At 41.4% G+C, this 57,671-nt stretch carries 55 protein-coding genes and 2 pseudogenes (2 of these 57 running past the window's edge); 20 read left to right on the forward strand and 37 right to left on the reverse strand.

From position 1 onward, the window contains the following. The 8 genes and pseudogenes from H6G92_RS10470 to H6G92_RS10500 all read right to left on the reverse strand — a co-directional run. Window positions 1-1,624, reverse strand: partial view of an ABC transporter ATP-binding protein gene (locus tag H6G92_RS10470; protein ID WP_190893505.1) — the 5' portion only. It extends 227 nt beyond the left edge of the window; only the first 1,624 of its 1,851 coding nucleotides appear in the window; its start codon is at window positions 1,622-1,624; its stop codon lies off the left edge, out of view. Between the two features lie 107 nt (window positions 1,625-1,731). Beyond that, window positions 1,732-2,799 (reverse strand): aliphatic sulfonate ABC transporter substrate-binding protein, encoded by a 1,068-nt coding sequence (locus H6G92_RS10475; RefSeq protein ID WP_190893625.1) that lies wholly within the window; start codon window positions 2,797-2,799, stop codon window positions 1,732-1,734. 187 nt (window positions 2,800-2,986) lie between these two features. After that, a complete protein-coding gene (locus tag H6G92_RS40810; protein ID WP_190893627.1) occupies window positions 2,987-3,985 on the reverse strand; it encodes an aldo/keto reductase in 999 nt (332 codons plus the stop codon). Window positions 3,986-4,147: 162 nt separating this feature from the next. Then, a pseudogene (locus H6G92_RS40815) lies at window positions 4,148-4,591 on the reverse strand (carboxylesterase family protein); the annotation flags it as partial. Beyond that, the gene (locus H6G92_RS39320) at window positions 4,548-4,685 is read right to left on the reverse strand and encodes a hypothetical protein (RefSeq protein WP_242059083.1); all 138 of its coding nucleotides are present in this window, start codon (window positions 4,683-4,685) and stop codon (window positions 4,548-4,550) included. The gene H6G92_RS39320 and the pseudogene H6G92_RS40815, both read right to left, overlap by 44 nt. A gap of 91 nt (window positions 4,686-4,776) precedes the next feature. Further along, window positions 4,777-6,306 (reverse strand): amidohydrolase family protein, encoded by a 1,530-nt coding sequence (locus H6G92_RS10490; protein ID WP_190893507.1) that lies wholly within the window; start codon window positions 6,304-6,306, stop codon window positions 4,777-4,779. Between the two features lie 235 nt (window positions 6,307-6,541). Beyond that, on the reverse strand, window positions 6,542-7,906 hold the full coding sequence (locus tag H6G92_RS10495; protein WP_190893509.1) for an LLM class flavin-dependent oxidoreductase: 1,365 nt from the start codon (window positions 7,904-7,906) through the stop codon (window positions 6,542-6,544). A gap of 65 nt (window positions 7,907-7,971) precedes the next feature. Beyond that, complete coding sequence (locus H6G92_RS10500; protein ID WP_190893512.1) at window positions 7,972-8,793, reverse strand: class I SAM-dependent methyltransferase; 822 nt, start codon at window positions 8,791-8,793, stop codon at window positions 7,972-7,974. Window positions 8,794-9,612: 819 nt separating this feature from the next. Between H6G92_RS10500 and H6G92_RS10505 the strand changes: the two genes are divergently transcribed. The 3 genes from H6G92_RS10505 to H6G92_RS10515 all read left to right on the forward strand — a co-directional run bounded on the left by H6G92_RS10505 (window position 9,613) and on the right by H6G92_RS10515 (window position 13,403). Continuing rightward, window positions 9,613-11,460, forward strand: a complete 1,848-nt coding sequence (locus tag H6G92_RS10505) for an iron uptake porin (RefSeq protein WP_242059084.1) — start codon at window positions 9,613-9,615, stop codon at window positions 11,458-11,460. Window positions 11,461-11,747: 287 nt separating this feature from the next. Next, window positions 11,748-12,575: an aliphatic sulfonate ABC transporter permease SsuC gene (gene ssuC, locus H6G92_RS10510; protein WP_190893514.1), complete on the forward strand. Its 828-nt coding sequence runs from the start codon at window positions 11,748-11,750 to the stop codon at window positions 12,573-12,575. A 60-nt stretch (window positions 12,576-12,635) separates the two neighbouring features. Then, window positions 12,636-13,403: an ATP-binding cassette domain-containing protein gene (locus H6G92_RS10515; RefSeq protein WP_190893516.1), complete on the forward strand. Its 768-nt coding sequence runs from the start codon at window positions 12,636-12,638 to the stop codon at window positions 13,401-13,403. Between the two features lie 122 nt (window positions 13,404-13,525). Here the strand turns inward: H6G92_RS10515 and H6G92_RS10520 are convergent, their stop codons facing one another. From H6G92_RS10520 to H6G92_RS10530, 3 genes are all read right to left on the reverse strand, one after another. After that, on the reverse strand, window positions 13,526-14,035 hold the full coding sequence (locus H6G92_RS10520; protein WP_190893519.1) for a pentapeptide repeat-containing protein: 510 nt from the start codon (window positions 14,033-14,035) through the stop codon (window positions 13,526-13,528). Between the two features lie 90 nt (window positions 14,036-14,125). After that, a complete protein-coding gene (locus H6G92_RS10525; protein ID WP_190893521.1) occupies window positions 14,126-14,431 on the reverse strand; it encodes a hypothetical protein in 306 nt (101 codons plus the stop codon). 21 nt (window positions 14,432-14,452) lie between these two features. Further along, on the reverse strand, window positions 14,453-15,772 hold the full coding sequence (locus H6G92_RS10530; RefSeq protein WP_190893523.1) for an MFS transporter: 1,320 nt from the start codon (window positions 15,770-15,772) through the stop codon (window positions 14,453-14,455). Between the two features lie 527 nt (window positions 15,773-16,299). Between H6G92_RS10530 and H6G92_RS10535 the strand changes: the two genes are divergently transcribed. The 14 genes from H6G92_RS10535 to H6G92_RS10600 all read left to right on the forward strand — a co-directional run bounded on the left by H6G92_RS10535 (window position 16,300) and on the right by H6G92_RS10600 (window position 29,215). Continuing rightward, complete coding sequence (locus H6G92_RS10535) at window positions 16,300-17,787, forward strand: amidohydrolase family protein (RefSeq protein ID WP_190893526.1); 1,488 nt, start codon at window positions 16,300-16,302, stop codon at window positions 17,785-17,787. 245 nt (window positions 17,788-18,032) lie between these two features. Next, complete coding sequence (locus H6G92_RS10540; protein ID WP_190893528.1) at window positions 18,033-19,085, forward strand: sulfonate ABC transporter substrate-binding protein; 1,053 nt, start codon at window positions 18,033-18,035, stop codon at window positions 19,083-19,085. 89 nt (window positions 19,086-19,174) lie between these two features. Further along, window positions 19,175-19,786 (forward strand): thioredoxin family protein, encoded by a 612-nt coding sequence (locus tag H6G92_RS10545; protein ID WP_190893530.1) that lies wholly within the window; start codon window positions 19,175-19,177, stop codon window positions 19,784-19,786. A 247-nt stretch (window positions 19,787-20,033) separates the two neighbouring features. Further along, on the forward strand, window positions 20,034-20,243 hold the full coding sequence (locus H6G92_RS10550; protein WP_190893532.1) for a hypothetical protein: 210 nt from the start codon (window positions 20,034-20,036) through the stop codon (window positions 20,241-20,243). Window positions 20,244-20,273: 30 nt separating this feature from the next. Continuing rightward, window positions 20,274-21,023 (forward strand): SDR family oxidoreductase, encoded by a 750-nt coding sequence (locus tag H6G92_RS10555; RefSeq protein WP_190893535.1) that lies wholly within the window; start codon window positions 20,274-20,276, stop codon window positions 21,021-21,023. Continuing rightward, the gene (locus H6G92_RS10560) at window positions 21,023-21,382 is read left to right on the forward strand and encodes a DOPA 4,5-dioxygenase family protein (RefSeq protein WP_190893538.1); all 360 of its coding nucleotides are present in this window, start codon (window positions 21,023-21,025) and stop codon (window positions 21,380-21,382) included. Before H6G92_RS10555 ends, H6G92_RS10560 begins: the two co-directional genes overlap by 1 nt. A gap of 233 nt (window positions 21,383-21,615) precedes the next feature. Then, on the forward strand, window positions 21,616-22,674 hold the full coding sequence (locus H6G92_RS10565) for a sulfonate ABC transporter substrate-binding protein (RefSeq protein ID WP_190893541.1): 1,059 nt from the start codon (window positions 21,616-21,618) through the stop codon (window positions 22,672-22,674). Between the two features lie 26 nt (window positions 22,675-22,700). Further along, window positions 22,701-24,410: a fumarate reductase/succinate dehydrogenase flavoprotein subunit gene (locus tag H6G92_RS10570; RefSeq protein ID WP_190893544.1), complete on the forward strand. Its 1,710-nt coding sequence runs from the start codon at window positions 22,701-22,703 to the stop codon at window positions 24,408-24,410. A gap of 56 nt (window positions 24,411-24,466) precedes the next feature. Then, window positions 24,467-25,630: a bifunctional glutamate N-acetyltransferase/amino-acid acetyltransferase ArgJ gene (gene argJ / locus H6G92_RS10575; RefSeq protein ID WP_190893546.1), complete on the forward strand. Its 1,164-nt coding sequence runs from the start codon at window positions 24,467-24,469 to the stop codon at window positions 25,628-25,630. Between the two features lie 23 nt (window positions 25,631-25,653). Further along, entirely contained in the window at window positions 25,654-26,436 is a 783-nt protein-coding gene (locus tag H6G92_RS10580) for a class I SAM-dependent methyltransferase (RefSeq protein WP_190893549.1), read from the forward strand. Between the two features lie 19 nt (window positions 26,437-26,455). Next, the gene (locus tag H6G92_RS10585; RefSeq protein WP_190893552.1) at window positions 26,456-26,800 is read left to right on the forward strand and encodes a hypothetical protein; all 345 of its coding nucleotides are present in this window, start codon (window positions 26,456-26,458) and stop codon (window positions 26,798-26,800) included. Then, window positions 26,791-27,018 carry a 4Fe-4S dicluster domain-containing protein gene (locus H6G92_RS10590; protein ID WP_012408944.1) on the forward strand — a complete coding sequence of 76 codons (228 nt, stop codon included), beginning with the start codon at window positions 26,791-26,793 and terminating at the stop codon, window positions 27,016-27,018. The genes H6G92_RS10585 and H6G92_RS10590 overlap by 10 nt, the downstream gene beginning before the upstream one ends. 188 nt (window positions 27,019-27,206) lie before the next feature. Further along, complete coding sequence (locus tag H6G92_RS10595; RefSeq protein ID WP_190893554.1) at window positions 27,207-28,178, forward strand: HEAT repeat domain-containing protein; 972 nt, start codon at window positions 27,207-27,209, stop codon at window positions 28,176-28,178. Between the two features lie 14 nt (window positions 28,179-28,192). Next, window positions 28,193-29,215, forward strand: a complete 1,023-nt coding sequence (locus tag H6G92_RS10600) for an Mrp/NBP35 family ATP-binding protein (RefSeq protein WP_190893556.1) — start codon at window positions 28,193-28,195, stop codon at window positions 29,213-29,215. A gap of 32 nt (window positions 29,216-29,247) precedes the next feature. On the opposite strand, the gene H6G92_RS10605 is transcribed toward H6G92_RS10600, so the two are convergent. From H6G92_RS10605 to H6G92_RS10690, 18 genes and pseudogenes are all read right to left on the reverse strand, one after another. Next, window positions 29,248-30,216, reverse strand: a complete 969-nt coding sequence (locus tag H6G92_RS10605) for a TauD/TfdA dioxygenase family protein (protein WP_190893559.1) — start codon at window positions 30,214-30,216, stop codon at window positions 29,248-29,250. A gap of 223 nt (window positions 30,217-30,439) precedes the next feature. Further along, window positions 30,440-31,057 (reverse strand): pentapeptide repeat-containing protein, encoded by a 618-nt coding sequence (locus H6G92_RS10610; RefSeq protein ID WP_190893562.1) that lies wholly within the window; start codon window positions 31,055-31,057, stop codon window positions 30,440-30,442. Between the two features lie 203 nt (window positions 31,058-31,260). Then, window positions 31,261-31,569 (reverse strand): hypothetical protein, encoded by a 309-nt coding sequence (locus tag H6G92_RS10615; protein WP_190893565.1) that lies wholly within the window; start codon window positions 31,567-31,569, stop codon window positions 31,261-31,263. Window positions 31,570-31,604: 35 nt separating this feature from the next. Next, window positions 31,605-32,279, reverse strand: coding sequence for a cadmium resistance transporter (locus tag H6G92_RS10620; RefSeq protein WP_190893567.1), 675 nt, complete (start codon window positions 32,277-32,279; stop codon window positions 31,605-31,607). Between the two features lie 312 nt (window positions 32,280-32,591). Continuing rightward, window positions 32,592-33,392 (reverse strand): SDR family oxidoreductase, encoded by an 801-nt coding sequence (locus H6G92_RS10625; RefSeq protein ID WP_190893569.1) that lies wholly within the window; start codon window positions 33,390-33,392, stop codon window positions 32,592-32,594. Window positions 33,393-33,437: 45 nt separating this feature from the next. After that, window positions 33,438-33,644 (reverse strand): hypothetical protein, encoded by a 207-nt coding sequence (locus tag H6G92_RS10630; protein WP_190893572.1) that lies wholly within the window; start codon window positions 33,642-33,644, stop codon window positions 33,438-33,440. A 176-nt stretch (window positions 33,645-33,820) separates the two neighbouring features. Next, the gene (locus H6G92_RS10635; protein WP_190893574.1) at window positions 33,821-34,495 is read right to left on the reverse strand and encodes an HAD family hydrolase; all 675 of its coding nucleotides are present in this window, start codon (window positions 34,493-34,495) and stop codon (window positions 33,821-33,823) included. A 77-nt stretch (window positions 34,496-34,572) separates the two neighbouring features. After that, window positions 34,573-34,842 (reverse strand): annotated as a pseudogene (locus tag H6G92_RS10640) (DUF1932 domain-containing protein); the annotation flags it as partial. A 69-nt stretch (window positions 34,843-34,911) separates the two neighbouring features. Next, window positions 34,912-35,796, reverse strand: coding sequence for an ABC transporter permease (locus tag H6G92_RS10645; protein WP_190893576.1), 885 nt, complete (start codon window positions 35,794-35,796; stop codon window positions 34,912-34,914). A gap of 11 nt (window positions 35,797-35,807) precedes the next feature. Continuing rightward, entirely contained in the window at window positions 35,808-36,611 is an 804-nt protein-coding gene (locus tag H6G92_RS10650) for an ABC transporter ATP-binding protein (protein WP_190893578.1), read from the reverse strand. Window positions 36,612-36,721: 110 nt separating this feature from the next. After that, entirely contained in the window at window positions 36,722-37,753 is a 1,032-nt protein-coding gene (locus H6G92_RS10655; RefSeq protein ID WP_190893580.1) for an ABC transporter substrate-binding protein, read from the reverse strand. Window positions 37,754-38,113: 360 nt separating this feature from the next. Beyond that, window positions 38,114-39,055 (reverse strand): ABC transporter substrate-binding protein, encoded by a 942-nt coding sequence (locus tag H6G92_RS10660; RefSeq protein WP_190893582.1) that lies wholly within the window; start codon window positions 39,053-39,055, stop codon window positions 38,114-38,116. Window positions 39,056-39,183: 128 nt separating this feature from the next. Then, a complete protein-coding gene (locus tag H6G92_RS10665; protein ID WP_190893585.1) occupies window positions 39,184-39,687 on the reverse strand; it encodes a GNAT family N-acetyltransferase in 504 nt (167 codons plus the stop codon). After that, window positions 39,668-40,339: an HAD family hydrolase gene (locus H6G92_RS10670; RefSeq protein WP_190893587.1), complete on the reverse strand. Its 672-nt coding sequence runs from the start codon at window positions 40,337-40,339 to the stop codon at window positions 39,668-39,670. The genes H6G92_RS10665 and H6G92_RS10670 overlap by 20 nt, the downstream gene beginning before the upstream one ends. 231 nt (window positions 40,340-40,570) lie before the next feature. Then, window positions 40,571-41,467: a DMT family transporter gene (locus H6G92_RS10675; protein WP_449289981.1), complete on the reverse strand. Its 897-nt coding sequence runs from the start codon at window positions 41,465-41,467 to the stop codon at window positions 40,571-40,573. Window positions 41,468-41,673: 206 nt separating this feature from the next. Beyond that, window positions 41,674-42,588, reverse strand: coding sequence for a TauD/TfdA dioxygenase family protein (locus H6G92_RS10680; RefSeq protein WP_190893589.1), 915 nt, complete (start codon window positions 42,586-42,588; stop codon window positions 41,674-41,676). A 184-nt stretch (window positions 42,589-42,772) separates the two neighbouring features. Continuing rightward, the gene (locus H6G92_RS10685; RefSeq protein WP_190893592.1) at window positions 42,773-43,639 is read right to left on the reverse strand and encodes a CmcJ/NvfI family oxidoreductase; all 867 of its coding nucleotides are present in this window, start codon (window positions 43,637-43,639) and stop codon (window positions 42,773-42,775) included. 48 nt (window positions 43,640-43,687) lie between these two features. Beyond that, window positions 43,688-44,359, reverse strand: a complete 672-nt coding sequence (locus tag H6G92_RS10690; RefSeq protein WP_190893594.1) for a glutathione S-transferase family protein — start codon at window positions 44,357-44,359, stop codon at window positions 43,688-43,690. A 273-nt stretch (window positions 44,360-44,632) separates the two neighbouring features. Here H6G92_RS10690 and H6G92_RS40245 point away from each other — a divergent pair, with 273 nt between their 5' ends. The 3 genes from H6G92_RS40245 to H6G92_RS10700 are packed head-to-tail and all read left to right on the forward strand — an operon-like array spanning window position 44,633 to window position 45,717. After that, a complete protein-coding gene (locus H6G92_RS40245) occupies window positions 44,633-44,761 on the forward strand; it encodes a hypothetical protein (protein ID WP_277926733.1) in 129 nt (42 codons plus the stop codon). A 46-nt stretch (window positions 44,762-44,807) separates the two neighbouring features. Then, complete coding sequence (locus H6G92_RS10695) at window positions 44,808-45,440, forward strand: HAD-IA family hydrolase (RefSeq protein WP_190893596.1); 633 nt, start codon at window positions 44,808-44,810, stop codon at window positions 45,438-45,440. A 13-nt stretch (window positions 45,441-45,453) separates the two neighbouring features. Next, window positions 45,454-45,717, forward strand: a complete 264-nt coding sequence (locus H6G92_RS10700; RefSeq protein ID WP_313889954.1) for a hypothetical protein — start codon at window positions 45,454-45,456, stop codon at window positions 45,715-45,717. 96 nt (window positions 45,718-45,813) lie between these two features. Here H6G92_RS10700 and H6G92_RS10705 read toward each other — a convergent pair whose 3' ends face one another. The 8 genes from H6G92_RS10705 to H6G92_RS10740 all read right to left on the reverse strand — a co-directional run. Then, complete coding sequence (locus tag H6G92_RS10705; RefSeq protein ID WP_190893598.1) at window positions 45,814-47,082, reverse strand: MFS transporter; 1,269 nt, start codon at window positions 47,080-47,082, stop codon at window positions 45,814-45,816. 157 nt (window positions 47,083-47,239) lie between these two features. Then, window positions 47,240-48,853 carry an FAD-dependent oxidoreductase gene (locus H6G92_RS10710; protein ID WP_190893601.1) on the reverse strand — a complete coding sequence of 538 codons (1,614 nt, stop codon included), beginning with the start codon at window positions 48,851-48,853 and terminating at the stop codon, window positions 47,240-47,242. A gap of 81 nt (window positions 48,854-48,934) precedes the next feature. Further along, complete coding sequence (locus H6G92_RS10715) at window positions 48,935-49,981, reverse strand: ABC transporter substrate-binding protein (protein ID WP_190893603.1); 1,047 nt, start codon at window positions 49,979-49,981, stop codon at window positions 48,935-48,937. A gap of 78 nt (window positions 49,982-50,059) precedes the next feature. After that, on the reverse strand, window positions 50,060-50,458 hold the full coding sequence (locus H6G92_RS10720; protein ID WP_190893605.1) for a 4Fe-4S dicluster domain-containing protein: 399 nt from the start codon (window positions 50,456-50,458) through the stop codon (window positions 50,060-50,062). Further along, on the reverse strand, window positions 50,455-52,104 hold the full coding sequence (locus H6G92_RS10725) for an FAD-dependent oxidoreductase (protein WP_190893608.1): 1,650 nt from the start codon (window positions 52,102-52,104) through the stop codon (window positions 50,455-50,457). Before H6G92_RS10725 ends, H6G92_RS10720 begins: the two co-directional genes overlap by 4 nt. Before the next feature lie 872 nt (window positions 52,105-52,976). Next, complete coding sequence (locus tag H6G92_RS10730; protein ID WP_190893610.1) at window positions 52,977-53,957, reverse strand: iron-siderophore ABC transporter substrate-binding protein; 981 nt, start codon at window positions 53,955-53,957, stop codon at window positions 52,977-52,979. 83 nt (window positions 53,958-54,040) lie between these two features. Next, on the reverse strand, window positions 54,041-56,662 hold the full coding sequence (locus tag H6G92_RS10735) for a TonB-dependent siderophore receptor (protein ID WP_190893612.1): 2,622 nt from the start codon (window positions 56,660-56,662) through the stop codon (window positions 54,041-54,043). A 133-nt stretch (window positions 56,663-56,795) separates the two neighbouring features. Further along, window positions 56,796-57,671, reverse strand: partial view of a helix-turn-helix transcriptional regulator gene (locus tag H6G92_RS10740; protein ID WP_190893635.1) — the 3' portion only. 123 nt of this gene lie beyond the right edge of the window; the window shows 876 of its 999 coding nt (coding positions 124-999); its start codon lies beyond the right edge, outside the window; its stop codon occupies window positions 56,796-56,798.

Consider the following 57,671-nt stretch of genomic DNA (forward strand, 5'->3'; position numbering starts at 1 on the left):
AATCTAGAGTGTCTTGGATCGCTTTTTCGGTAATGGAATCGAGGCTGGAGGTAGCTTCATCTAGAATCAGAATTGGTGCGTCTTTGAGGATAACCCGCGCGATCGCAATCCTTTGTCTTTGCCCTCCAGAAAGTTTGACACCGCGCTCACCGACCAAAGAATCATACCCTTCCTGAATCTGAGCGATAAAATCGTGAGCATAGGCCTGGCGTGCTGCCTCGACCACTTCCTCATTGGTGGCATCCAGTCGTCCATAACGAATATTTTCTATCAATGTTCGATGGAACAGAGACGGATCTTGAGGAATTAAGCTGATCTGGGAGTGTAGGGCATCTTGCGTCATGTCTCGAATATCGACCCCATCAATAATAATCTGTCCAGATTGGGGGTCGAATTGACGCAAAATCAGATTGACGAAGCTGGATTTCCCAGAGCCAGAAAAGCCAACCAGTCCGACACGCTGGCCTGGTTGGATAGTTATAGACAGGTTGTCGAATACTTTTTTACCAAGGGAGTAGCTAAAATTTACTTGGCGAAACTCAATCTGTCCCTGAGTAATTGAATGGGCGATCGCACTATTACGATCAATGATCTCGTGGGGTTGAACAATAGTGAAGACACCATTGGCAATATTGCCGATATGTTCAAAAAATTCTAGAAACCGTTTACTTAAATTGCGGGCTTCACTAATGATTAACAGCGACAGACTGGTTGCTACGACAAAATCCGCCGTTGCGATCGTCCCCTGACTCCAAAGTGAGAGCGAGTAATACAAAGTGCCAATTTTCAGGACTGCTGCTGAGATAAACTGAAACCAACGGATTCGCTCCGAGTACCAGTTGGATTTTCTCACCTCTTTGAGTTCGTCCCTTAATTGCTCATTCAAATAGCGTCGTTCAAAACCCAGGCGAGCAAACAGTCTGCTACTGGTGAGATTTGTGACTGCATCCACAATGATGCCAGTTGTTTCACTTCTTGCTGCTGCGGCTTTTCGGGAGTAAATTCGGCAGCGAGTTGCCAGCCAGAACGAAATACTGATGAAAAGAACTGCCCACATCCCCACGAATCCAGCAAGTGGAGGATAGACGCGATACAGTAATATCGTCGTGACAGTATAGACGATGATTACTGGCATAAATTCAGTAATCAGCATTTGCATCGTCTGAGTCACACCCAGAGAAGTTTCGCTAATCCGATGTGCCAATGCCCCAGAAAAACTGCTGCTGAGGTAACGGTGAGAATGGTGCTGTAAGTAGCTATATAGAGAACGGACGATGTGTTGTCGGTGGATCGGATGGAGGATAGTCTGCAAAAGTCCAGCTGCTCGCCCGAATATCACTTCACCCACACTCAAGGCGGTGAAAAGCATCAGGGGTTGGCTCATGGCATCAAGAATGGGTTTGCTGTCGGCCGCCTGTCGCGTCACACCCCGGATGATCTCACCAATGGCATAAGGTAACATGATGCCGCAGGTTGCGTGTATTACCTCCAGAATCACCATTGCCACATACCACCAGCGGAACTGGTTAACGAAATAGCAAATGAACCGAAATGGAGTTGCTGGCAAGTTGGGCGCATCAGCAGCACGTTGAAAGGATTTCGATTGTTTGGACTTTTTCTTCATGAGAGTCAATTTCGTAGCATCTTATCTTTTTAGGCTTCTCCTTAACAACTCAATTGAGTGATGCATTTGTACAGTGCGTAAGTCCTAAGAATTACTGAAACAAAGCACTAGACCATAATTTCTGATGGTGTGATTGCAGCATACAAATCAGGTGGAAGTAACGCATCCTGAATGTTGATTTTCTTTGGTATGACACCCTCTTGAAAGAACAAATCTGCTACACGTTGTTGTTCCGCGATCAATGCAGGGCTGAGTCCTCTACGTCCTGCAAAAGAGCGACGAGACATCACCCTTGCAACTACATCTTCATCGAGCTTTTGTTCAGTGATCATCAATTTGGCTACTTCGTCTCGATTCACGTCTGCCCACTTATCAAGAGCATGAAGCTCCTCAATAATAATTTTTAGCAAGCCAGGATTTTCTTGGGCAAACTTCCTGTCAGAAATATAGTAGCCCCCAGGAGAATCTAGCCCCACAGAATCTTTGATGACTCGAATTCGACCCATTTTTTCAGCGATCGCATAATGGGGATCTCCTGTCATCCAAACAGGAATTCTCCCTTCGAGAAACGCACCACGCGCCTCGATAGTCGCCATACTTTTGATTTTAATATCTTTGATTGTCAAGCCGATTGACTGCAAAGCTCTAAGAATAAAATAGTGCGATGCCGAGCCTTTTTGAAAATAAACTTCTTGCCCCTTAATATCCTCAAATTTCTGAAGGGGAGACTCTGGAGGTACAGCAATCACACTACTTGTCCCTGTCGTTGCGGTTCTTTGTGTACCGACGACATAAACAAGGTCTGACCCAGCTACTTGGGCAAAAATTGGTGGTGTTTCTCCCACCGATCCCACGTCAACTCTTCCCCCAGCCATCCCTTCCATAAGTTGTGGCCCTTGGGCAAATTGCGCCCATTCCACTTTAATCCCCAACGGTTCCAAGCGTTTCTCTAAAACTCTGCGATTTCTGAAGAGATCCCCTGCACTCTGATACCCCATGCGGAGAACTTTCGTTTTGATACCAGAGTAATCTAGATTGGCATTAGTACTGTTTATAAAAGAAGATTGTGCCACATTCTTTGGGCTTTGTTCGCTACAACTTCCTAACAGATATGCCATAGAAAAACCACATAGACCCGATGTAGCAAAATTGAGAAAACGACGGCGTTTAATCATAGCTATTTTATCCATGAGATATTTCTGATTTGAAAGAATTCTGGTTATTTTTTACAAAAACTTCGGGCGTTGAAATGCTTAAATATTCTGCTTTGCAAACTTTATACAATTCAGAACAGCCCGAAATCCTTCATGTGGTACTGCGATTTATCATGTCTGAACGACCAAATTTCTAGGCCGATAATCCTTAACGCAGAGAATCTCCCCTACGATATTCGGCGGTAATGTCGTCTAGCTTTTGTTTCAAATTGTCATCGAGTTGGAGTTCTACAGCCTTGAGAGTATCAGCAAGTTGTTCCGGTCGGCTAGCACCAATAATGGGAGCAGTAATAATGGGATTAGCCAGTACCCAAGCCACCGCTAGGGTAGTGAGTGACAATCCAGCGAATTCCGCCACTGTACGTAATTCTTCGACAGTATTGAATTCGCGATCGCGCCAGTAACGCTCTTGATAACGTTCTGCGGCAGTACCCAAGGTGAAACGAGTCCCTGTGGCGGGGCCTTGAGTGAGATTGTGTTTGCCAGTGAGTAGACCGCCAGCTAAGGGATTGTAGGAAATTACACCCAATCCTTCTTCTTTGGCTAGAGGCAAGAGTTCTCGCTCGATTTCACGGAATAACAAATTGTAGCGGGGTTGAATCGAAACAAAGCGAGTCAGATTTCGCACATCGGCGCGACCCAAGGCGCGGGCGAGTCGGTAAGCCAAGAAGTTAGAAACCCCGATATAACGTACCTTGCCAGCGCGAACTATCGTGTCCAATGCTTCCAGAGTCTCATCAAGAGGGGTTGAGGCATCGTCAGAATGCAATTGGTATAGGTCAACATAATCCGTTCCCAGCCGTCTGAGGGAAGCATCAATCGCATCCAAAATGTGTTTGCGCGAAGCACCCTGATCCCAAGGTGCAGGGCCAACCTTACCTACAGCTTTGGTAGCCAAAATAAAATGTTCGCGTTTGCCTTTGAGCCAGCGCCCAATAATTTCTTCGGTACTTCCAGCAGTAGCTAGTCCACCTCCAAGAGGATAAACGTCGGCTGTATCGAGAAAGTTAATGCCAGCATCGGCGGCGCTGTCAAGGATTTGTCTGGAAGTTTCTTCATCTGTCTGGAATCCGAAAGTCATTGTACCGAGACAGAGACGGGAAACAGTCAATCCAGTTTGACCGAGTTTAGTTGTTGCTAATGTCATGTTAGAAGAGGAAAGGAATTCTACTTGGGCTACTATAGACGCTTGACGACGGCTCTGTGAAATCAGCCATTCTTGCAATTTCGGGTCACTGTATACTTCATCGGCAATAAAATGATCGCCTTCCGGCAGGACGGTAAAATCTACTGTTCCCCCCAGTCCGCGCAAGATATCGACAATCTGCTGTGCATCCTCAATCGGCAGTTTTTCGTCCTTTCCACCTTGGAATATTTGGATAGGAATGTCCTTCAGGGCAGCTAGTTGGCTTGCTTCTAATGTTTTGGGTACACGACCAGATACTGCTACCAGACCAGCAAAGCGATCGCGGTGAGAAGCAGCGATATGCCATGCCCCAGCCGTACCTAAACTGAATCCAGATAAAATCACACGGGACGGATCTATGGGTTGGGAGGTGATGAGATTATCCAACAAAGCAATTATGTCAGATTCTCGATCTACCCAGGTTTGTCCTTCAGGAAGTTGGGGAGCTACAAAGACATAAGGTAACGAGCTTGACTCATCTACGAAACGAGGTAAACCCCATTTGAGCAGCACATTTAGATCATTACCGCGTTCGCGAAGCGTCTCGTAGAGAATCGCGTGCGCCATGCAAAAACAATACAAGGGGTGCGGGTTTGTTGGCATCATCAGAGACGCGGGATAATAAATAAGGAAATAAACCAGAACGGTGTTCGATAGCCATAGTTATAATTCCTCTGTATGTTTGGTGGTCAGATACCCGACTTCTTAAAGAAGTCGGGTATCTCGTAACATCTCAATGCCTTGGCAAAGATTTAAGCTACTACAAGGTTCTTGTCTTCTTGGGGAGTAGGTACTTTCGATTCAACCGCCGTACCCTTGAAGAAGTCAGGATTGGCTTGGGTATAGAACTTGTAAGGATTATTGAATACATAAGCCTTAAAGTCCGCTTCAGAAATCACACCTTCTTGTACCAAATCCCAGCTTTCCGCTAGTGGATCGGTCAAATCTGGTACATCCCAGTGACCAACATCTGAGGAATAAATGGCGTTGATTTTCACACCCAAGGGATTGGCTTTGTCGTTGAATGCAGCTGCGATGGTGCGATCGTCAGACTCGGAACCAAAGAAGAAACTATTTACCCAGCGATCGCGAATGTCTTCAATTGTTTCAATCCCGGCTGCGGCAAAATCTTCTAGTTCACTACCAACGGGTGAGCGGCTATGACGGTTGAAGGAAGAACCTAAGACACTCTTTTTCAGTTCCTCTTTACTCAGAGGATGTTCTTGCAGGAACTCGCTACCAAAACGCTCGAACAATACGAACAATTCATCAGAATTGGCGTTATCTGGGTTGTAGTTTTGTAGTCCTTTCAGGCTGCGCTTGGAGAAACGATCTACTAAATGAATGTAGACGTGTGCGCCCCAGTCTGCACCACCTTCGAGCATAGCTACACGCAACAGAGGGAAACGTTTGGTAACACCACCAAAGAACAATGCTTTGGCAAATGCTTGGGAACCATCGGCGAAATGACCGATATGGTTGTTCATGTAGTTACTGATGGAGGAGCGTCCTGTCCAACCTTGACTGCCGTAATGGGTAGTAATGGGTACACCTAATTCAACTGCTTTTGCCCAGAATGGATCGTAGTCGTATTCACTATCCAATCCGTAAAAGTCAATGTAGGAGGCATATTTGGCGATTTCAGGATATTGATCTGCTGGATATTTATCAGCGATCGCCTTAATTGGCCGTTTCACACCACCAGGAATATTCGCCACTTTTAGTCCTAGTGTTTTCACTGCAAACTCTAGCTCCTCAACAGCTTCTTGAGGATTACCCATCGGGATACCAGCTACAGGTGTCAAGCGATCGCTATATTTCCGATACAAGTCAGCATGATAGTGATTGACGGCCCGTTGCAGTGCTTGACGGTTCTCTTTACTTGCTCCAGCTGGTGCAAGAACATTGTTAGGAAACAGTACCGAATAATCTGATCCCTGCTCCGCTTGACGCTCATAGAAGAGTTCAGGAAGAGTATAAGTAGCAAGATCCAAAGTATTGCGGGTTACTCTCGCCCACCAAGGCGATCGAATTGTGCGGTTGTACTGGCGTTCTTGTGGAGTTTGTTGATACCAGTCTTTACCATTGCTCTTGGAATTAAGACGAGAAGCTTCCGCCTTGCGTAATTCATCTACAAGTTTTGAGCCACCATATTTAGCAATGTAATCCTCAAGCGCCGGAGTGAAATCATTGGTATGAACATCAGTGTCAATTATCGGATAATCAAGGTTTGCTTTGATTGCCGCAGAACGGGAAGTTTTTAATCTGCTATATTCAGTCATGATTTTTTCCTTGAATAAATGACAGAAGTAGTGCTGAGAAATGAGTTATGGGTGCTGAGTAGAACAAAACAAACGAGAGTTAGTTGATATTTATCGCGCACTGACTCACCACAAGAGCATCTACAGCACTCGAAACTCACTACTCTTTTTGCTTGTAGTAAGGACTTTAGTCCTAAGTTAACCTAGTGTCTGCAAGTAAGAACTAAAGTTCTTACTACGAACGAATCCTATTTATTTACGCCAAAACCAATCTCTCATTCGCTTGTTTGACAGCAAATTGATTACTCGGACGACGTAGCCCCAAGTTTTCCCGCAAAGTACTACCCTCGTATTCAGTACGGAACAGTCCGCGTTTCTGGAGGATGGGAACGACCAAGTTAACGAAGTCATCCAACCCTGTAGGCAAGATGGGCGGCATGATATTAAAACCATCTGCTGCACCGTTGTTAAACCACTCCTCTAGTTGATCAGCAATACTTTCAGGAGTACCAAGGATGGTGCGATGACCTCGTGCAGTAGCCAGAGACAGATACAACTGACGTAGTGTGAGAGTCCCACGAGTAGCTAAATCCCTGACTAATTTCAGACGACTCTTATTATTGTTGGTGTCGCTTGGTAGTTCAGGAGCTATATCATCTAAAGAGTATTTCGACAGATCCACACCTTTGTAATAGTTCCTTAAAATACCCCAAGCTACATCAGGATGAATCAACGATTGCAGAAATTCGTATTTCTCTTGGGCTTCTTCTTCAGTCCGGCCAATGATTGGGAAAGCTCCAGGCATGATTTTCAGATCGTCTGGAGAGCGTCCATATTTCGCCAACCGACCTTTGACATCAGCGTAAAATTCCTGGGCATCGGCTAGGGTTTGATTGGCGGTGAAGATTACCTCAGCAGTACGCGCAGCTAAATCCCGTCCAGCTTCCGATGCTCCAGCCTGCACAATCACCGGATAACCTTGAGGTGGACGACCAACGTTCAAGGGGCCTTTGACAGAAAAATGTTTACCCTTGTGGTTGAGTATATGTAGTTTATCCGAGTCGAAATAGATACCAGATTCTCTATCACGGATAAAAGCATCGTCTTCCCAGCTATCCCACAACCCTTTCACCACTTCTACAAACTCTTCTGCACGTTCATAACGTTGGCTATGTTCCGGGTGATGCTCAAGACCAAAATTAAGTGCGGCATTCTCGTTACCTGTGGTGACTACATTCCACCCCGCCCGGCCTTTACTTAAGTGATCTAGCGAGGCGAACTTCCGTGCCAGAGTGTAAGGTTCTTCATAGGTAGTCGAAGCAGTGGAAATAAAACCAATGTTTTGAGTTACAGCAGACAACGCCGAAAAGAGTGTCACCGGCTCGAAATGGACAAGCTTACCGTTGCGTCTTTGCGTTTGAGGATCGCCACCCCAAACTCCTGGGCTGTCCGCCAGAAAAACTGCATCGAACAAGCCACGTTCAGCGGTTTGGGTAATTTCTTTGTAATGCTCGAAATTAAAACCCGCATCTATTTGTGCATCTGGATGACGCCAGGCAGAAACATGATGTCCAGTGGCTTGAATAAATGCTCCTAAACGAAACTTACGTGTTTTGCTCATCTGCTTTTATTTTTTTGGATAGATAGTACTGCAAGGCGGAAGTCAAAAGTCGAAATGAATACAAGTTAATGCTTCCAAACGACTTGGATTGTTGCTGTGAGTTCTTCTGTAAACTGTCCAGAAGGCTCAACTGCTAGTAATGCTTCTTTGATATCTGCTTCAAATTCTTCGGCTTTGTCGCCATAGAAAATTTTCAAAGAGAAGGCTGTGGTGTACAAGTAGCCAAGATAGCTAGAGACTGTCCAGGCTTTTTCAAATGGCACTTCATACACTTCTTGGCGGGCAAATTTTGAATTGGCAATTACAACTTCATGGGGAGGATCAATCGGTTTACGAGTACCTTGTCCTCTTTGTCCAGTTCGTCGCTCCTCACCTAACCATTTTTTCACTACTTCTATGGCAGCCTGTTTCCAGGGTAGAGAACTTACCCAAGGATTATCACCTGTATTGAGCAGTGCTACAGCACCATCATCTGCCAACAATTCATAAAGGCGCTCTAGTACAAGTTCCCGTTCCATCCAGTGAAAGGCTCTGCCAATGGTAGCTAGTTTAAATACCCCTAAACTAGGGTTAATCAGTTCTGCGCCTTGTTCTAGCCAAGTAATATTATTTGCTCCTACAACTGCTGCTTGGCGTTGCGCTTCTTTGAGCATTTCTGGATCGGGATCGATCGCAACTACTTCCTGAAATTTTGTGCTGAGGGGAATGGCAATTAAACCTGGCCCAGTACCCAAATCAAGCAGTCGTCCCTGACCATTAAGATGAAAAATTTCGGTTAGTTTGTCGAATACAGCAGGTGGGTATTTAGTTCTGTATTGAGCGTAAACCTCAGCAGCACCCTCAAATAATGTTGGGTCATAGGTAGGAAGTGTTTTCAGTTGGGTCATAAGTTGGTTTTTTGGTTAATCAATCTATATTTAGGGATTGGGAAAATTATTCTTAAGATTTCTCTAGTCTCTGTTGGTAAGACAAATCCAGAAAAGAGTCCGCGTATTCCGATAATTCCGACGTTCTTCTCAAGTTTGTTTAAACCATTTAGAACATTGATAAGGGGTTTCATTACTACTTGCGCTAAGTACACGATCAATCTTTACCCCATCAATATTGTTCTGTGGCTCTGGCTAAGTAGTCGTCATCAATTGTATACATTAGATGAAAGTCTACTTTTCAGTCAGCCAGTAAATGAAATGCTGTAGTGGATTTCTCACAAAATACTATAACTTGATTGATTTACCGTATTTTGTTCTGTAACAAAGCTTTTCATACTTCCCAGAAAAATGCAAGTGCCCTTAACACAAGTTTGCCAATAAAATCTTGTAAAAATATGTCTTAAGAGACTTGCTTTTTATTTTGTTTTATGCAAATATCCAGAATTAATAGCGAAACACCTAAATACCGATAAGCTTTTAGTAATTTACTGGTAACTACTAATTTAGGTTGACACAGTTCTCAGAACATCCCACTGTGAGCCTTTCTTGCCTCGTCTGTAATCTTTTAACACCATTTATCTTTGCCAAAAGCTGTTCGTAAACCAGAATTCAGAATCGATGAAAACTCCATCCATAAAGGGATGGAGTTTTAAAAAAGAATAATTGTCAACCAGAATTTATCAGTCACTGGTAGAGAATTTCTCCTGACTTCTGAGTTCTTCTTCATCAATAAACCTCGGTAAAGCAATCTATCTGAGAAATATTGTCCGCAAAAAGATGTGTAATCGGGATGTAAAAATCCTGTGGGGTGCTAGCGATCAAAGATTTATTAATTTTCTGTGCATAACTCAAGAACTAATGTTTAATGTTTTGTGGAATTACGGGCTAGTTATCCCAGCCTTTTTGAATGGATTTTTTATCTTTTCGTCAGCCGCACTTGCTGCTGAAATGCCAAATATATCTGAACCAAAATCAGAGATTAGAGGAATTTCCCCAAACAGCGGAACTCTCCTTATTAAACCGACTCAGGCTGGATTTAATCAAATTGCCAATGCAGAAATAATCAAAACGCCAGATTTTTCCCTATCCCAAAAAAAAAGTTTACTCTCCCAGCGGACTTTAACAAATCAAGACAAACCTCTAGGACAAGTTACATCTGTTTCTGAGTTATCTGATGTTCAACCTACAGATTGGGCATTTCAAGCTATACAGTCTTTAGTTGAGCGTTATGGTTGCATAGCCGGATACCCAAGCGGTGATTTCCGGGGGAACCGCGCCTTGTCACGCTACGAATTTGCGGCTGGGTTGAATGCTTGTCTCGATCGCATCAACGAGTTGATTGCTACTAGCACCCAAAACTTAGTTACAAAAGAAGACTTGGCTGCTTTGCAAAATTTACGAGAACAATTTGCATCCGAACTGACAGCGTTGCGAGGTAAGCTTGATACCTTGGAACAACGTACATCTGAGGTAGAAGCCAATCAGTTTTCTACAACCACCAAATTGGTAGGTGATGCGATATTTTTGGTGGCTGATACATTTGGCGATCAGGCCAACAATACCCCAGCCAATGATACAGAAGATAGCACTAACACCTTTCTTGCCTACCGCGCCAGATTAAATTTTCAAACTAGTTTTACTGGTAGAGATCAACTCACAACGCTATTGACACTTGGTAGCGCCATCCCTAACTTGACAAGCTCTACGGGAACTGCAATGACCCGTTTTACCTTTGATAGCGATGGTAGAGAAGGAACATATCTAAGTCAGTTAGTATATCGTTTTCCAGTAGGTAGCCAAGGTACTGTCTGGGTAGGAGCTAGAGCGCTGCAACCAGCCATTTTTACACCAACCTTAAACGCCTCAATTGGTGGGCTAAATGGTGCTGCTTCCAGGTTCGCAGCATTCAACCCTACTATCTACCGGCCTGGTTTTGATGGTGCTGGCGCAGCTTTCGCATACAAGTTCAGCGATCAATTGCAATTAAACGCAGGTTACATAACTAATGATGATCAAGCCAATATCCCAGAAGGTGACAGTAATGGATTCTTCAATGGCAACCATCTCGCACTAGCTCAGTTGACCATATCACCTACTCGTCAGCTAGATATTGGTCTTACCTACGCCCGTAAATACTTTGGTACTGGAGCTTTTAATCTTACTGGTGGGACAGGTAGTGTGTTTGCTAGAAATCCTTTTGGACAAAACGCTACCACTACTGATAACTTCGGACTGCAATTTAACTGGCGAGCTAGTCGTCGCTTTCATTTAGGTGGTTGGTTTGGTTATACCCTAGCTAATCAGCTAGCCAATGGTGATAGTGATGCAACTATTATTAATGGTGCGCTCACTCTTGCGTTTCCAGACTTGTTTCAAGAAGGCAATGTAGGTGGAATTATCGTTGGTGTACCGCCTAAGGTGACTAGCAGTAATTATCGCCCAACACCCGCAGCCCCTCTCCGACAAGACCAAGATACCTCTTTGCATTTAGAGACTTTTTATTCCTATAGGGTAAATGACAACATCCGAATTATCCCTAGCTTGTATCTAATTACCAAGCCCGAACATAATGATACTAACGATCAGATTTGGGTGGGTTCTCTCCGCACTACCTTTACTTTCTAGTCAGCAACTCACAGGAAAATCCCATAGCCAAAGCTGAAAAAGGAATATTCCCCACTTCTTCTTGGGAGTTGCTTTTTACTTAATTTCGTGTAAGATGTCTTTAATCTACGGTAATTCGCTCAATATGTAGTAGTTTAAAGAAGAAATACCCAAACGACAAGGTAATTTTTTGGGTTTGTTCTCCTTGCTTCCTGTCCCTGTCTCGGTAAAACAAACATACATAACACCAAACCTATTCACGAAATAGGCGTTAATGAGAACTTCATAAAACAACTAATTGGTAGCTTATGACTATTACTCTGAAAAAGACTAAAAGCAGCGAAAAATCCCTAGAAGCAATATTCAACAACAAATTCGCCGATAAAATCATCCCTTGGTTAGTGCCTTTTACAGTGCTACTTCTTTGGGAAATTGCTTCCAGAACTGGTTTACTTTCCAGCAGAATTCTTCCAGCACCAAGTAGCGTAGTTTTTACGGCATTTAAGTTAGCCTCAACTGGAGAGCTTTTCCAACACATGGGAATCAGTGCCGCACGCGCTATATCTGGTTTTATCGTTGGCGGCGGAATTGGCTTTATTTTGGGATTACTCACTGGGTTTTCTCGCATTGGAGAACAATTACTGGATAGTTCCTTGCAAATGCTGCGTACTATTCCCAACTTGGCATTAATTCCGCTAGTAATTTTATGGTTTGGAATTGGTGATCAAGCTAGATTATTTCTAGTTTCTATAGGTGTATTTTTTCCAATTTATCTTAATACTTATCATGGAATTCGTAGTGTAGATCCCGAACTTATTGAAATGGGCAGAGTTTATGGCTTAAATACATCCCAGCTTTTGTGGCAAATTATTTTTCCAGGAGCCTTATCTTCGATTTTAATTGGTGTCCGGTTTTCCTTGGGTATTATGTGGCTGTCGTTGATTGTTGCTGAACAAATTGCAGCCGATTCCGGCATTGGTTATATGGCCATGAACGCCCGTGAGTTTATGCAAACGGATGTTGTGGTGTTAAGTATTGTTATCTATGCACTACTAGGTAAACTAGCAAATTCCATTGCTAAGGCTCTAGAAAATAAGTTTTTATCATGGAATCCCAATTACACATCTGCTGGGTAAAAGTCCCAAATACTCAATAATTGAATCGCTCGATAATCTCTAAAAAAAGGAAAAATCAAAATGGTTTCAAATATACAAGGTTCACAACTTACAATTTTGGGTTTAAGCAAAGTTTTTGGAAATAAAACTGTCTTAAACTCATTGAATCTAGAAGTAGCGCCAGGAGAGTTTATTGCTATTGTAGGGCGCAGTGGTTGCGGTAAAAGTACTCTACTACGCCTTGTATCAGGGTTAGATAAACCCACGACAGGTGGCATATTGTTAGATGGGGAACCACTACGCAAGCTCAGTCATTCTGTACGAGTGATGTTTCAAGACCCCCGGTTACTACCTTGGAAACGTGTGATAGATAATGTGGGTCTGGGTTTGCAAGAAAATTGGCGTGCAAAAGCTGCGTGGGTATTAGAACAAGTAGGACTCAAAGATAGAGCTGGCGAATGGCCGTATGTACTATCTGGGGGACAACGACAACGGGTAGCATTAGCCAGAGCATTAGTAAGTCAACCACATTTATTACTACTTGATGAGCCTTTAGGAGCATTAGATGCGTTAACTCGCCTAGAAATGCAACATTTAATCGAAGATTTGTGGCAACAGAGAGGCTTTACGGCATTTTTAGTTACCCATGATGTGGAAGAAGCTGTAGCACTAGCAGACAGAGTGATAGTAATTGAAGAAGGACGGGTTGCGTTAGATTTACCTGTAAGATTGTCGCGTCCACGAGACAGAGCTAGTGAAGTATTTGTAAATATTAGGGAAGCAGTACTAGAACAAGTTATGAATAATGAAGGTACTCACGCACATCAATTATTGCAAATGAGTCATTAATACTCCAGTTTTAAGTGGATATCTCATCTAGTAAATTAACAAAACCCCAACTACCAAGGGTGGTAATTGGGGTCAAAAAGAGAGATATTAACTTAGTTTTTTGTACCATAACTAAGGATTTTTTACTGAGTCATCAATCCCAGTGGTGTAATTGCTTTTTCCAAATCAGCTCCTTGGAAGTTTGCTCCGACTATATTCGCACCAGTAAGATTGGCCTTCTCTAAATCCGCATCAAATAAGTTCGCATTCTCTAAGTTTGCGCCTATGATGCTTGCCTTGCCTAAATCAGCACCTTGAAGATTTGCACCTTGCAAGTTAGTCCCTTGTAAGTTTGCTCGTTCTAAATCAGCACCTTGCAAGTTCGCATTCTCTAAATTTGCATTTTGCAGGTTTGTATCCTTCAGTTTTGCTCCTATTAAGTTACATCCAATACACTCATTGGTTGTTAGTAAATGTCTAACGTTCTCAACTACAGATGTTACAGGAGCTGGTGCAGATTCTATAGTTGTGGGTGGTGTTAGTGATTGAGCCTTAGCAGTAGGTTGTTCGAGCAGAGAAAATCCTGCCACAAGTATCAAAAATACGGCTGCTACTATCCAATTAGTTAATTTCTGAGAAATTGATTTCTTCATGAGTGCCTCGCTATTCAAATTCACAATCTCGACTTTAGCTTTATAGAAATTGTTCATCTAGTGGTTGATATTTACTGTAAAGTAAGTTGATCAATAAAAACAAATATTATTTTTGTTCAAATCGATAAAATAAAGTGATGTGAAATTTTGTTGCTGACAGACATCATTCAAATTCAACATTAGTGGAGTAAAAAACATGAAATACATTAATCTTGGCAAGACTAGTACATTGCGGAGGTTCCCTCCGTTGTAAAAACTGCGATCGCAATTCGCGCGATCGCGTCTCCAAAGACGAAGGTGTTCTCGTTCTCCTCCAGAGAAGCAAGCTACATGGAGCGTGCCAAAGGGAAGAGTGCCTAAAAGGAGAACACAGAGGTAAAAACCTAAATTAGTCAAATAGCATTATTTATATTATTTTTAATCTCTATTGGGCTGAGTAATTAAACCCAATTCTACATAAACTTGAGATATTAAATTTTTTATATTTGGTAATTTATTTACAAAAAAGATAGCTCCTATTAAACAACAGATACCACCGAAAAATAAAGCATTATCAACTCCTATTTTACTTGCTAATCCTCCAAAAAATAAATTACCAAAAGGTAATATTCCCAAAAAGCCTGTTGTGAATATACTTGTGACTCTACCCCTTTTATTTTCATCTACCAAAATTAATTGCACAAAGTTACTAATAGCTGCCAATGTAAGCGTATTCGTCATTCCGACAATGAAAATTAATACTAAGCAAGTCTGTAGATTATTAGAGCGAGAAAACAGTATTAAACCTAAACCTAAAACCATAGCAGAATACGCTATGACGTTTACTAATCCTGTAGCTTGTTTCCTTAAAATCAGATAAAGTCCAGCAATTATCGAACCCAGTGCGGAAGCAGTCATTAAAAATCCCATAGTTTCTGCATTACCATTTAATATTTCCCTGACGAAAACAGGTATGAGGTTAACGTGGGTCATGACCATGAAACAAATCAAAATTTGTAAAGTTAAAACATACCTAATGGGGAGAAAATCATAAGCAAAAGTAAAACCTTCTTTTAAATTTTGGAAAATATTTGTGTTTTTTAGTAAATATTTATTAGAAACTGATTTAATTTGTGCAGCTAATATAGCAAAAACAAAGGGTATATAGCTGATACTATCGACTAAAAAACATGAAGCTGCTCCAAATCTAGCAAGTAAGAAACCTCCTATCATAGGACTGACAAACTTTGCTGTATTAATTAAGAATGAATGAATAGAAATAGCACTGTAAGTATCTGCTTTGTTATCCACCAATCTAGGAATAGTTACCAACCGTGCTGGCAGATCAAACGCTTTGACAGTTCCTTGCATGATACCGATGATAATAATCCACGTAACGGTAATATGACTGTTAATAGTGAGAACAGTAAGAGTAGAAGATAGTAAAATGGATACTAACTGAGTGGTTAATAATACATAACGTAAATTCCAGCGATCTAGATACACACCTACCAATGGCGTAATAATTAACCCCATAAATTGATTGGTGAATCCAACTATGCCAACTAACATGACTGAATTAGTGATTTGATAAACCATCCATACAAGAGCGATTTGAGTCATCCAAGAGCCAAAAAAAGATACACTCTCTCCAATTACGAAAAAACAAACATTTGGAGATTTTAAAGCAGGTGGAATATCCCAATAAGTAAATAATAGTTTGCTGACTTCAGAGATTTTTTTATTACTTTTTTGCATCAATATTTTCCTTAAAGAGACTTGAGCCAATTTTTGGATGAAAAGTTCACTGACTTTGCTATTTTCTTCGCAATTATTCAGATAATTTAGGAATACTTAAATTTAGTTAAACGTAAAGTTAGCAGGCTTAATATATCTTGAGAAGGATGCTGAGACGAATGGCACTAAGAAAAGAAAAGCCAAAATGCTTGTGTAGCCTCATTCCCAGTCTATGTTCATAATATATTTAGTTTTACTAAGAATTAGTGTACCTTAAATTGCGGATTACGTATACTTTAGCTCCTAAGCACTTGTATTGTAGCTGTGACTGTGCAATAATACCAACTAAATCTACGATAAATCGGTAGATAAATAGTATTTATGGCTTTTGGTACAAGTCTTGTACACACAGAGTAATCAGTGAGAACGCGAATACAGTAATACAACTCCAGTTGATATCGAGTTGAAAATTTTGATTTTTGCTTGGTCGTAAAGCTAGCTTGATTTTGCTCAAAGTTGACGGTCATCTTAACTATGGAGGCGTAATTATGACAATTGCACTTGAACGTCCTACTAAAAAATCTCGTTCAGCACAAATTCGGGAGCAACTAGGTTATCCCATCATTGATACCGATGTGCATACCCAGGAATTTGAACCAGCTTTTCTTGAATATTTAGCTCAGGTGGGTGGTGCTAAACTTGCGGATAGTTTCCGAGACCATTTACCCGGTGCTGGACGTTATCGTTGGTTCCAGCAAACTTGGGAAGAACGTCATACTTACCGCACTGCTCGTCCTCCGTTTTGGGGTCGTCCCACGAAAGATACTTTAAACCTTGCTACTATTAGCTTGCCGAAGCTACTACATGAACGCTTGCAAGAAGCTGGGACAGATTTTGCTGTACTATATCCCAACTTGGCAACCTTAGCACCGCAAATTAAAAACGAAGAAATGCGTCGGGCAGTTTGCCGTGCAGCCAACCTCTATCATGCAGATATATTCCGGCCATACTCTGATCGCTTAACTCCCATTGCTACTATTCCTCTCAACACGCCAGAAGAAGGGATAGAAGAATTGGAATATGCAGTCAAAGAACTGGGATTGAAAGCAATTCAAATTCCCGGTTATGTTACCCGCGTTATCCCTGGCTTCGAGAAATACCCTGAAGAAGTACAAAGAGAAGCAACCTGGATTGATAATTTTGCCTTGGATAGTGCATACGATTATGATCCCTTCTGGGCGAAGTGCGTAGAGCTAAAAGTTGTCCCCACTACTCACGCCTCTGGTATGGGTTGGACATCTCGCCGTTCGATTTCCAACTACCAATATAATCACATTGGACATTTTGCCTCGGCTGCTGAAGCTTTTTGTAAAGCACTGTTTTTTGGTGGTGTGACTAATCGTTTCCCCTCTCTCAGATTTGCTTTTCTAGAAGGTGGTTCTGCTTGGGGAGCTAGCCTTTATACAGATATTATTTGGCATTGGGAAACTCGGAACCCAGAGATTTTACAAAACAATCATCCTGGTAATGTGAATCGGGAAGAATTACGGGAATTGTTCATTCAGTATGGTGGCAAAGAATTTCAAAATCGCTTCGATGAAATTGGTAGTGGTTTAGGTTTCCACGGTAAATACTTTGCACCTGAAGATCCTGGCGAATTAAACGAATTTGCGGCGGCGGGGATTACCAAAGCTGAAGATGTGCGCGATCGCTTCCTCAATCACTTCTACTTTGGTACAGAATCAGACGATACCCGTGTGGCTTATGCCTTCCATCAAAAAGCCAATCCCTTTGGCGACAGAGTAAAAGCCTTCTTGGGTTCTGATTCTGGTCACTGGGATGTACCTGATATTACAGCGGTTACCTCCAACGCTTACAGCATGGTAGAACGCGGTATCCTCAGCGAAGAAGATTTGCGACACTTCTTATCTATCCATCCTTTGGAGTTGTACACCAGTCTCAATCGTGACTTTTTCAAGGGTACAGCGATCGAGAAAGCAGCAGAAGAATATTTAATAGCTAATACTCGCGTTTAAGACAAGTTTGTGTACCTAATGCAATGACTCACTCTGCTATCTACCCTGAAGGTGGTTAATGTCCACCTTCTTATCTTGAAAAAGAGAATTTGCAATAAGAAAATAAATCTTTTTCATCGTTTATTTTCAGATTTTATCGTGATTAGCTATCTGAAAAATGAGGAGTAAAGGATCACTATTATTTGCATTTACGCCACAGAAGAATTTTAACCATTCCCATCAAAGTGATAACGAACCAAAATTTCATGAGATTTTCATCTAAAGTATTTCCAAAAGTTAACCTGCTTCAGAGATTCTCATTTTTGATAGTGCCTGGATTATTGGCTATTTCGACAACTTTAATTAGCTGCTCTGTCGAAACTCCAACTACAGAAAATAAATCAAATGGCTTTACAACAACAACTCTCCGCATCGGATATCAAAGTGCTGGAGACCTCATTAAATTGAGAGGGGGAATAGAAAAACGTCTACAACCCTTGGGTGTTTCTGTGGAATGGGCACAATTTGCAGCAGGCCCACAATTAATGGAAGCGATGAATGTAGGTAGAGTTGATATTGGCTCTGTCGGAGAGACTCCCCCTATATTTGCCCAAGCGGCTGGTACATCTTTAGTTTATATTGCTAACCGTAGCCCTGGCACAGGTGAAAGCAGTGGTATCGTAGTTCAAAAAAATTCACCAATTAAGAGCGTAGCTGACCTTAAAGGGAAAAAAATAATTTTTCAAAAAGGTTCAGCGTCTCATTACTTACTAGTTAAAGCTTTAGAAGAAGTCGGTTTAAAATATAGTGATGTTCAAGCTCTGAGTATGCCCCCATCTGAAGCGCGTGGTGCTTTTATTCAAGGGCAAATTGATGCTTGGGTAACGTGGGACCCTCATTTAGCGTTAGCGCAGAAAACTGCAAATGCCAGAGTTTTGAGAAATGCTGGGGGTATCGCTACTCAGGGTGGATATTACATGGCTTCACGAAAGTTTTCTACAGAGAATCCAGAATTAGTGCGATTAGTGCTTGAGGAGATAGGTAAAGTAGACAAATGGGCTGAACAAAACCAAGCCGAAGTTGTCAACATAACTGCTCCTCACCTCAAAATTGATGAGGATATTATTGCAGAAATGGTTAAAAGACGAACTTACGGCTTAAGAGCTATTACTCCAGAAATTATGGCAGGTCAACAGCAAATTGCAGATTTATTTACCCAAGAGAAAGTAATTCCTAAATCCATAGATGTAAAAGAAGCAATGCTGACACCTGAGCAATATGCAGCTATCACACCTAAAACCATGATTAGTCAGAAATAGGATTTTAGGTAATTAGTAATTCGTGATTAAATGTACAATCAACGTGCCGCTTTTACTGTTGTTTTGAATAATTAAAGGATTTTTATTTTATGGCAAAGACTTTTTCAACAATGTTACCTTTAGGTACTTTAGCGCCGGATTTTAATTTACCAAATGTAGTGTCAGGTAGAACGATTTCACTCTCTGATTTTGCCAAAGAAAAAGCCTTACTAGTAATTTTTTTAAGTCGTCATTGTCCATACGTGCAGCACATCAAATTTGAATTAGCAAAACTAGGTCAAGATTATATACAAAATACGGACAGAAATCTAGGAATTGTGGCAATTAGTGCTAATGATGCTACTACCCATCCTGATGATGCACCGGAATCTTTAAAAGCCTTTGCACAAGAGTTAGATTTAGCTTATCCTTTGCTTTTTGACGAAACTCAAGAGGCTGCTAAGAACTTTTTTGCAGCTTGTACTCCTGACTTTTTTCTATTTGATGCTACCGGCAGACTTGTGTATCGAGGACAATTAGATGATAGCCGTCCACAAAACGGAATACCTGTAACCGGAAAAGACTTGCGGGCTGCAATTGAAACTGTCTTGAGAGGTCGGGCTGTGACTTGGGAACAAAAGCCTAGTATTGGTTGTAATATCAAATGGAAGCCAGGTAATGAACCTGTTTATTATAAGAATTCTGCCTTAGCGTTCGCGTAGCGTCTCGTAGAGAAGCTCACCGTTGGCCTAGCCTCTCGTAGAGAAGGTATCGCAGTTCGATAGATATAGTTTCTTAATCAAAAGACTGCTGTAATTTTAGCCATCTTCAATTACTATGAAGAGTGCTGAGTTAAAAGCTCATCTCCATAAGATAGCACACATAAAAAGTGCGAAATGTCTGAATAGTTATGACTTCACTCAGCACAGGCTAAACTAACGAAATTCAGCAATATTTTGATGGATTACTATGCCCATTCCCGAACCACAACGAGGCTTTTTAGAGCAGATTATTCCGATGAAATACGATAGTTTTGAGATTGCCAAAGCGTTTCAACACAGCATTTACTTATATCGTCAGTTTCGGGAAGGATTAAACAAACCAGAGTTGGTTGTGCATTCTTCAGCAGAAACAGCTTCTATGCAATATCTGCAAACAGTTATAGATGCTTTTAGATAGTAATGAGACTCGTAGAAAAAGGATTAAGTTATGGCAGGGAAATTAGAAGATAAAGTAGCAATTATTACGGGAGCTTCTTCGGGAATTGGCGAAGCTACAGCGATCGCACTAGCCGCAGAAGGGGCAAAAGTGGTAATTGCAGCCAGAAGAAGCGATCGCTTGGAAGCAGTAGCAAAACGAATCGAATCCAGTGGTGGTCAGGCTTTACCTATTGTTACTGATATCACCGACGAAACTCAAGCCAACAATCTAATTCAAAAAGCAAATGCAGAGTTAGGGCGAGTCGATATCTTAGTGAACAATGCAGGTATAGCCTTGACAGGTAATATTGATGGCGGTAACACATCAGACTGGCGGCGGATGTTTGATGTTAATGTCTTCGGATTGCTTTATGCTACCCATGCCGTTCTACCAATTTTCAAAGCCCAAAGTGGTGGGCATATCGTCAATATTTCATCAGTGGCAGGTCGTTTAGCGCGTGCAGGTGTCGGGATATACAACGCAACTAAATGGGGTGTGAATGCTATTTCAGAATCTTTGCGGCAAGAAGTGTTGAAAGATAACATCCGCGTCACCATCATCGAACCTGGTTTGGTAGAGACAGAAATCAATAATCATGTCACTGATCCTGTAGCCAAAAAAAATGTTGAAGAACGAATCAAAGCAATTACACCACTGCAAAGTGAGGATATTGCTAGGGCGATCGCTTATGCTGTAACTCAGCCACCCCACGTTAATGTCAATGAAATTCTCATTCGACCGACTCAGCAAGAACGGTAATGAAAGAAAATAGTATTATCACTGGTTTTCATGCTCATGTCTACTACGATACCGAGACTCGTGAGACTGCTGCCCGTATACGTGAAGGATTAGGAGCTAGATTTGAAGTAAAACTTGGACGCTGGCACGATCAACCCATTGGGCCGCATCCACAAGCAATGTATCAAGTTGCCTTTTCACCAAACCAATTTACGCAAGTTGTCTCCTGGTTAATGCTCAACCGTGAAGGGTTAGATATTCTCGTCCACCCTGAGACGGGTGATGATGTCACAGATCATACAGCACATTCTTTATGGCTAGGAAATAAGCTATATTTAAACATCGATTTTCTACAACGCATCAAACCCAACGCCTCTTAAAAATCCTCTGCATACCTTTGCGTACCTACCCTGCGGGAAGGCAAAGCGCCTATGCGTTTAAAAACCGCTAAATTTTTATGCGCTAATTCGTAATAACCATAATAGTTTTCCTTATAGGCATACTTTTTCGGCTCTTGCATTTGCGGCTTATCTATGTGAATATTCTATCAGCAAAATACGGTAAATTGCTCAATTTATCGTAGTATTGGTATTGCTTGTAGCTTAATGTACGTATGTTCAGTAAGTATTTACCACATCGACTGATGAAGATTGTCAGCAGCTTTCTTCAGAATTATGAAATATCCAGAATTGGCACATTTGCCTTATTCTTTGCTGTCGGATTAAGTTTAACTCTTGTGATCTCGGCTTGTTCTTCCAACAACACAAGTAACTTTGCTGCAACGCAGACAACAAATCAAGGTGTGGTAGTTCGTATCGGCTATCAAAAAGCGGCTACTATTCTCAACGCTCTCAAAAACCGAGGCAGTTTAGCGCAAACTTTAACTGCTGCTGGTGCTTCAGTGACATGGGCGGAATTTCCCGCAGGCCCACCTATGCTGGAAGCAATGAACGCGGGTAGTATTGACTTTGGCTACACAGGAGAATCACCACCAATATTTGCCCAAGCCGCAGGTACTCCCTTGCTTTACGTTGCTTATGATCCTTGGAGTCCTAAAGCCGAAGCAATTGTTGTACCGAAAAACTCACCAATTAAAAGTGTTGCTGACCTTAAGGGGAAAAGAGTAGCCTTTGCTAAAGGGTCAAACACTAACTATCTTGTAGTCAAAGCTATAGAAGCTGCCGGATTGAACTATAGTGACATTCAAGCAGCACATCTGACACCAGCAGATGCCCGCGCAGCATTTGAAGGCGGTAACGTTGATGCTTGGGCAATTTGGGACCCCTACCTAGCAGCAGTTGAACACGATCTAGATGTCAGGATATTAACAGATGCGACAAATTTAGCACCAAATCGTGGTTACTATCTTGCTCGTCAAGAGTTTGTCAATTCTCACCCAGATTTGTTGAAAACCCTTTTAGATGAAATCAGCAAAATAGATAAATGGGCAGCAGGTAATCCAAAAGAAGTTGCCAAGTTTCTAGAACCAGAATTAGGTATTAAAGCAGCAGCATTGCAAATTGCTGAAAAACGCCGACAGTATGGCGTTTTACCGCTAACAGATGAAGTCATCACTCAGCAACAAAACATTGCTGATACTTTTCATAAAATCAAGCTAGTTCCCAAGCAAATCCAGATCAAAGAAATCGTTTGGAACGGTAATAAATCTTAAAAGTTCCTCCCCACTTCTAAAAGCTTATGGACATCAATACCCAACAGATAAAAACTGATGTACTTGTCATCGGTGGCGGTACGGCTGGGACAATGGCTGGAATTAAAGCCAAACAAGCGAATCCAGATGCAGAGGTGCTGATCTTAGAAAAGGCTAACATCCGACGGAGTGGTGCGATCGCAATGGGTATGGATGGAGTGAATACCGCAGTTATTCCCGGTCATTCCACCCCAGAACAATACGTCCGCGAAGTCACCCTAGCCAATGATGGTATTCTCAACCAAAAAGCCGTATATCAAACAGGCAAATTAGGTTATGAAGTTATCCAAGAATTAGAAAGTTGGGGTGTAAAATTTCAAAAAGATGCCCAAGGCAACTATGACTTAAAACAAGTGCATCGTGTGGGTAAATATGTTTTACCCATGCCAGAAGGCAAAGACCTCAAAACCATTCTTACCCGCCAAGTCAAACGCCACAAAGTCAAAGTGACAAATCGCGTTATGGCAACCCGCGTATTAGTCAAAGAAGGACGTGCTATTGGTGCAGTCGGATTTGATGTTAGAAACGGCGATTATATTGTCATTCAAGCTAAAGCAGTCATTTTATGTACAGGTGCTTGTGGCAGATTAGGATTACCCGCTTCCGGCTATCTCTACGGCACTTATGAAAATCCTACTAATGCCGGGGATGGCTATTCAATGGCTTATCATGCAGGTGCAGAACTTAGTAATATTGAATGCTTTCAAGTTAATCCTTTAATTAAAGATTACAACGGTCCCGCCTGTGCCTACGTTGCTGGGCCTTTTGGCGCACATACAGCCAACGCCGAAGGAAATCGCTTCATTAGTTGCGACTATTGGAGTGGTCAAATGATGTTGGAAATTTGGAAAGAATTAAACTCTGGGAAAGGGCCAGTCCAACTAAAAATGACCCACCTTGATGAAGATACAATCGCTGAAATTGAATCCATACTTTGGGCGAATGAACGACCAAGTAGAGAACGCTTTCATCAAGGCAGAAACGAAGATTATCGCACCCACGGCGTAGAAATGCACATTTCCGAAATCGGCTTATGTAGTGGTCATAGTGCTTCTGGGGTGTGGGTAAACGAAAACGCGCAAACAACTGTCTCAGGTTTATATGCAGCCGGAGACATGGCCAGCGTTCCCCATAATTATATGATTGGGGCATTTGTTTTCGGTCGTATAGCTGGGACTCATGCCATTGAATATATTGAAGATTTAGATTTTATAGAACCAGATACAGGTTTTTTAGAAATAGAAAAAGCGAGAATTTATGCACCATTAACTCGCCCGAATGGTGTACCTCATACCCAAGTCGAATATAAATTAAGACGCTTAGTTAATGATTATCTGCAACCACCAAAATCAGGTAAAAAAATAGAAATTGGTTTGAAACATTTTATTCAATACGAACAAACATTAGATTTAATGGGTGCGCGCGACCCTCATGAATTGATGCGCTCTATGGAAGTACATTTTATTCGAGACTGTGCAGAAATGGCAGCCAGAGCATCATTATATCGTCAAGAAACTCGTTGGGGACTTTATCATTACCGCTTAGATTATCCAGAAAAAAATGATGATGAGTGGTTTTGCCATGTCAACTTAAAAAAAGATGATTCAGGGCAAATGATATTGTTTAAACGTCCTGTAGAGCCTTACATTGTGGATGTAGATACAGTCAAAGAATTATATGATGTCACTGTGAGGTAAAATATTAAACAATTAATTTATTCAAATGCACCGAGCATTAACATAGTAAAAAAAAGATGCAATTAACTACTTATGATGTACCCAAAGGATTTAGCAGCTTTGTTACCAACTTAGGTATTAAAGATAATACTGATGATTTTGTTTTGATTAAATCAGAAGTTCCATGTGTTGCTGATGGCGTATTTACTCAAAGCCTATTTGCAGGGCCGAGTGTGACTATCAGCCGCCGAAATTTAAAAGATGCTCAAGCGCAAGGCATTATAGTCATATCTAAAAATGCCAATGTTGCTAATGGTGCTATTGGCGTTGCTGATGCAGAAGAAATTATTCAACTCGTCGCAACTGAAACTGGGATAGCTGCTCAAGATATTGTTATAGCATCTACAGGTGTTATTGGAAGACGTTACCCCATAGAAAAAATCCGAAATGGTTTATTAGGTATAGGAAAAAAATTAGCTACTGCGAATTTTGAAAAAGCAGCAGTAGGCATTATGACAACTGACACCGTACCTAAACTAGCTGTGCGAAAAATTGGCAATGCTAAGTTAATCGGAATTGCTAAAGGCGTTGGTATGATTGAGCCTAATATGGCAACTCTGTTAACTTTCTTTTTCACTGATGCAGCCATTCCAAAAGATGTACTTTCTGCTATTTTTCGACCTATTATAGATAAAACTTTTAACTGCCTGAGTGTAGACACTGATACTTCTACAAGCGATTCTGCTGTGATTCTTGCCAATGGTTTAGCCGGGGAAGTTTCACAACAAGAATTTAGTCAGGCTTTACAAGAAATTGCCCATGAATTAGTGCTTAAAATCGCACGAGATGGAGAAGGTGCTACTAAAGTTATTGAAGTTAATGTAGATTCCGCTATTAACTATAAACAAGCAAAACGAGTTGCCAAAGCAATTGTGAATTCTCCTTTAGTAAAAACAGCTATTTATGGAGCCGATCCCAACTGGGGAAGAGTAGCTATGGCTATAGGCAAATGCGAACAAGATAAAGAGATAAATCAGGAGAAAGTGCAAATTAGATTTGATGATATTCAAGTTTATCCTGATGCTTCTTCTGAGGAAAAATTAGAGCAGCTAAAAAAAATTATGTCCAAAGAAAAAGTAAATATTCATGTTAGCCTCAATATTGGCGAAGCTGCTGCAACTGTATGGGGTTGCGACCTTTCAGAAGGTTATATAGATATAAACGGTAAGTATTCAACTTAAAATAATATTTTTTCTATATAAAAATGTCTATTTATAACACAATTGGTCAACAATATTCAAAAACTCGCGTTTCTGATATTCGCATTGTCAATCAACTAATTGATTTACTTAATTTACCCAAAGGTAGCATTATCGTTGATATTGGTGCTGGTACTGGAGGTTATAGTCTAGGGTTAGCTAACCAAGGATTTTTTGTTTATGCTGTTGAACCTTCTGTGGTGATGCAAAAACAAGCAGTAGAACATCCACAAATTAAGTGGTTTACTGGGTATGCAGAAAATTTACCTCTATCAGATAAGTCTGTTGATGGCGTTGTTAGTACCCTGGCAATTCATCACTTCAGTCATCTCGAAAAAGCTTTTCAAGAAATGCAAAGAGTTATTAGAGATGGAACAATGGTTTTGCTAAGTTTTGATATTAGATTTGCTCAGAAGATATGGCTTTATGATTATTTCCCTTTTTTATGGGAAGATGCTTTACGATTTTTACCGCTTAACGAACAAATTAATTTAATAGAGAATAATACTAAAAGGCGTGTTGAAGTGATACCACTTTTAGTACCACACGATTTATCTGATTTGTTCGCAGCAGCAGCCTGGAGAAGACCAGAGTTATATCTTCAGCCAGAAGTACGCGCGGGAATATCATCTTTTGCTTTAGCAAATCAAGATTTAATAGAACAAGGATTACAGTTATTAACAGCAGATTTAAGTAGTGGAGAATGGACTAAAAAATATGGTGATATTTATAAGTTGACAGAGATTGATTTAGGCTATCGTTTTATCCGCACAACCTTGGATAATTAAACTATTTTAATTTAAATTTATGCCAAATAAAGTCTTTATAGGCAAACAAATTAAAATTAGACAAGCTGATATTAAAGATGCACAACAAATTGCTAATCTTTCTGAGCAGCTTGAATATGATGTTACAAATCAACAAATAGAGGCGCGACTTACTAAAATTCAGTATAATAATGTTCATATTGTATATCTTGCAGCTTTAGTGAATGAATATGTAATTGGTTGGGCGCACGCTCATATTAGTGATTTATTAATTATTCCAACTCAAGCGATTATTTTGGGGTTAGTTATTGATAAAAATTATCGTTGTAGTGGAATTAGACGTATTTTAATGCAAGTTAAAAATGGAGTAGTTTTATGGCTTTAATCAATCAAAGAATAGATGTTCCTGTCATCGTTGATGAATCTAAATGTTTAGAAAAATGTACTGCTTGTATTGAAGTTTGTCCGTTAGATGTGTTGGCGAAAAATCCAGAAACGGGGAAAGCGTATATGAAATATGATGAGTGTTGGTTTTGCCTACCTTGTGAAAAGGAATGTCCTACAAATGCAATTACGGTACAAATTCCTTTTTTGTTGCGGTAGTTGATAAACTTATTAACTTGCTAGGAAAAGATAAATTAAGTGTACTCAACAATTTAAGGTGCTTTAGCCTACGGCATAACACACCCTACAAATAATTTATCTTTATTCATAATAGATTGATTTTTTATTGATTTACTTACTTCAAAATTAATAGTAGTAGATAACAACCATTGCGAATAGGATTTAAAATGTCCACAAGTACTAATGCAGAATTAAATCAATGGCTAGAAATGTTGCGATCGCCTGATGTAAATGACCGCTTAGTAGCCGTCAAAACCTTACAACATCTGGGCGATGAAGAAACGATAGATGCACTAATTATTGCTCTCAAAGATGAAAATATTGCTGTTCAAAAAATAGCAATATCTGCTCTTTGGGAAATTGCCAATCCTGTAACAATTCCTGCTTTAATTGAATGCCTCAGTTCACCAGATGCAGATATTCGTACTGAAGCTGTATCAGCTTTAAATGAGTTGGTTACCCAAGATGATTTGCTAATTTTATTAGATAAGTTGCAAAGTAATGATTTCAATACTCAATTAAATATCTTAGTCCTGCTACGACAAATACATGATATTCAATCTTTATCGTATATTATGCCATTTTTAGAATCAGATAATGCTGAATTAAGAGAAGCAGCAGTAACTACACTGCGATATATAAATCAACTAGAAAAATGTCCCCAAGCTTTGAATTTGATCTTTGATGAATCAGCAGCCGTGCGTCGTGCTGCTGCTTTAACTTTAGGACATTTACAAGATACAGAAGTAATTGGCATACTTTCTCAAATACTTACAAACGATCCTGACTGGCAAGTTCGTCGTAATGCTGCCAAATCTCTGGCTATTCATGAAAATCATCAAGCAATTTCAGCATTAGAAATAGCTTTAGATGACGAACATTGGCAAGTGCGAAAATCAGTAGCACAAGCTTTGCAAAAAATCCCAGATATTCAAGTTATGCCGAAATTAATTAAAGCATTAACAGATGAATATGCAGATGTGCGTAAAGAAGCTGCGATCGCACTTGGGAATTTAGCTCATCCTGATGTTATTAACCCACTGCAACAAGCCTTAGATGACCCTGACAAAGAAGTGTCCATCCAAGCGCAACGGGCAATTCAGAAGATTAAAACAGATAAAAAAGTTATATTGAGTTAAGTGAATTGACAATAATGGTAGAATCAAAGGCTGATTCATATCAGCAAGAAATAGTCCAACTACTCAAACAGGTTATCGAACCTACCTTAAAAAATGACATCATTACTTTGGGAATGGTACGAAACTTACGCGTAGTTGATGACTATATTTATTTACGTTTATATATTGGTTCTCATCAGCACCAATTACAGCCAGAAATTGAATCTGTATTATCATCTTTAATTTGGTGTAAAAAAACTTATATTCAAATTTGTACAATTCCCGGTGTTAAAACAACTCTAGGAATCTCTAGTGGTAAAGGTGGTGTAGGCAAATCCACAACAGCCGTTAATATCGCCGCAGCTTTAAAATTACAAGGTGCAAAAGTAGGACTATTAGATGCTGATGTTTATGGCCCCAATATTCCCCAAATGTTGGGTTTAGGACAAGCTGATATTCAAGTGATTAATACTCCCACAGGTGATAAGTTTTTGCCTCTAGAAGCTCAAGGAATAAAACTAATGTCAGTGGGTTTACTTGCAGAAGCAAATCGTCCTTTGGCATGGCGAGGGCCTGTATTACACAAAATTATCACGCAATTTCTGCAAGATGTGGAATGGGGTGAATTAGATTATTTATTGATAGATTTACCTCCTGGTACAGGTGATGCTCAAATTACAATTATCCAAGAAAGCCCAATTTGCGGAGTCATTTTAGTGACAACTCCTCAACAAGTGGCTGTTGCAGATGTACGACGTAATATATATATGTTTCGCCAAGTGGGTGTTCCTGTGCTTGGTATCGTTGAAAATATGAGCTATTTAATCTGCGGTGATTGTGGTTCACGCACACCGATTTTTGGTAGTGGTGGCGGCGAACAACTGGCCGCAGAATTGCAAGCACCTCTATTGGGACAAATTCCCATTGATCCCCGCATTTGTAGCGGTGGAGATACTGGAAATCCGATCGCAATTAGTGAACAAGCTTCTCCAGCCAGTGAGGTTTTTAGAAAAATTGCAATATCACTTAATGCAACTTTTAAAAACCAGGCTGCGTAGATATTTCACAGCCTAGTTTAAAACTATCTAGCTTACGCCAGCACTGGTTGGGCTTCTAGTTTCTCAGCTTTCTGCTTGAGGACAGTCGGTAATTCACTGGTTAACGGCTCACCTTCAACCACTTGTGAACGGAAACCATCTGGCCCAACTGGAACATCACCTGTAATGGTAGTGCGATAGAGTACGCGCTCAACTTCTATATGATCCAAATCTTGTGGGGCTAAATGCGAGGTAGCGCGGTTGTCCCAGAATGCGATATCACCATTGTTCCAACGGAAGCGGGTGGTGTAAGCAGGTTTGGTGATTTGATTGAAGAACAACTCAAGTAATAATTCGCTTTCTTGTGGTGACACGTCCAGAATATGGGAAGTGAAGCCAGGATTGACGAACAATGCACGTTCACCTGTCTCTGGATGAACCCGCACGACTGGGTGAATGGAAACCAGTGGATTAGCTGCAATGCGTTGGGCGAGTTTGCTATTGCTTGGTATCCGTAAACGAGCATTGAACCGATGTTCTGCTTTTAATGTATCTGCTAACTTCCGTAGAGGTTCTGATAGACCCTCGTAGGCTGCAACTAGATTAGTCCACTGTGTATCACCGCCAATGCTGGGGACATTCACCGCACGCAAAATAGACCCTGCTGGTGGGTTAACAACTGCTGTCACATCGGTATGCCAACGGCTTTCATAGCTGGAACGGCGCAGTCCATTGCGACGTTCATAGCGGCTGCGATCAATCGGCAGTATTTGTGAGAAGCCTTCGATTGGCTCATCCTCATGGGGATGTGCATAAGTTACTTCGCCGAAACGAGATGTGAATGCAATTTGTGCAGCATGATCAATGTTCTGACCGCGAAAGAAAATAACTTTCCACTTCAACCATGCTTGCCGAATTTCGGCAACCGCTTCATCGTGCAGAGGACGCGACAAGTCTACGCCACTGATTTCTGCACCGATGAAACCTGCTACTGGTTTGACTTCAATATGGTTGTTGCTCATATAAATCTCCAGGGTTTTACCCAATATATGGCTGTGTTCGCACTCGTTCACTTCCTTCGTATTGCAATCAAATACCAGCAATATCTCGAAGGAAGCGATCGTAGCCAAAAACTATTGTACTGCAACTTGATAGATTTACCGTATTTATTTTAAATGGGACAAAAAGATCCCCGATTTTTTGAAAAAATCGGGGATCTGAGCCTTTTAATATTTGCAAATTGAATTACTGATACTGATTCGTGAATCCTGGGGGTACTATTGCACCTTCCAAATCAGCCCCTAGCAAGTTTGCACCTTGGATATTGGCATTTGTGAGATTTGTCTTTTGTAAATCTGCCTTTTGTAAGTTTGCTCCTTGTAAATCAGTCCCTAACAGATTTGCCCCCTCTAAATCTGCATCAAATAAGTTTGCCCCTTGCAGATTTGCCCCAGCTATATTTGCCTTGCTTAAATCTACTCCCTGTAAATTAGCTGATGCCAAGTTTGTTCCTTGTAAATTTGCTTTTTCCAATTCTGCTTCTTGTAGGTTTGCACCCGCCAAATTAGCTGCTTGCAGATTTGCCTTGTCTAATTGCGCTCCTACTAAGTTGCATCCAACACATTCATTGGTTGTTAATAGACGTTGAACATTTGCAGCTACAGTATTTACTGGCAATACTGTTGGAGGTATGACAGGAGGGGGAGATACTATTGGAGTTGATGTGGATTCTGTAGTTACTGGTGGTATTTCTGATTGAGCTAAAGCATAGGGCTGATCAAAAAGAGAAAATACCGTCATAAATGCCAGAAATATAACAGCTAAAAGCCAAGAAGTTACTTTTTTCGAGTTTGTTTTTTTCATTGGTTTACTTTCCTTGAATTTAGTATCGTGTTTTGTTTTGTTTAATGTTGATTCTACTTTAATGCTAATCAATCTTCAAAATCAAATACTATTATTTTGTATAACCATAAATAAAGATGATGTTTAGTTTTAGGTTAGTCATACAAACTATAAATCTGCAATCAACATTAGTTAGTTTTAAAATAAATATATTTTATTGTATACTATTTAAAAAAATGGTCACTTTTATCAACTTCTAGTCTGTCTCGATTTACCCAACGATTAACGAACTCATTTTTATTTTTCTGCACTTTGACTTGCACTTTCTTAGAGCCTAATTTGACGACTTCGCCAGGAATCCTCTGGGTGTTCTCAGAGTCAGCACGAGCTTTATAAAGCCAGATAATTTTTTGCCCTACGAAATAGTCAGAATTTGTGCTTAAGTGTGATGTTACATCTGCCCAAGAGGGAGCAGCAATCGCTAAGTTTATTAAAAGTATTAAAATCATTAAAGCTATTTTGAGAATTTTCATGTGTTTGATTTAAGCTTCTATGTACGACGAATAACTTATTTAAAAAGCATTGCTAGATTAGGTACAAGTTGATAAGTTCCACTTTTAAACATGATGGATAATCCCAAGTATATCAATACAAAGGGAAAGACTTTCCGACCATAGCGAGTCATAACAGAAGCCATGACAGGATTCCGCGTTAGGTTGTAAGAGACAAAGCACCACATTCCAATCGCTAAATAGCAAACACATAAAATGACTGCTAGACTAGGAAAGTTACTGCTAGCAAATAACGGAACATAGATACCGATATTATTTCCACCATTGGCAATGGTAACAGCAGAAACACGATAGGTTTGACGATCTTTGAGCGTTGCTAATAATGATTTTTTATGGCGTTTTGGTTTCGCTGGATTGGTAAAGTTAACTGATACCGCTTGTAAAGTCTCTTCTTCTGCTTCTCTACTCATTAGATGGCTGATACCAATTATGATTGGGAGAATTCCTAGTAATCCAATCCATGCTTCTGGAAGAACTAAACCACCAAAAAAACCAGGAAGGCTAGCCGTTACTAATGTAGTGAATCCCACAAATTCACCAATAATAATATGTTTGGGACGAAAGCTATGATTTACTTTGCCAAAAAAAGCTGTTAAGTATAAATTATCATCAAATGTCGTTGCAAAAGCCACAGATATTGCAATAAATAATGTACCAATTAGCCAAGCCATATTTTTCTCCGCAACAATTTAGCAAAATTCTTTTAAAAGATGGTTGAAGCGATCGCAATTAATTACAGATTTAATTTTGTCCTTCAACTGGTAAGCTTAGTAGCTTATGAACTTAATATTATGGGCTGACTCGGATAAGAGCAAATACTCTTTTTTGTTAAAATGATAAAATGAAGTTATTGAATAGAAAATTAAAAGCACCAGGCAATTCTCACGCCTGGTGCAAGATGTAAGTTAAGGCTCAGATACCCGATTTCTCTAAAAAATCGGGTATCTTGTTTTTCACAAATAATTTAGAAAGGCTATATCAGGTTAAACACCTGGAGTATTGCCACCATCAACCAGAATTTCTGCTCCAGTGATAGAAGAGGCTAAATCAGAGACTAAAAATAAAGCCAGTGCAGCAATCTCTTCTGGCTTAACGATTTTTCCTAGAGGTATTGCTTTTAATGATTCCGCCTTGATTTCTTCTACACTCACACCACGGATTTGAGCATTTTGCTCTGCTAAACGTTCGGCACGCTCTGTGCCAGTTAGACCAGGTGAAATAGCGTTGATGCGAATATTATGTTGGGCTAACTCTTTAGAAATTCCTCGCGTGAAGTTCAATAAAGCAGCATTGGTTGTACCCCCGGGGAGGAAGGACGGACGAGGTGTGCGTCCTGCACCACCAATAATGTTGACAATTCGCCCATCATGCCGATTTTTTTGATGGGGGATAACGGCTCTAACTAATCGGATGTAGCCCAACAATTTCAGATTCCAAGCATCTAAAAAAGCATCATCACCCAATTCTAAGAAAGATCCTGCACGCGCTGAACCAGCATTGTTAATCAGAATATCAATCTGACCAAATTGTGCCAGGGTTGTCTCTACAACCCGATCAATACTTTCTGCTTGAGTTAAGTCGGCACTGACGGCAATCACTTTAGCGCCTGGAGTCGGTAAGGATTGGATATCGGCTACTGCTTTCTCTAGATTTTCTTGATTGCGAGCAACAATCACTACATTCACACCTTCAGTGTAGAGAGCTTTAGCAGTGGCCAACCCAATGCCTGCACTTCCACCTGTAACAATTGCTGTTTTACCTGATAGTTGTAGGTCTAAGCTCATAATTATTTACCTGTGTTGAAAATATTAATTGTTTGAATTTCAGACTCAAATCAAATTAGACTCGGCGCGAATTAATAATATTGCTGATTGAGAATCTGTATTGTGGATGTTCAAGATGCCTTGACTCTCACCAGATGTGCAGTCTAAAAGTATCTTGATTTCTGTATCACGCTTTTCTAAGTCCACGCTACAAATAATGGCAGTTACTTTTTTAGCAGATAAACTTCCGATCCAAACGTCAATATTAGCCATATCTCCAGCTTGAGTATCTTGCAAATATCCATAGTCCAAAGGGTAAATAAAAGATGGATATCTGGGCAATTTTGAGATTGCTAGTGGCTACTAGCCGATCTAGTTTGTGCCAGAATTCATTGCTGTCTGTCATTACAGTGCGAATAAAATATCAATAGCGATTAGATATCGTGCTTTTACTTTCCACTGTTAATAAAAGGTTGATTTTGCTGATCTAGCAGTTTTGGTAATAATTTCATGTCATTAAATACGACAGATGCACCAACTGCTCGTAGTTTTTCTGGGTTAATCAGTTCTGCATAACCAAATACTGTCATACCTGCATCAACTCCAGCTCTGACACCTGTGGGTGTATCTTCAATAACTACACAATCCTTTGGGGAAAATCCCATTTTCTCGGCTGCATATAAAAATACATCGGGATATGGTTTGCTACGTGAGACTTCTGTAGCACTAAATATTTTTTCTGAAAAGTAAGGAAGCAAATCTGTTACAAATAAAGCTTTTTGTATCCACTTAGGGCTACTATTTGAAGCAACACAATAAGAAAGACTGAGCTTACTTAAAACATCATGTATTCCCTGCACTGGATGTAGATCAGTCATGAAAGCTTGCATGGTTCGTTCCTCAAATTCAGTAGCAAAGTTCTCTGGTGGAGATTTGCCAAGCAAATTTTTAACTATTTCTAAACAGCGGGTCATTGATGTGCCAACAAAAATATCGAACACATCCTCTAAAGTTAGAAATAGTCCTATTTCTTTGAGCATTTCCAACAAAATAGTATTTGCGATTCGCTCACTATCTATCAAAATACCATCACAATCAAAAATAACTAAATTAAATTTGTTCATGAATTTACTAAAAATTCAAAGTCAATAACAGCACGGATTTTACTCATCTTGACCAAACCTGAATTAATTTACAAGCTTTAGTTTGGTGCAGTCTCGTCGGAAAGAATAGTAATGATTTCGCTCAATGGGCGTTCGCGAAGCGTGTGCGAAGCACTCTCGCGATCGCACTCTTCTGGTGTCTCCTTACCCAAAGATGTATCTTTCACCAAGTGGTAAACGTCGGCGGCTCCGTAAAAAATCCGCTCAATCAGACCTAACTCTTTAAAGGTTTCAGCAATCTCTTCCATTTCTCCTATCCAACGATGTGCTTTTGGTGTCATGGATGGAATGGAACGGGTGACAAAAGTTGCCCCAGATGATTCTTGCGATCGCTCTTGTCACTGCTGACTATTTGCTAATTTTTCCAGCATCAGTTGTCATAATTCCCCAGGGTTGGGTCGCCAGCGTAAAACGTAGGTTTCTAGAGCGCGAACACCCCAATCGAGGAAAACACTAATGACTGCTAAGACTACTAGTATTGCCCAAGCTTGATCAACGTTCAAAATTCCCTGTGCTGACATCAACAGATAGCCTAAACCCTGAGTTGAACCAACATACTCAGCTACAAGCGCCCCTACTAGAGCCATACCCAAACTAGTACGAATCCCCGCAATTACCCAACTGATCACCGAAGGTAGTACAACCATATACAACATTTGCCATCGATTAGCACCCATAACCTGAAAAGCAGAAATTAATTCGCGATCAATGCTCTGGAGTCCTTGATACGTAGTAAAAAAAATGGGGAAAAAAGCACTCAAAGCTGCGAGAAAAACTTTAGAGAGTAATCCAATACCAAACCAGATAATAAAAAAGGGCGCTAGGGCAATGCGAGGTAGAGAATTAAATACCTGGACGTAAGGAAGAGTTATCTTTGCCCCTGCTGGAGAATAAGCTAATATAATTCCCAGACTGATACCACCAGTTACCGCCAGAAACAGTCCACCCATCGCTTCTTGAAAGGTGACAAAAATATGTTGAAAGATACTACCACTCAAGAATAGTTGCTTTAACTCTTGAACAATGTTACTTGGTTTACCTACAAGTGCTGGTTCAATAAACTTAGGAATATCAAATGCTCCGGTACCCAGTTCCCACACCAACAAAATTACGACGAGTGGTGTTAGCTGCACCGCTAGTTGTATTAAACGTTTTTGCCAGTTGGTCTTTTGGGGATTAGAACCCGAAAGGTTTGTCTTTTCATTAGTTGGAGAGAGAGCAGATTGCCCGATACTTAAGGTTCTATTGCGGATATTGCTCATGTTATTCTCTATTAAGTTTTAAAGAGTGCGAATCCGAATCCTCGATCTTGCTGTTGCAATACCTGTGCGGTTAAATCTGACCACATCTCACGCTGGATTTTCTGAAATCGCGGATCTGTGCGAATTGCGATCGCAGAACGTTCTGTTGGTAAATCAATTTTAAATTCCTTGACAATTTTGCCAGGACGTGAGCTCAATAAAAATACTCTTTGCGAAAGTGCGATCGCTTCATCAAGGTCGTGAGTTACTAAAATAAAGGTGCATCCCGTATCGCGCCATAATCGTAGGAATTCATCCTGTAAAAGAGCGCGTGTTTGAGCATCAAGACTACTAAGAGGCTCATCAAGTAAAACAACATCTGGTTCATAAATCAGCGTCCGAATCAGCAAAACACGCTGCTGCATTCCGCCCGACAATTCTTTAGGAAAACTCTGCTCAAAACCATACAAGCCATATTTTGCCAACAGTGCCAAAGCCTTTTTCCGTCCATCATTTCGCGGTACACCACGAATTTCTAAAGGAGCAGTGACATTATCTAGGACTGTTCGCCAGGGTAGTAGGGTTTGCTTTTGAAACAAGTAGCCAATTTCCTTGATACCACTATTATTAAAAGTGCCCTTCACATTTGTCCCAGGACGAATTAACCCCGCAATCACATTGAGTAAAGTGCTCTTACCACAGCCACTTGGCCCAATCAGCGTGACAAATTCACCAGCATTGATAGTCAAGCTAATATCTTGTAATGCTTCAACTCGCTTATTCTTACTCCAATAAGAAATGGAGAGATTTTGGGTAGTGATCATAGGGGTTGACATCTTTAAAAATCCCAAGGGAAAATTAAACTCGAAAATTGCGAATTATCAATTACATTTAATGTGAATATGATGAAAAACAGAATATTTCAATTCACAGCAGGAATTACGAATTAAGCCCTATGACCTGCATACTTATCAAACACTGCTTGAGAGTAGGGAACTAATTTATTAATAATTCCGGCATCAATGAATACCTGCTGGTCTGCAACATATGCTGCCTCACTAATAGAGGCATTTCTCGGAACTGATTGTTGCAATTCAGTCCTAAGACCGGTCAGAATGGCATCTAAATTGGCACCTTGAAAACGTTTTCCCACCGCATCTAGAATTTTTTCGGGCGAGGTTTTATGCATATATTCAAACGTGCGGTTTACTGCTGCAACCAATCTCTTAACGGCTTCAGGGTTCTGGGAAGTAACACGCTCATGACTCAGCCAAGCACGGGTCATTGCTTCAGGAGCGCCAAAATATTTTTTATGAGTCTCCGGTTCAAGAGCATTAACCAATTGAAAAACTGTTCCTTCTTTGAGCAGTTTATGCAAGTCGGGCGCACCAGTCACAGCCGCATCTACCTGACCACTAGTGAGTAATGTATAAGTTGTAGCATTGCTACTTTGCACATATTCAACATCTTTTTCACTCAGTCCATGTTGACGTAGGTACTTAACTGATACTGCCCAGCCCCAAGAGCCAACCTCACCGACCGAAAACTTTTTCCCCTTAAGGTCGTTAACTGTCTTGATTTGGGATTGCAAATTAGAACGTACTACTAAGGAAGTATCTACAAGATTGCGGCGATTGGCTACAACATTCAGAGGAACTCCCTTAAGCTGAGAAAGATAGACGTGTAAAGGCGCTTGGGCAGAAAAATCGATTTCTCCGGCAATTAGAGCATCTCGCATTTTCCCACCACCTTGAAATTGAATCACTTCTGCACTTAAGCCTGCTTCCTTGAAATAACCCAAATCTTCTGGAATCCAAACATCAATGGAGTTAATCCCGCTTACTGCTCCCAGTCTGACTTTAATAGTTCCCTGATCAGCGATAGATTGACTAACAGTGTTATTGTCACAAGAGATTGTAGTTAAAGCAGTTGTTAATCCTATAGAAGTGTATTTTAAAAAGTCTCTACGTGAAGGCATAGGTTTATTTCAGATATATCCGTTAGGAACTGCGTATCCAGAACGAATTGAAAAAGGGAGTAGGGAGTAGTATTTTTGGCGTTGCTGATTGATGGGATGAGTTTTGTTTTGTGCAAAGTGCAAAAAAGATGCCTTATACCAATTCTGCAAATGAAAGCTACAGATAGAAACCTGAAAAACCAGATTAAATCTCAATACGCTTGGGTTAAGGGTTATTGGTGTAGATAATTGGTCTTTAAAGACGCGATAAATCGCGTCTCTACATCAGGATTTTTTTGCTCATTCTGAACTGTATTGCGTTATATCCGACTCTCTTAATTACGAATTGGTATTACTCCCTACTCTCTATGTTCAAGTCAGCTAAGAGACAGATAACGAAGCAACTCGGTTATTGACGATTTGCTCGAAAGTGGCATCAGGCTCTATCAGTCCCCAGTTCACCATCCAGTCGTAGGTACGACGAAAGTCAGCTTCAGAGTATGGTGCCGGGTCGGTGTAGCGCAATCGGTTACGACGGAAATCTGAGGGTTCAAGGTGTACGATATCCTCTGCTACATCGTCGATAAGATACTTCACATACTGGAGAGGGTCTTTTTGTAGGTCTTTCACGGCTCGACGGATTGCCCTATTGATCGCCTCGAATGTCTCTTCATCCAAATCGGGGCTACCAATCTCTAGACCTACATAGTGTGCCTCGGCGATAATTTTGTAGCCAAGTTTTTCTGCTACTGTAATCCACGGTTCCATGACGGCAACTGCATCAACAACTCCGTCACGCAAAGCGACAAAGCGGTTGAAACGCTTTCCTTGACCGCCACCATCGATATGTACCACTTTGATTTCTTCTTTCGGTAGGAAACCTTCAAGGGTTTGAATAGCGATGTAGTGGGAGCCGTGGTGAAAGTTGACACCGACTGGTACGTTAGCTAGGTCTTGAGGGATATTGTAGGGGGAATCGGGTCGCACGATGATTGCTTGGCTGGCAATGGCAGCACGTTTGGCTACGACCTGACCACCGCGAGAACTATCATAGGTGCGTCGCACCTGTCCCCACTCACAAGCACGGTAAAGGGTAGTTTCTCCCTGCTCAAATAATGATTTGCCGCCGAAAGAGTTCACTTGCTGATGATCTTCAATCAGTTTAATATCGGGTGCGCGATCGCTAGAGTTGCGTTTAACGAACTCAATATCAATCCCCTCATCTGCAAAGTAGCGTTGATCGCGAGCTACATAATACGGCAATGAGAACACAGTTCCACTGATCTCATTCTTGATCTTTTTGAGTGTTGCAGAGTTACTCATGATCTGTGTTATTCCCTGAACAAGATGTAAATTTTATAAGTAATGTTTATTCTCCGGTATCTACTTGTATTTAGTCAAGTTTAAAGTTGTTGAGGCGAGTCCGCGAACGTCACAGCCCGTTGTAGACATCACTTCTGTGAATAACTCACCTGCGATCGCGCATTTAATGGATAGATAAAGTTGGCAACTGTTTCACGTTCGAGCCAGCCTTGCTTACGGTAAAATTCTCGTTGATAGGATTCTCGCTCTTTGTGGTTCAGCAAGATTAGTACTGAACATTCTCGGATTTTTGCCTCTGATATGACGGTTGCTAGCAGAGTTTTACCGATACCTTGACCACGAGCAGCTTTTTGGATGAATAACTCAGAAATATAACCTTGGGGTTTGGGAAGGAATGGGCAAGGTAGCCAATGAACAGTAATGTATGCGATGATATCACTTTCAGCATTTTCAGCCACATAAATAGAGTGGCTATCATTTTGATCACACTGAGTAAGGTGCTGCTGAATTTGGCCGACAGTTGTTTCCTGGGACGTTAAATTCACCCATGCAAACCAACCTAATTCTCTAATAATTTTAAAAATTGCTTGTGCATCTGATTCTTTTGCTTTTCTAATTTTGGGATGTAACATAATCGTGAACAAGCAATTTGGGAATATCATCTGGAGAATGGGCAATCAAATCAGCACCATGAGTTTTTAATTCTTCCTCAGTTCCGTAGCCGTAAGTGACACCAATTGCAGTCACATGATTGTGCTTGGCTCCGATCATATCGTGTTTGCGATCGCCTACCATAACCACATGAGAAGGTGAAAGCTGTTCTGTGACTAAGATGTGATAAATCAAGTCAGCTTTTACACTCCGCGTGCCGTCAAGTTCACTCCCATAAACCCCATTGAAAAGTGACGACAAGCCAAAATGTTCAATGATGCGCGTAGCATAAATATGTGGTTTAGAAGTCGCAACAAAAATTTTATAACTAGCAAAACGAATAGCATCTAAGGTTTCTGGAATCTGGGGATAAAGAAAGTTTTCAAATAATCCTATCGTGGCAAAGCGACTGCGATAAAGTGAAATGGCTTGCTCTAAAACTGTGTCATCTGAAGTCTTCAGTAGCAGCGAAAAACTGTCTTTGATTGGAGGGCCAATACACCAATGCAATTCATCAGCATCGGGTGGTCTATAACCGAGTTCAGATAAAGCAAACTGAATGCAGCGAGTAATACCTGGCTTGGGATCTGTCAAAGTCCCATCTAAATCAAACATAATAGCATAAGTAGACATATTTAATAATTCGTAATTCGTAATTCGTAATTCGTAATTAATAACATTTTTAATTACTCTCTATGCCTCTGCGCGACGGACATTTCCTTTTCTTGACGGAGACGCTGTGCGTAGCTTGCCATAGAGGTACAAATCGGGAAAATCCCCTACGTAAGTGTCCTGTTATGCATGAAATAAAAAATTAAATACTTTACAAATTAATCACTAATTAACTCTTATTTTTGAGCAATTTTATGGGCTACGTCTATGTACAAAGCTTTCTCCACTCAATAGTGCAATTCCTAATGTGACAATACCAATCCCTAAGCTTTGAATTAGGTTTAAAGTTTCGCTAATTGTTGCCCATGCAACTAATGCTGTTAATGCTGGACTGCTTGCGCCGATGATAGAAGCCTTAGTTGCGCCAATCATGCGAATTCCCACATTATTGAAAGTGTGTCCCATGAAACTAACTAAACCAGAAAAAATACTGCCAATCCATAGGGGTGTCCAATCAAGTTGGGTGCTGGGAAGTGGCCAGAACAGTAAGCTTACACCAGAGAGCAGTAAAGTGCAGGTAAAACTAATCCAGGTAAAGGGAACTGGATGGAATTTTTCTAAACATTTTTGGGCTAGGACTTTATAAAACGCATAAACAACTCCAGAACCAACGCTGGCGAAAATGCCAGTAGTAATAGTGTCACTGGTGTAAGCAGCAGAAGATTGAGGAATTGTGAGTACGCCGCCCCCTAGAATAATCACCATTACTAGCCAACGGAAAAGTGTAGGACGTTCGCCAAAAAACCTCCAAGCAAGCAGCGCTGTAAACACGGGATAAGTAAAAAATAGAGTCATGGCAATTCCAGTAGGAATTAACCCAATAGCAACGTAGAGTAACGCAATATACACAAACATCAGTACTCCACAGCCCAATGCTTGGAGCAAAACATCAGTGCGATTGCGCCTGAATAAATCTTGGAATTCTTTTCCAGCAGATGGATATAACTTGAATGCTAAAGATGCCATTAGTGGAACCACTAGTAGCATTCGCATGAACATTAGCAATAATGAGTTCTGCAAATCAGGTTTAACGTATCCACCGAGTACAAATAAACCCAGTACGAGATGTTCTGAAAACAAAACTCGCACAGTAACGTTATGAAACGATAAAACAAAAGCGGATAGAAGAACCGTCAGAATGCCCAATTTGCTAAAAGGTTTTTAAAGGACAACCCGATTGTATTGCTAAAACCACTGTTTTTTCTGGTACTGATTTTTCTGCTGTTTGGCAAATGCTTTGTGTCTTAGTGCTTCAAGATTTTTACCACAAAGACACAAAGATAAAAACCCTTTTTCTAAACTAAAGCGGGTTCACGTCGGTTATATGCAGAAGAATCTCCCTTAATAGCCTCACTCTGCTTACCATCAATACCAACAGGAATATCACCCACAAGTGTAACTCGTTGAACATGGCGAGGTTGATTGCCGTAGTCTGCGATAGCATAATGTTGAGTAGCTCGATTATCCCAGAAAGCCACATCGCCAACTTTCCAACGCCACCGAACTGTGTTCTCAGGACGTGTGATGTAAGCTTGCAACAATTTCACGATTTCATCCGATTCATTCTGTGATAAACCACGCAGACGGCGCACAAACCCACCAATAAATAACCCACGTTCACCGGATTCAGGATGGACGCGGACAACTGGATGCAGGGTTTCGTATAAAGTTGAGGTGAAAACAGCCCGATACTTTAAGACTTCTTCTGGCAAGTCAATTGTAGCTGCTGCATAATCGTAGGCGTTGCTGTGTACTGCCCAGAGTTGGTCAGCAAGATTACGCAGATGAGTTGGTAAATCTTCGTAGGCAGTTACGGAGTTTGCCCAAATCGTATCACCTCCTGATGGCGGGATGGCGATCGCCCGCAAAATAGAACCAAGAGGGGGACGATCTACAAATGTGACATCGGTGTGCCAAGTGTTGGCACGGCTTACAGTCTTGCCGTAATTCAGGTCAAGAACTTCTGGATTTTCTGGCAATGAGGGAACGGTGGGATGGGCTGTGGTGACTTCCCCAAAGCGACGGGCAAAAGCTACTTGTCCATTAGCGTCGAGGTTTTGCTCCCGGAAGAAGATGACTTTATGTTTGACTAAAGCTTTACGGATATCGCTGATGATTTCATTGCTGAGGTTACTGCTCAAGTCTACACCAATGATTTTTGCACCGATACGTCCGGCGATTGGTTTGATGTCAAAGTGTTGGGAAGTCATAATATTTGTGTCTCCAAGAGTTAATTTATTTCAGGCAGAGAGTAGTAGTTCGCCAAGTTCACTTGGCGGGGTAAAGGGTAAGGGGGAAAGGGTTTAAATCCCTTAACCTTTCCTCTTTCCCCAGTCCTCACTTAGCATTTTTGGGTTGGCAGACTAGTAGGAGTATGAGAGAAGTTTTTGCGATCTATGCGGGGTAAAAGGCGAATGTTCGTAGTTCGATGCTTTCTCGTGGGGGAGCGTCGCCTGGGCTGGTGGGGTCTTCAAAGGCTGTATGTCCGGCAAAGCGTGCGCGTCCGTCTTCTGCGGAGTCAAAGCATTTAATAAATAGTGCTTCGTCTCTGTGCATTTGCGGAAAGTAGAACCATTTATGTTTGGAATTATACGTGATTCCGTATGTTTCACCGATGCGATCGCGGTACACAAGATCGCCAGCTACAATGTCTGTGGGTGCGATACTCTGCGCGTCACACACTGCTAATGGTGACTCTTGAATTGGTTGTGCGATCGCTCGCCAAACATTGATGATGGCAAATCTTTGTTTTAGTAGCGCATCAATGTCATTTATGCCTTGCGCTGCTAATTCCAAACGGGCGCGAGTATAGCCTGATTTAGCGGTGAAGTCGTTGTGTACCCGCTTGGCAGGTTCTTTAATATTATTCTCACCTGGCTTTGACTGACTGGCATTACGCAAGGTGTGATCGAATACCACTACCTTCGTTGCACCTGTCACTTCTTTTAACAATTGCTCGGCTTCTGGATAGTAGACGCGGCGTACTTCGTCTTCATCGTAAAAGTTGCGGACATTAGTATTATGTGCAGTAAAGGCGAAACCTTCTCGATCTAACGAGATGTTCTCTGAGATAGAACGAGCATTGTAAATTGGCAGTTTGTGCGTCTGATAAGTTGCATTCGTGCGAGGAATCCCTGGTGGTGGTTCGTAAGTATAGTTAACAGGTTTTTCTGCCATTGGAACCAGGTAACTGAGGTTAGCTTCTACGAATGGCAGTTGTGCGGAAATTGGTTTGTCTAGAACTTGGTTATTTAAGCTCATAGGTTATCCCATTTTGGATTTTGGTTAATTTATGTCAATCCCTATGCCCTATTTTTGAACTGCACCAACAGGAACAGGTTCACCAAGAACTTTGGCGAATCTTTGCAAATAGAAGTCTACAGGATTTGCTACTGCTTGAATTGAGGAGCGATCGCTTAAGCTGTTCCACCATGTCTGCAAACGAGGTGTTTCTGCTGGTAGTGCGAATTTGCGGAAGTGTTCTAAGAGTGGTAAACGTTCAAACCAAGGATAGAAGCTGATATCAACTAGGCTAAACTGATCTCCTAACAAATAATCACCTTTGCCTAATCCTTCTTGTTCAATATATAGAAGTGCTTCTGTGAACTCTCTTCGTCCTTGTTCCTGTTCTTGGCTATCTTTACCGCGCAGCAATTTGTTAAAAGCTGGGACAAGGCGAGTATTGGCGTAGTCTATCCAGATGCGAGCGATCGCTTTATTTGCGGGATCGCGGGGTAATAAAGGTGGTTCTGGAAAAACCTCATCTAGATATTCATTGATAATAGCGGACTCGTAAATTACAACATCCCCATGTTTGATAGCTGGGACTTTACCATAGTGGGAAATCTGAGTGTACCCATCTGGTTTGTTCTGTAAGTCAATTTCTATCGGGGTGAAGTCAATGCCTTTTTCCAGTAAAACTACACGAGTCCGTTGAGAGAAGGTAGAGGCTTTGGCGAAGTACAGTTGTATGTTGCTCATAAAATCTTTTCCTTGTAATCATTGTGAATGCAGACTATTTGAGATTGCACAACTCCAACTAAAGCAATAAGACAGAAGCGAGATGTGTTGATTGGTGCAGTTAAATAATTGATTGGCAGGTATCTACGTCAGTTAGATGCTATATTACAGTTTGTCGGTCGATTTATCGTATTTTAAATATTATACAGTCTTTGTGAAAATATGCATACCTAATTATTAGTGTAACTAAATAAAAATATAGACATAATCAGGCTTGTCAAAAAGAGGTATTATATGGACTCGAAAGCTGACTCTAATAGGCAGATCCGTCTTGGCTTGCTTGTACCCGCAGGTAACACCACGTTTGAGCCTGACCTTCACTCTGCTTTTTCCAGTCAAGTCAGTATTCAAGGAACGCACTAATGTAAAACCTGATAAATCCACATTTGATTAATAACAATACATACAAGTGCAAACAGAACTGGTTATTTTCGACTGTGACGGAGTGTTGGTAGACAGCGAGACATTGGGTAATCGTATTCTTGTTGAATTTGTCGCCGAGTTTGGCCTGATATTGAAACTTGAAGAAGCCATTTTATTATTTAAAGGTTGCAAAATGGCTGATTGTCTTGCTGTTATTGAGCAAAAACTGGGGAGAAAGATGCCACAAGATTTTGTGACTCAACTTCGTGCCCGTACTGCCACAGCATTCGAGCGTGAACTGCTTCCCGTAGAAGGAATAGAAGCGGCTTTAGACAAAATTAATTTACCTATTTGTGTTGCTTCCAGTGGCCCAATTGAAAAAATTAAGTTAGCACTGCGTGTGACTAATTTGTTGTCACGATTTGAAGGGCGTATTTTTAGCTCCTATGAAATTGGTAGTTGGAAACCTGCACCTGATTTATTTTTATATGCAGCTAAACATTTGGGAGTTAACGCTTCATTTTGTACTGTTGTAGAAGATAGTATTTTGGGTGTACGTGCAGGTATCGCTGCTGGCATGAAAGTATTAGCTTACAGCAGTCAAAGTGAAGCAATTCAACTCGAAGAATGTGGAGCGCGTGTTTTTTACTCTATGTATCAACTGCCTGATTTACTTTGATTTATAGCCAAAAGTGCCTAAAGTCACAGCGAAACACTTTTCAAACATCCTCTTAGGAGCATTATTGCAAAACTCAAAACGTATTCAAGTAAAAGATAGGGTGCTAATTTTACGTCCTACTTATGTAGCCGGAAAATATGGGATAGTTTGTGGTCGAGAGTCAAACTCAAATAATCCAGCAAACCAACGGTGGTTGATTCAAGTAGAGGATGTAGATTCGTCTAATATTTTAGTGTCGTTGATTTTAGGTGAGTTTATCTTGATTAATTCAGAATGAGTTTAAAAGAGCGATGTCTACGATGATCACGTAGCTCTGCCCTACGCGAAGGTGGAAGCAAGCTACGCTTACGCATTGGTAAATATAAAATTGAAGTTAATTACTTGCCACTTGCTTCGTATCCAAGTGAATTAACTTCGTCATTTGGGACAATTGTTGCATGAATAGCACCGAACCTACGATACAAACAACACCGCCCAAAATCAGTGTATTTGGAGCTTTCAAATAATGTGCCAGAGTTCCTGCTATTAAGTTACCGAAAGGAGCCATACCCATAAAGCACATGGCATAGAAGCTCATTACTCTACCCCGTTTGCTATCTTCAACAATAAATTGCAGCACTGTGTTACTAGCAGCTACCTGAAGCGTAGAACTCCAGCCAATCAAAACCAAAGCTAACTGAGAAATCCAAAAGACTTGAGAAACAGAGAAAAAGATAAAGCCAATCCCCATGATGGCTGGACAGAAGGCTATGAGTTTCTCTAAACCTACTACGTTTTGCCGAAAGCTGAGGTAAACACAGGCAAACACCGATCCCATTGCGGCTGCGGCTGTTAAAAAGCCCAATGTTTCTGCTCCTCCCTGTAGAACTTCAACTGCAAAGATGGGTAAAAGTGTCGTGTATGACATACCTACTAAACTAGCTACTGCCAGTAATAGGAGGATAGAACGCACAGGCAGGAAATGATAGGCATATTGAAACCCTTCTTTCAACTTATGCCAACTATTACTTGTCTGTATTTCTACTGTTCGGGGTGTAATCACCATTGCTGAGATTGCCCAGATAGCTACAAGATAGCTGAGACTATCGTAAAGAAAGCAGAATCCAGCGCCAAACTGAGCGATAAAAACGCCACCCAATGCAGGGCCAATCAAACGCGCACCATTGAGGAAAGCTGCATTTAGTGCGATCGCATTTCCCATCAGTTCACGACTAACCATATCACTGACAAATGCCTGACGTACAGGTACATCTAAACCCTTCAGAAAACCTAACAATGCACTCAGAGTCAGCAATGTCCAAAAATTTGCCCAACCCAAAAATGTGATGGCTGTCAGAGTTACAGACATAGAAATACCTATAACCTGAAATAGCAGCAACAGGCGATGTCGGTCATAGCGATCGGCTAAAATTCCTGAAATTGGAGCAAGTACAAATACTGGCAATTGTCCAAAAAATCCTGCAAACCCCAACAGTAAAGCCGAATCAGTCAATCGGTAAATCAGCCAGAGAATCGCTACTTGTGTCATGAAGTTGCCTGTCATAGACAAGGCTTGTCCCATAAAATAGAGGCGATAATTGCGCGATCGCAAAGCAGGTAGTTCAAGATTCAACTTGAATCCAAATTTAGATAATAATTTCATCAACTAAGTACAAAATTTCACAAGTTCATCACGAATAAACACTCTGCGCCCCTCTGCGCTTCCCTCAGCCTACCTCTGCGTTTAAAAAAGCACAGAAAAGAGGAAGAAACAAGGCAACAACCTTATTCCTTCCCACTTCAAAGGTTTTAATTGAAAATCACACAGTTACTAATTCCCGCGTAGCAACTACTGACTCAGGTTTGACCCAAATCTTATCTAACCCACCACTCAGTAGACGATATTGTTGATTGGGGTCTTGTTGCGGGTAATCCTCGCGTTTGTGCATTCCTCTAGTTTCCTGACGTTGCAAACCACTGTTGTACATCCAACGCGCAGTAGCAACCATCGCCGCCGCTTCGCGCGATCGCACAATTTGGCTATCATCTAGTGTTTGGCTATTGCGGATTTCTCGCCAAAGGTCATCCAGTCGATCCAGGGATGTACTTAAACCTGTAGCAGTGCGGAAGAGGTTGCGATCGTAGGGGAAAACTTCAGCTTGAGTTGTGGCGATCGCTTCATCTGGTGAAAATCTATTATTACCTTCACCATGCAATCCAGCTTCGCCAACTCCCTGCACACTGCGTTGGGTTGCTTGCTCTCCCAAACTTAGTGCATAGCTAGCAGCAGATTGTCCAGACCAATAGCCAGAAGACATTGCCCAGGCTGCATTGTGACTACCTCCGCCTGTAAATCCACCACAGATTAACTCTCTCGTAGCCGCATCTCCCGCCGCATAGAGTCCATTAACTGAGGTAGCGCAGGTGTGGTCTGCGATCCGAATCCCACCAGTACCGCGTACAGTGCCTTCCAAGCGTAAAGTTATCGGGAATCGTTGAGTAAAGGGGTCAATCCCAGCGCGATCAAAAACGATAAAGAAATTAGGCTGAGATGCTCGCATCCAGGCTTTTGTCTCTTCATCCATATTTTGATCCAGACGCGCATAAACGGGCTGATTTAGCAATGTTTTAGCAATCACCGAGCGACCGCGCTTAGAACCTGCACCTTCAATTACCGTGCCATCCTCATAAGTAAAAGATGCCCAATCGTAATAACGAGTCTTGGTGACAGAAGAAAAACTAGGGGAAATTGCGTATGCATTGGAAAATTCCATACCAGAGAAATCTGCACCAGCCTCGGCTGCCATCAACAGACCATCCCCTGTCAGGACATTACAACCGAGAGCCTTACTCAAGAAAGCACAGCCCCCTGTAGCAATCACAACTGCTCCGGCTCGAACTGTCCAACGTTCCCCAGATTGACGATTGATACCCTTAGCCCCGGCTACAGTGCCTTCTGTATCTACAAGCAACTCTAAAGCCGGACTGTGGTCTAAAATTTTCACCCCTGCTTGCTTAATCTTTTTCCGCATGAAACGCATATAATCCGGGCCTTGTAAAGAGCGACGGATAACTTGTCCATTAGCATCAACGCTGAAAGGATACCCCTGATCTGCGAGGGAGTTAATGTTGTCATAGGTGCGATCTAATACCCTAGTCATCCAGTGGCGGTCTGCCAGAAAACCTCCCATAGCTTCCCGACTTGCCATTGCAGCTTCCCGTTGCTCTGGGTCTGGTGGAACATACCATACACCATTTCCGGCAGATGCGGCTGCACCACTTGTACCGCAGTAACCCTTGTCTACTAAAACGACTTTTGCTCCATTATTTGCTGCACTCCATGCTGCCCAAGTACCAGACGGGCCACCTCCAATAATTAATACATCGGTGACTAAATCTAGGTTAGAAGGATCTTGATGGATATGACTATTCATGAAATTTACTCCTTATAGAATTAAGAAAAGGGGAAGGGCGGAGCTTCCCCAAAAATGCGAGGGTAACTCTTGTGAAAACTTTTAAGGGTTGGGAATTTGCCAATCTTTGATATCAAAATCTGACTTCAACAATTTCTGATCAGCGAGAAACTGCTTTGTTGAATCTAAGAGTTTCAATCCTTCCGGTGTAAAAGGTTGAGTAGGATAAAGGTCTAGTGGATAGGATTCTTTAGCGATCGCCAACGGCACATTCCCACTTGCCACAGCCGCAAACTGATAAAATTCTTCTGGATTAGCTTTGATTTCCTGCAATGCTTGTCGTCTAATTTGGTTCCATTTTTGCGGTAATTCTGGGTGTCGAGAGAGGAAATTTTCCGTCACGACACTTACCCCGGTGCCAACTAATCCCTGATGATCTTTGGCTTGATCAATTGCTGAAAATCCTTGAGAAACTAACGTTGGTCCAGCCCCCATAGCAAATGGATAAGCTGAAATATCTCCCCTCTCTAAAGCAGGTTTGGCATCAGCAGAAGGGATCTGCACTACACTCACATCTTTGGTCAGTCCCTCTTTTTCGAGCAAACCCATCAGATATCGATGCGGATAAGTACCTTTAGCAACTCCTACCTTTGTACCTTTTAGTTGTGATACTAAACGAGGGCCGTTTTTCTTGGTAAGTAGCCAGGCATTCTGACCAACCCTTGTCTGATTAATCAATTTAGTTGGCAGACCTACTGCTCTACCAACTATAGCTGGGGTATCTCCATACAAACCCATATCTAATTGACCACTAACTAAGGCTTCATTAAGTGCAGGGCCTCCTACAAAGGGAATAAATTTCACTTCCGTCACACCCAGGCTTTTGAGCGCAGGAGTCAACGTCCCTTTTTGCAACGCCCAACCCTCCGGCCCGATTGGCAACTTGCTTTCCGAACTGATGAAACCAACTCGTAAAACCAGGGTTTTTACCTCTGCCGAATTTGCTCCAGTATTTGATGAAGCTACTGCTGAGTTATTAGACTGGCTTTGTTGAAAAGTACAACTGGTAAGACTCGATAAAAGCGCAACAGTTGCAACTGAAGCTAAAAGTCGATGCAAAAAACTGCACTCAATTACTTGGGAACTCATAGATAGAGACTAGGGACTAAGAACTTTATCAATTACGAATTACGAATTACGTAGCTTGCTTCTCGCCGGAGGCGAGTATTACGAATTAGTTTGCTGTGTTCCCCAAGGAAGAATTCTGCCTTGTGCATCTGTAGCGAGATTACTGTTACTCTGCATAACTGGGTAATAGTAGGCAGACTTCTCTGTTTTAGCCGCAGGTGTGCGTCCCCTTCCCCAACCTATATTTTTTCGATAGCTACCAAGTAACCCAGATGCTACTAAAGTCTCTTCATCCACAGTGACTGATTCATCAGCGTTAGGATCAACATATAGTGCATCTACGGGGCAGTAGAGTTCGCACATATAACAAGTTTGACAATCACTCTGGCGGGCAATTTTGGGCGCATGTCCTGGTACTGCATCGAAAACATTAGTAGGACAGGCAGTGACGCAAAGATTACACTTAATGCAGCGAGATTCACTTACTAATTCAATCATCGTGTTACTAACTCCCTATTCACTACTTCCTGGTCAGGCTTTGCCCAAACTGTATCCAATCCACCACTAATTAACCGATATTGCTGGTTAGGGTTTTGCTGGGGATAATCCTGGTGCTTGTGCATTCCACGTGTTTCTTTTCTAGCTTGTGCTGAAGTATACATCCAACGTGCCGTAGCTATCATTGCCGCTGCTTCTCTAGCTGGTAATGCTTGGCTGTCTGTTGGGGCAGCACTATGGCGGATTTCTCGCCACAAACCATGCAATCTTTCCAGGGAATCGCTCAAGCCTCGTTCAGTACGGAAGAGATTGCGTTGGCGTAGCCCGCCGCAGGCATCGTAAGGTAATACTTCGGCTTGCACAGCGCGGATAACTTCCTGAGCATTGAAAGTGTAGCTACTCTCAGAAGTAACTGCTGCCTGTCCAATTGAATACACTTGTCGTTGATTGGCCTTTGCTCCCAATTGACGAGCATATTCAGCCGCCGCTTGTCCTGACCAATAGCCAGAAGACATTGCCCAAGCAGCATTGTAACTACCACCACCTGTAAATCCACCACAAATTAATTCTCGTGTGGCTGCATCTCCGGCCGCATAAAGTCCTGGTACTGAGGTCGCACAAGAATTGTCCACAATCCGAATGCCGCCAGTACCTCGTACTGTGCCTTCCAAACGCAAAGTTACTGGGAAGCGTTGAGTGAATGGGTCAATTCCTCTGCGGTCAAATGGTAAAAAGAAATTGTGCTGGATGGTTCGCATCCAAACCCTTACTTCTTCTGGGGTGTTATGCAGGCTACAGTATACAGGCTGAGTCAGCAATGTTTTGGCAATTACAGAGCGTCCCCGTTGAGAACCAGCACCTTCAATTACTGTGCCATCTTCGTAAGTAAATGTTGCCCAACGATAGAAAGCTCCTTTAGTTACAGAAGCAAAGGCAGGAGTGAGAGCATAGGCATTAGAAAATTCCATGCCTGACATTTGCGCCCCAGCTTCGGCTGCCATTAAATAACCATCTCCAGTCAGGACATTACAACCAAGGGCTTTACTCAAGAAAGCACAACCACCAGTAGCAATAACTACTGCTTTGGCTCGTACTGTCCAACGTCCACCCGCTTGACGACGTATTCCCTTTGCTCCAGCTACTGCTCCTTCTTTATCTACCAGTAATTCCAGAGCAGGACTATGGTCAAGAATATGCACTCCGGCTTTCTTGACTTGCTTACGCATCAGACGCATATATTCTGCGCCTTGCTGGAGGGAACGATAGTAAGGTTGTCCTTGTTGGTCAGAGGGAAAGGGATAACCCCAGTTACCTAACTCATACAGATTTGCATGAGTTCGATCTAGAACTCGCTCCATCCAAGAACGCTCTGCTAAAAACCCTCCTAGAGCTTCCCGACTAGCCATAGCTGTTTCTCGTTGCTCTGGGTTTGCTACGTACCACACACTAGTTCCACCAGACGCAGTTGCTCCACTAGAGCCACAATAGCCTTTGTCTACCAAAACAACCCGGACTCCATCAGCCGCCGCATTGTAAGCAGCCCAAGCACCAGCCGGGCCTCCTCCAATAACCAAGACATCGGCTTCTAACTCTAGATCAGAGTCATTGTTAGATGATTGCTCAGACGCTAATTGATTCGCGCTCACTAGCTCTCACTCCTTCATTTCATAAAATAGCAATATTTTTTAAGATCACAGACATGACTAGGCATAATACATCTGTGCATAATTTCTAGAAGACCTGAAAGACTTATTTGTAAGGTAATAGAGACATTTTTCGACAAAATACTAATCATCGACTGATTTATCGGTGATTAACTTAGCAGTATTGCACGGCAATAAATAAAATTCAAGACCTTAGTGACTAAAATATATGTTTGCCTAAATTTATTTATTACGAATATTTAGAATAACTAAACATCTATAGGACTAGTATTTGATTTTTGAAAAGATACGTAGGGTGCGTTAGCGACAGCGTAACGCACCATTCTTAAGGCTTTGGTGCGTTACGGCTTACGCCTAACACACCCTACAAATACTTAGATTTTTTCAGAAATCAAATATGATTCCTATATAAGCAATATTTATTACGACTTATTACGACAACTAAGTAGTTTTACGAGATAACATCCAAGTATCCTGTTGATATTGCCTCGGATTTGAAAGTCCCATAACCGGGACTTTATGAAGGACAGAATACAGTAGGGGAAACGCACCTTATTTCCTAATAAAAACAAATGAGCATCTCAAAATTATCTAGATAATCACAAGACTTGATGATTTGATAAAGAAAATAAATCAACCATGCCCAAAATGATTGATAAATTAGATTATTACAAACTAAATACTCATTAAAATTATTTAGTTTGACTATGACTGCAAATATGCCAATTCTAACTGATAGTAAAACCTTGAATGTGTCAAGCAAAATATCCCCATCAAAAGGCGGCTTTTCTGGCCGTTCTTCAGATGAACGATGGCAGGATTTGCAGACCAATATAGTATGTTTAGGCATAAGTTCAAGGTGTATTAACTAAATATTTAAATAAATCATCAATAACGGCATTTATCGCTAGAACATCAAAAGCATACCAATGATCAGAATCGACAAAATAAACCCGATTTTGTTGAACCACCTTCAGCTTTTGCCACAAAGGAGATTTCTGCAACTTTTCCAAATTTTTTTTAGCATCTCCATCTTTGTAAGAAAGGAACAAAACATCACCATCAATTTCAGATAAATTCTCGTAAGAAATGTTACTTCTTGTGAAAAAATCTCCGCTTTGTCCAGGTGGGCGTTGTAGCCCAATGTCACTCAAAAGTCTACCAGTAGGATGTTTGCTTCCATACGTGAATATTCCATAAGTTTGATCTACTGTGGCAACTGATACTTGTATCTGAAGACGGCGATTCTCTTTTGGAGAGGCTACGCCAACGCCCAAAGCTTGTTTAAGTTGTTCAATTCGCTGCCAATAGTCCTTAATTAACTGTTTACCCTCCTGTTCTTTATCGAGAATCTTGGCCATATCTTCTAAAGTTTTCTGCCAAGAAGCAGGTGGAGATGGATGATTTAATGCAACTGTGGGGGCAATATTGGTTAGCTGCGTGTAAATATTCTGCAACCGAGTATTTGACAAAATTAAATCGGGTTTCAGTAGCAGGAGTCTTTCTAAATTTGGCTCAAATCCAATATTTTCAACTCCGTCTGCTTTGTCTCCCAAATGTTTTGGGAAAGGTTCACCTGGAATCCATACAGATGCAATGGGTTTAATACCCAATGCTAAAGCAGTACGAAAAGTACCTCCCCACAGAGTCACAACTCGCTGAGGATTCTGTGGAATGCACGTTTTACCCGTTGCGTGTTGTACAATTCCGCAATTTTCTGTTAGCTGTTTTGAGTTTGTAACATTGTGGTTAATATTTAAACTACAACCTAAAGTGAGTGTAAAGGTCAAGACTCCCAATAATAAATAAGTCAGGTGACGTAAAGGTATTTTCATGAACGCCTACTTTACACAATAAAAAAGTGAATGTTCTACGCTTCTATCCCTCAGGATGAAGCGTAGAATATCAGGGGATTTGCTCAAAACTGCCAGGAAATTGTGCCCTGTATGGTCAGGGGATCGCCGGGTATAATCCGATTTATATTTTGTGCAGAGACAAAATAATCAGTGTCAAACAAATTCTTAATATTGATCGCAGCCCGGTAATTGTCCCGCTTGTAATAAATAGCTGCATCTGTGCGTACATAACTAGGTAACTCAGCCGTGTTGGCTAAGTTGGCTTGTCGATCGCCGTAGTAAAAGGCTCCTAAACCGAAGCCTAATCCTTTTAAACTGCCAGATTGAATTTCATAAGTTGTCCATAGATTGAGTGCGTGTCTGGGCACATTATTCAGTTGATTACCCACTGGCAATGTATTGTCTCTTGTGATTTCTGCATCAGTGTAAGCATAACCAGCAATGATGTTCCACCCTGGTAAGATTTCGCCAGAAATATCAAACTCAATCCCACGACTGCGCTGTTCACCAACTTGAATAGTTCGTTGTGGATTATTTGGATCTGTGGTTGAGAGATTGGTGCGAGTCAAATCATAAAATGCCAAGGTTGTAGCTAATCGGTCAGTCAAATCTGCTTTCACCCCGATTTCATACTGCGTTCCTCGCTCCGGTTCGGGCAGAGCTGGACCGAATAGATCTACCGCCTGATTGAATGAACGGCTATAGCTAGCGTAGAGTGAGATCGGTTTAATGGGCTGGTAAACAATGCCAAGACGAGGGCTAAAAGCTTCTGTCTGCTTAAAGTCATTTGTTTGGGCAATTAAATCCTTAGCCTCTTGATTGGCAATATCAAAGCGTCCACCCAAAAGTAGTTTGAAGTTTTCTGCTAGGGTAATTTGATCTTGAAGGTAAAAGCCTAATTGTTGCGCTCTATTTTTAATATTAAAATCTGGAACACTAGCTTCTGTAGCAGTTCCATACACAGGATTGAAAACATCGAGAGGAGTAGTGTCATTGAAAAGAGCGTCGGAATTAGTGTCTGTTCTGCTCAGGTTAAATCCAGCGACTAGCTCATGCTTAATACTACCTGTTGCAAACTTGCCGACTACATAGTTGTCTAGATTATAAACATTTTCATCGTAGTCAAAATCCTCAACGCCTCTTTCTAATGTACGCAAATCATCTTGTAATCCGTAAGAAAACACAAGATTTCGTCTGAGGCGAAACAAAGAAGTCTGAAAAACGCTCCGCGCTTGCCAGTTATCGCTAAAGCGATGTTCAAAATTATAGCCAATCCGAAATGCACTATTAGAGGCATCATTAAGATTAGGCTCACTCACAGAACGATTACGAGGAATTCTGCCATTGGGGTTAGGCAGAACGCTTCCCTGTGCGGGTATCCCAAAATCATAGGGGCCCTCTGCAAGAGAATAGCTTGCTTCTAGAGTCAGCTTTGTTCTGTCACTAATTTGCCAGCTTAAAGTAGGTGCAATTAAATATTGTTGTTGGTCAAAGAAATCAACAAAGCTTTCGTTTGTTCTAGCAGAAGCATTCAGGCGATACAACACCGTTTTACTGTCATTCAACGGGCCAGATAAATCAATTGCACCGCTATAGGTATTGTAGTTACCAACAGAAGTTTCCACGGAGTAGAACGGATCGCTTAATGGTTGCTTCGTGACTAAGTTGACCTTGCCACCTAGTCCGCCTTGACCGAATAGAACCGAAGCGGGTCCTTTAAGGACTTCAACCCGCTCAATATTTGAGCCAAACCCGATATTACTGATTGAACGGTCTTGTATCCCATTGAGTAGAGTCTCTCCAAAAGCATCAAAGCCCCTAATTTTGATGACATTGAGAGGATCGCGGGGGCTTCTACTTCCTACCACTACACCCGGCGCATTTTTTAACACGTCTGTTAAGCGAGTTGCTTGCTGGTCTTTAATGACCTGTTGCGGTATGACCTGAATCGACTGGGGAATATCACGCAACGGTGTGTCGGTTCTTGTGGCAGATAAGGTATTGGGAACACGATACCCATCCTGTTCAGCCGTCACCACTAACTCAATCGGTTCATCACTTTCTGCCGATGGTGTTTCCTGCGATGTTTCACTCGTTGGCTGCTCAGGTTCAGGCTGTTGTGGTGGCTGCATTGCAGTTGTAGCAGGTGTCAAACCAATAATCAGCCCTTCGTCCCCATCAAACAACTCCACAACTGGCACACCTGCTTCACCCGCCACTGTCACTCGGATAGTATTGGCATCCAGATTTGTGACAGTTATCTCAGCAATTCCTGTAACTGGTTTTTGGGAACGGAATATGAAACCATCACCATTGGGTAAACGCAATTGAGCATTAGGAATATCAGCGATAAAGTTATTCTCAGCACTGCGATTAGTGATTTGCAGTTTTTCTCCCTGAGTTGTTTGTAAAATCACCTCCACGCCTTTATCTGTGGGATTAGCCTGCACTGCCGTCACTTGTATAACTGGTGTTGACGATTGGGAAAGCAAACCTTTAATATTAGAAGCTGGAAATTTAACCTCACTTAATTGGGGAATATCTGTAGTTAATTTTTGGTTATCTGATTCAACTTGAGCCGCAACAGGCACACTAACAGCAAAATTGAAAATATATCCTATTAAGCTGGGTACTAGCCATAAATTTTGTTTGTGCAGAAATATCCAACCGTTCATTTTGCTCATCACACCACAGTTACTAAAATTCAAATAAAAATCTGACTTATTGCATATAGTTTTTAATTGCAATAAGGCATAGTGTAGAGAAGCAATAGGTTTAGAGTCTATTCCAAAACGGCATTACAGTCGCAAAACGGCATTACGAAGCTAAAATATTTCTCTTTCCTGATAAACATTCTCTAGGTGTAATGCCAAATTTTCTTTTAAAAGCAGCAGCAAAGTGTCCTTGCTGGGAATAACCGCTTAAATTGGCAACTTCCGCAACACTCAACTTCCCATCTCGTAAAAGTTGTTCTGCTTGTTCCATACGGATACTGGAGAGATAACCAAACACCGTTGTGCTAAACAATTCTTGGAATCCACGCCTCAAAGTGCGATCGCTCACTCCAACAATCTGCGACAATTCCAGCAATGACGGTGGATTCTCGAACCTAGAGCGTAAAATTTCCCTAGCCAGATGAATCCGGGCTATGGTATCTGGCTTTAGTCGTGGCGATCGCTGTAGTTGATTCTGAGTAGATAATATAGGAGCTAACTGTAACGCCATTAGTTCCATTACCTTCGCTTGTAAATACATCCGCTTTGTCATTCCCTGAAAAGGACAATTGATAATTTGTTGTGCGATTCCCTGAATAGCCGTTGTAGTTTGTGGGTAAAGCAAAGTTTGCCAATCGTTACCCTTTGCCAACAAATGCAACTGCTGAGGAATTTCGCCTGTTTCATTGGGGAAAAAAGTTGCCAGCAAGTCAGGAGGCATATGAATGTCAACGCCTACACGTCGAGATTTTGTGCATTCTGAAAGCATTTGGCGTTGAACTCCGCTACCCGAAATACAGGTATACCCTTCCCCTAACTGTCCACCATATTCGTCTATGACTTTGCCAGAAAGGTAGACGCAAAATTGCAGTGGGTGATCCCATTCAGGGATTTTCATTAACACATCATCGTGATATTCACAATCCCAAATCGTCAGCCAGAGTTCTGGATGCACCTCAATATCCCGTAGATAGCCTTT

The organism is Nostoc foliaceum FACHB-393, from assembly GCF_014698505.1.
Classification (GTDB): domain Bacteria; phylum Cyanobacteriota; class Cyanobacteriia; order Cyanobacteriales; family Nostocaceae; genus Nostoc; species Nostoc foliaceum_A.

Bases quoted from the DNA above. Each gene is read 5' to 3' on its own strand.
- H6G92_RS10475 (WP_190893625.1), bottom strand. From the start codon at position 2,799: ATGATTAAACGCCGTCGTTTTCTCAATTTTGCTACATCGGGTCTATGT.
- H6G92_RS40810 (WP_190893627.1), bottom strand. From the start codon at position 3,985: ATGACATTAGCAACAACTAAACTCGGTCAAACTGGATTGACTGTTTCC.
- H6G92_RS39320 (WP_242059083.1), bottom strand. From the start codon at position 4,685: ATGGCTATCGAACACCGTTCTGGTTTATTTCCTTATTTATTATCCCGC.
- H6G92_RS10490 (WP_190893507.1), bottom strand. From the start codon at position 6,306: ATGACTGAATATAGCAGATTAAAAACTTCCCGTTCTGCGGCAATCAAA.
- H6G92_RS10495 (WP_190893509.1), bottom strand. From the start codon at position 7,906: ATGAGCAAAACACGTAAGTTTCGTTTAGGAGCATTTATTCAAGCCACT.
- H6G92_RS10500 (WP_190893512.1), bottom strand. From the start codon at position 8,793: ATGACCCAACTGAAAACACTTCCTACCTATGACCCAACATTATTTGAG.
- H6G92_RS10505 (WP_242059084.1), top strand. From the start codon at position 9,613: ATGTGTAATCGGGATGTAAAAATCCTGTGGGGTGCTAGCGATCAAAGA.
- ssuC (WP_190893514.1), top strand. From the start codon at position 11,748: ATGACTATTACTCTGAAAAAGACTAAAAGCAGCGAAAAATCCCTAGAA.
- H6G92_RS10515 (WP_190893516.1), top strand. From the start codon at position 12,636: ATGGTTTCAAATATACAAGGTTCACAACTTACAATTTTGGGTTTAAGC.
- H6G92_RS10520 (WP_190893519.1), bottom strand. From the start codon at position 14,035: ATGAAGAAATCAATTTCTCAGAAATTAACTAATTGGATAGTAGCAGCC.
- H6G92_RS10530 (WP_190893523.1), bottom strand. From the start codon at position 15,772: ATGCAAAAAAGTAATAAAAAAATCTCTGAAGTCAGCAAACTATTATTT.
- H6G92_RS10535 (WP_190893526.1), top strand. From the start codon at position 16,300: ATGACAATTGCACTTGAACGTCCTACTAAAAAATCTCGTTCAGCACAA.
- H6G92_RS10540 (WP_190893528.1), top strand. From the start codon at position 18,033: ATGAGATTTTCATCTAAAGTATTTCCAAAAGTTAACCTGCTTCAGAGA.
- H6G92_RS10545 (WP_190893530.1), top strand. From the start codon at position 19,175: ATGGCAAAGACTTTTTCAACAATGTTACCTTTAGGTACTTTAGCGCCG.
- H6G92_RS10550 (WP_190893532.1), top strand. From the start codon at position 20,034: ATGCCCATTCCCGAACCACAACGAGGCTTTTTAGAGCAGATTATTCCG.
- H6G92_RS10555 (WP_190893535.1), top strand. From the start codon at position 20,274: ATGGCAGGGAAATTAGAAGATAAAGTAGCAATTATTACGGGAGCTTCT.
- H6G92_RS10560 (WP_190893538.1), top strand. From the start codon at position 21,023: ATGAAAGAAAATAGTATTATCACTGGTTTTCATGCTCATGTCTACTAC.
- H6G92_RS10565 (WP_190893541.1), top strand. From the start codon at position 21,616: ATGTTCAGTAAGTATTTACCACATCGACTGATGAAGATTGTCAGCAGC.
- H6G92_RS10570 (WP_190893544.1), top strand. From the start codon at position 22,701: ATGGACATCAATACCCAACAGATAAAAACTGATGTACTTGTCATCGGT.
- argJ (WP_190893546.1), top strand. From the start codon at position 24,467: ATGCAATTAACTACTTATGATGTACCCAAAGGATTTAGCAGCTTTGTT.
- H6G92_RS10580 (WP_190893549.1), top strand. From the start codon at position 25,654: ATGTCTATTTATAACACAATTGGTCAACAATATTCAAAAACTCGCGTT.
- H6G92_RS10585 (WP_190893552.1), top strand. From the start codon at position 26,456: ATGCCAAATAAAGTCTTTATAGGCAAACAAATTAAAATTAGACAAGCT.
- H6G92_RS10590 (WP_012408944.1), top strand. From the start codon at position 26,791: ATGGCTTTAATCAATCAAAGAATAGATGTTCCTGTCATCGTTGATGAA.
- H6G92_RS10595 (WP_190893554.1), top strand. From the start codon at position 27,207: ATGTCCACAAGTACTAATGCAGAATTAAATCAATGGCTAGAAATGTTG.
- H6G92_RS10600 (WP_190893556.1), top strand. From the start codon at position 28,193: ATGGTAGAATCAAAGGCTGATTCATATCAGCAAGAAATAGTCCAACTA.
- H6G92_RS10605 (WP_190893559.1), bottom strand. From the start codon at position 30,216: ATGAGCAACAACCATATTGAAGTCAAACCAGTAGCAGGTTTCATCGGT.
- H6G92_RS10610 (WP_190893562.1), bottom strand. From the start codon at position 31,057: ATGAAAAAAACAAACTCGAAAAAAGTAACTTCTTGGCTTTTAGCTGTT.
- H6G92_RS10615 (WP_190893565.1), bottom strand. From the start codon at position 31,569: ATGAAAATTCTCAAAATAGCTTTAATGATTTTAATACTTTTAATAAAC.
- H6G92_RS10620 (WP_190893567.1), bottom strand. From the start codon at position 32,279: ATGGCTTGGCTAATTGGTACATTATTTATTGCAATATCTGTGGCTTTT.
- H6G92_RS10625 (WP_190893569.1), bottom strand. From the start codon at position 33,392: ATGAGCTTAGACCTACAACTATCAGGTAAAACAGCAATTGTTACAGGT.
- H6G92_RS10630 (WP_190893572.1), bottom strand. From the start codon at position 33,644: ATGGCTAATATTGACGTTTGGATCGGAAGTTTATCTGCTAAAAAAGTA.
- H6G92_RS10635 (WP_190893574.1), bottom strand. From the start codon at position 34,495: ATGAACAAATTTAATTTAGTTATTTTTGATTGTGATGGTATTTTGATA.
- H6G92_RS10645 (WP_190893576.1), bottom strand. From the start codon at position 35,796: ATGAGCAATATCCGCAATAGAACCTTAAGTATCGGGCAATCTGCTCTC.
- H6G92_RS10650 (WP_190893578.1), bottom strand. From the start codon at position 36,611: ATGTCAACCCCTATGATCACTACCCAAAATCTCTCCATTTCTTATTGG.
- H6G92_RS10655 (WP_190893580.1), bottom strand. From the start codon at position 37,753: ATGCCTTCACGTAGAGACTTTTTAAAATACACTTCTATAGGATTAACA.
- H6G92_RS10660 (WP_190893582.1), bottom strand. From the start codon at position 39,055: ATGAGTAACTCTGCAACACTCAAAAAGATCAAGAATGAGATCAGTGGA.
- H6G92_RS10665 (WP_190893585.1), bottom strand. From the start codon at position 39,687: ATGTTACATCCCAAAATTAGAAAAGCAAAAGAATCAGATGCACAAGCA.
- H6G92_RS10670 (WP_190893587.1), bottom strand. From the start codon at position 40,339: ATGTCTACTTATGCTATTATGTTTGATTTAGATGGGACTTTGACAGAT.
- H6G92_RS10680 (WP_190893589.1), bottom strand. From the start codon at position 42,588: ATGACTTCCCAACACTTTGACATCAAACCAATCGCCGGACGTATCGGT.
- H6G92_RS10685 (WP_190893592.1), bottom strand. From the start codon at position 43,639: ATGAGCTTAAATAACCAAGTTCTAGACAAACCAATTTCCGCACAACTG.
- H6G92_RS10690 (WP_190893594.1), bottom strand. From the start codon at position 44,359: ATGAGCAACATACAACTGTACTTCGCCAAAGCCTCTACCTTCTCTCAA.
- H6G92_RS40245 (WP_277926733.1), top strand. From the start codon at position 44,633: ATGGACTCGAAAGCTGACTCTAATAGGCAGATCCGTCTTGGCTTGCTT.
- H6G92_RS10705 (WP_190893598.1), bottom strand. From the start codon at position 47,082: ATGAAATTATTATCTAAATTTGGATTCAAGTTGAATCTTGAACTACCT.
- H6G92_RS10710 (WP_190893601.1), bottom strand. From the start codon at position 48,853: ATGAATAGTCATATCCATCAAGATCCTTCTAACCTAGATTTAGTCACC.
- H6G92_RS10715 (WP_190893603.1), bottom strand. From the start codon at position 49,981: ATGAGTTCCCAAGTAATTGAGTGCAGTTTTTTGCATCGACTTTTAGCT.
- H6G92_RS10720 (WP_190893605.1), bottom strand. From the start codon at position 50,458: ATGATTGAATTAGTAAGTGAATCTCGCTGCATTAAGTGTAATCTTTGC.
- H6G92_RS10730 (WP_190893610.1), bottom strand. From the start codon at position 53,957: ATGAAAATACCTTTACGTCACCTGACTTATTTATTATTGGGAGTCTTG.
- H6G92_RS10735 (WP_190893612.1), bottom strand. From the start codon at position 56,662: ATGAGCAAAATGAACGGTTGGATATTTCTGCACAAACAAAATTTATGG.